We start from the raw sequence: 57671 nt of genomic DNA, 5'->3' as shown, positions 1-57671 counted from the left end.
TCGGTGGGCCCGCCGTAGAGCTCGTTGTTGAACCAGTTGCCCAGCCGCCCGATGGCCTGCGCGACCAGGAGGCCGGGAGCGAGGGCGTCGGCGTAGGCCGGCAGCGGGATGCCCCGCCGGCGGCAGGCGATCCAGGCACCGACGCCGCCGAAGGCGATGGCGCCCCAGATGCCGAGGCCCCCCTCCCAGATCGCGAAGGCCCGCATCGGGTCCCCGCCCTCACCGAAGTACGCGCGGGGGCTGGAGATCACGTGGTAGATCCGGCCGCCGATGATGCCGAACGGCACGGCCCACACGGCGATGTCGAGGACGTCGCCCGGCGCGCCACCCCGGGCCACCCAGCGCTTCTCGGTGATCAGGATGGCGGCGATGATCCCGGCCACGATGCACAGCGCGTAGGCCCGGATCGGCAGCGGGCCGAGCTCCCAGACGCCCTGCGTGGGACTGGGGATGGACGCGAGGATCATGAGCGCACGCCCTTCGCCAGGTCTTCCGACAACGCGCGGACACCGTCGGCGCCCCGGCCCTCCAGCATCTCCCGCACGTACGCGGACCCGACGATGACGCCGTCGGCGAACGCGGCGACCTCGGCGGCCTGGCTGCCGTTGGAGACCCCCAGGCCCACGCAGACGGCGAGGTCGGGAGCGGCCTGGCGGGTGCGGGCGACGAGCTTCTCGGCCGCGTCGCCGACCGTGGCGCGGGTGCCGGTGACGCCCATGGTCGAGGCGGCGTAGACGAAGCCGCGGCAGGCGGCCGTCGTCGAGGCCAGCCGTGCGTCGGTGGAGGACGGCGCCACGAGGAAGACGCGGTCGAGGTCGTGCTTCTCGGAGGCGGCCAGCCAGTCGGCGGCCTCGTCGGGGATCAGGTCGGGCGTGATGGCGCCCGCTCCCCCGGCCGCGGCCAGGTCGGTGGAGAACCGTTCGGCTCCGTAGCGCTCGATCGGGTTCCAGTAGCTCATCACCACCGGGACTGCCCCGGCGGCGGCCACCGCCTCGACCGCCCGCAGCACGTCGCGCATGCCGACTCCGGCGCGGACGGCGACGTCGACGGCCTGCTGGATCACCGGCCCGTCCATGCCCGGGTCGCTGTACGGGACGCCGATCTCGACGACGTCGGCACCGCCCTCGACAGCGGCAGTGATCGCTGCGATCGAGACGTCGACATCGGGATAACCGACCGGGAGGTACGCGATCAGCGCGGCGCGGCCCTCGGCCTTCGCCGTGCCGATGCGCTCGGCGAGCCGGCTCATGCTTCGTCCCCTGCGTCGGATCCCGCTACGGCCTCGTCGTTGCTGATCGCACCCTCCGTGGGCTGCTGGTCGGTGTCGAGCCCCGGCCCGGGGTCGACCTCCTCGCGGTCGCCGAGGCCGAACCACGTGGACGCGGTCTCGACGTCCTTGTCACCGCGCCCGGACAGGTTGACCAGCAGGAGCGCGTCGGGGCCGAGCTCCTTGCCCACGACCATCGCTCCGGCCAGGGCGTGCGCCGACTCGATCGCCGGGATGATCCCCTCGGTCCGGCAGAGCAGGGCGAAGGCCTCCATCGCCTCGGCGTCGGTCACCGCCCGGTACTCGGCCCGGCCGATGTCGTGCAGGTAGGAGTGCTCCGGTCCGACGCCGGGATAGTCCAGCCCGGCGCTGATCGAGTGCGACTCGATCGTCTGGCCGTTGTCGTCCTGCAGCAGGTACGAGCGGGCGCCGTGCAGCACGCCCGGCGTCCCACCGGTGATGGTCGCCGCGTGCCGCCCGGTGTCGACGCCGTCCCCGCCGGCCTCGAGGCCGATCAGCCGCACGCCGTCATCCGGCACGAACGCCGTGAAGATGCCGATCGCGTTCGACCCGCCGCCGACACAGGCCAGGACGGCGTCGGGCAGCCGGCCCTCCCGCTCGAGCACCTGCTCGCGCGCCTCGTCGCCGATCACCCGCTGGAAATCGCGGACCATCGCCGGGAAGGGGTGCGGGCCCGCCACGGTGCCGAACACGTAGTTCGTCGTCTCGACGTTGGTCACCCAGTCCCGGAACGCCTCGTTGATCGCGTCCTTGAGGGTGCGCGAGCCGGTCGTGACCGGGATGACCTCGGCGCCGAGGAGCCGCATCCGGGCGACGTTGAGCGCCTGTCGGCGGGTGTCCTCCTCGCCCATGTAGACGGTGCAGGACAGCCCCATGAGCGCGGCCGCCGTCGCCGTCGCGACACCGTGCTGCCCCGCTCCGGTCTCGGCGATGACCCGGCTCTTGCCGATCCGCTTGGTCAGCAGCGCCTGGCCCAGCACGTTGTTGATCTTGTGGGAGCCGGTGTGGTTGAGGTCCTCGCGCTTGAGCAGGATCCGGGCTCTCCCGGCGTGCTCGGCGAACCGCTCGATCTCGGTGATCGGGCTCGGCCGGCCGGTGTACTCGCGCTGCAGCCGGTCGAACTCGGCGAGGAACACCGGGTCGACCCGCATGGCCTCGTAGGCCTCGGTCAGCTCGTCGAGGGCGGCGATCAGCGCCTCGGGCACGAACCGCCCGCCGAAGATCCCGAAGTGCCCCGTCGCGTCGGGCCAACCCGGCCGCGCCGGCAGGAGACGTTCCCCGGGCTGCGGTGGGCTGGTCGTCGTCATGCGCCCAGTGTCCCGCGCCACGGTCTTCCCGCGGCGCAGGGGGTCAGCGAGTGGTTCGGGGCGTCGCAGGATGCGAGCCGGCGGTGACCAGATCGGCTACTGCCTGGCGGGCGTCTCCGGCGGTGACGAGCCCTTCGCCGACGAGCACCGCATCGGCGCCGGCCGCTGCGTAGCTGATCAGGTCGTGCGGGCCGCGCACCCCGGACTCGGCCACCTTGACCACGCCCGAGGGCAACCCGGGGGCGATCTTCTCGAAGGTCGACCGGTCGACCTCCAGCGTGGTCAGGTCGCGAGCGTTGACCCCGATCACCGACGCGCCGGCGTCCATGGCCCGGTCGGCCTCGCCCTCGGTGTGCACCTCAACCAGCGCGGTCATGCCGAGGGACTCGACCCGCTCGAGCAGGCCCACGAGCGCGTTCTGCTCCAGCGCCGCCACGATCAGCAGGACGACGTCGGCGCCGTGGGCCCGCGCCTCGTGCACCTGGTAGCTGCTGACCACGAAGTCCTTGCACAGGACCGGCACGTCGACGACGGCGCGGACGGCGTCGAGGTCGGCCTGCGACCCGCCGAAGCGGCGCCGCTCGGTGAGCACGCTGATGACCCGGGCGCCCCCGGCGGCGTACTGCGCGGCCAGCTCGGCCGGGTCGGGGATGGCGGCGAGATCGCCCTTGGAGGGGCTGCGGCGCTTCACCTCGGCGATGACGCCGACACCGGGCGCGCGCAGGGCGGCCAGGGCGTCGAGGGCGGGGCGGGCGTCGAGCGCCTGGGCCTTCACCTCGGCCAACGGGGTGCGCGCCTCACGGACGGCGAGGTCCTCGCGGACTCCGGCCACGATCTCGTCGAGCACGTTCATGAGTGCTCGCCCACGAGCTCCATTGCCTGTCGCACGTCCGTCCCCTCGCCAGCCGGATGGGTTGACCCACTCTAGATGCGGTGCACGGCCCCTCCGTCCGGGGGGCGGGAACAGCGACTCCGACGGGTTCCGCTACGGCCGGTCGGCCGCCGGCGCCGGGTCGGTCGGGTCCTCGCCGCGGTCCAGCGCCTTCCAGGCGGCCTGGGCACGGTCGTCGTCGGTCTCGGGGCGGGGGGCTGCCGCCTGGACGCGCTCGGTCCCGGGACGCTCGTAGCGGCGTCCCATGGCCGGCCACGTGCGTCCCCGGAGGACGGCGAACAGCCCGGCGGCGATCCCGAGCACCCCGGCGAGCACGGCGAGGATCGGCCACGCGGCCGAGATCTCGGCGGTGACGGCGGTGCGCCCGGGGAACTCCTGCGCGGCGACGTCGTCCAGGCCTCCGGTGAGTGCGCGCACCCCGGACCACGCCAGTACGCCGCCGGCGACCGCCATGAGCAGCCCGACCACCGCCCGGCCGGGGCCGCGGACGGCGAGCAGGGCGACCGCGGCGGCGAGCAGCACCAGCCCCGCGGCCGGCACGAGGGGCGCGGCGTCGGCGCCGGTGAGCAGGCCCGTGACCGGCGGCAGCGGCGCCTCGCGCTGCGCGGTGACCGTGGCCCAGGCCTGACCGCCGGCCGACAGGGCCAGCGCACCCGCCAGGACGGAGCCCACGACGGCAGCGGTGAGCTCCCGGCGTCCGTTCACCTGAGCTCCCGCAGCCCCTCCGCCGTCGCGATCGCCGACAGCACCGCCCGCGCCTTGTGCCGGGTCTCGGCCTCCTCGGTGGCGGGGTCGCTGTCGGCCACGATCCCGGCACCGGCCTGCACGTACGCCCGCCCCTGGTGCAGCACGGCCGTGCGGATGGCGATCGCCATGTCCATGTCGCCGCTGGCATCCACATAGCCCACGGTGCCCGCGTAGAGCGCCCGCCGGGTCGGCTCCAGCGACTCGATGATCTCCATGGCCCGGGGCTTGGGCGCGCCCGACACCGTGCCCGCCGGAAAGGTGGCGTCGAAGACGTCGAGGGCGTCGTGCTCGGCCGCGACCTCCCCGGCCACCGTGGACACCAGGTGCATGACGTGGCTGTAGTGCTCGACCCGCATGAAGTCGGGTACCTCCACCGTCCCGGGCACGCAGACGCGGCCGAGGTCGTTGCGGGCCAGGTCGACCAGCATCACGTGCTCGGCGCGCTCCTTCGGGTCGGCGAGCAGACCTTCGGCCAGCCGCACGTCCTCCTCCGGCGTCGCCCCCCGCGGCCGGGTGCCGGCCGGCGGGTGCACGACCGCGGAGGTGCCGGTGACGGTGACCAGCGCCTCCGGTGAGGACCCGACGACGTCGAACGGGCTCTCCCGGCCGGCGAAACGCAGCAGGTACATGTACGGCGACGGGTTGGTCGCCCGCAGCACCCGGTAGAGGTCGAGCGCCTCGACGTCGGTCGGCAGCTCGAACCGCTGGGCCAGGACCACCTGGAACGCGTCGCCGGCCCGGATGTGCTCGCGGATCCGCTCGACGCCCTCGGCGTAGACGCCGGGCTGCAGGTTGCTCTGCACCGGTGGGGCGTCCGCCGGCTCCAGTACCGCGACCCCCGGCGGAACGGCCTTGGTGAGGTCGGCGGCCATCGCGTCCAGGCGCGTGACGGCGTCGTCGTACCCGCCACCCCCGCGCAGCGCGTTCGCGATCAGCAGCACCGTGCCGTCGGTGTGGTCGAGCACCGCCAGGTCGGTCACCAGCATCATCGCGAGCTCGGGCATGCCGAGGTCGTCGATGCTGGTCTCCGGCAGCCGCTCGAGCCGCCGGACGACGTCGTACCCCAGGTACCCGACCAGTCCGCCGGTCAGCGGCGGCAGACCCGGCACCCGGGGCGAGCGCAGCCGGCGGGCCATCGTCCGGACGGCGTCCAGCGGGTCGGCCGGCAGGTCGTCGGTGAGCCCCGGGACCGACTCGCCCAGCCACTCCGTGCGGCCGTCGCGCTCGGTGAGGACACCCGCGCTGCGCACGCCCACGAAGCTGTAGCGCGCCCAGCGCTTGCCCTGCTCGGCGGACTCCAGCAGGACGGTGCCCGGACGGTTGCCCGCCAGCTTCCGGTAGATGCCGACGGCGGTCTCGCTGTCGGCGAGCAGACGACGGGTCACCGGCACGACGGGCTGGTCCGTCGCCGCGAACTCCTCGCGGCTCGGGGTCGTGACGCCGAACCTCATGCCGGCACCCCCTCGACGGCGGGCAGCGACCGGTGGAAGCAGCTGCGCTCGCCGGTGTGGCAGGCCGCGCCCTCCTGCTCGACGAGCACCAGCAGCGCGTCGCCGTCGCAGTCGACCCGTACCTCGCGCACCCACTGCCGGTTGCCCGAGGTCTCCCCCTTCACCCAGTACTCGCCGCGGCTGCGCGACCAGTAGGTGGCCCGGCCGGTGGTCAGCGTGCGGTGCAGCGCTTCGTCGTCCATCCAGGCGAGCATCAGCACCTCGCCGGTGTCGTGCTGCTGGACGACGGCGGCCACCAGACCGGCGGGGTCGCGGCGCAGCAGGTCGGAGACGGCGGGGTCGAGGGACGGGACCGCGGACATGCGGCCCAGTCTCCCGCACGCCGGCTCAGGGCTGCTGCGGGCTCTCGAACCAGCGCCGGCCTGCCCCGCCCAGCACCATCCCCAGGCCGACGACGGGCGAGGCGGCGAAGAAGATCGTGACCGCGGCCAGCGCACCGGTGGTGTCGGCGCCGGGGGCCTCGTTCATCAGCGTGACGAGCCGAACGGCCCAGTACAGGGCGAGCACGATCTGCACCGCGTGCGCCCCGACCGTCAGCAGCCAGGCCGTCCGGGTGCGGGCGCTGAGCGCACGGACGCCGGCCAGGATGAGCAGGACGACGGTCGCCAGCTGGACGACGGCCAGCACCGTGACCTCGCTCGCGAGCGCGTCGACCCGGGAGGAGCCGTAGACGGCCGGGTTGTCCTGCGCCACGACATCGATCACCGAGGCGAAGAACCACAGGTACAGCGAGGCGATGAGCACCACGCCGGCCTGCACGAACGCCAGCACGGCGCTGGTGATGACCTGCCCGGGCTTCTGCGGTCGCCGCGGCGGCACCGGCCCCCACGGTCCCGGATAGCCGTACCCCGGATGGCCGTAGGGCGCGGGATAGCCGTACTGCGGCGGGGGCCCGTACGGCTGCGGCGCGGTCGGCGGCGGACCGAGATAGGGACTTCCCGGCTGGGTCTGCGTCGCCGGGTCGGCCCAGGGGCTCGCGCCGGGGTACCCGGGCCCGTAGGTCACAGGATCACCCGTTCGCTGCCGCGGAGGGCTCCGCTCCTCGCTCCCAGCCCCTGGCCGCCTCCGCGGTCGGTCCGCTCCTCGCTCGTTCCTCGCTGCGATGCTCCCTCCCTGTCGGCGGCCGCCTCGCTGCGATGCTCACGCTCCTGTCCGCTCACAGCGCCGCCGCCACCGCGCGGCCCGCCGTTCGCCCGGAGAACAGGCAGCCGCCGAGGAAGGTGCCCTCCAGCGCCCGGTAGCCGTGCATGCCGCCGCCCCCGAAGCCGGCGACCTCGCCGGCTGCGTACAGCCCGGGGAAGACGTCGCCACCCGGGCGGAGCACCCGGCCGGACAGGTCGGTCTCCAGTCCGCCCAGCGACTTGCGGGTGAGCAGGTTCAGCCGCACCGCGATCAGCGGGCCCGCCTCGGGGTCCAGGATGCGGTGCGGCGGCGCCACGCGGATCAGCTTGTCGCCGAGGTAGTTGCGCGCACCGCGGATCGCGGCGATCTGCATGTCCTTGCCGAACGGGTGGGCGATCTCCCGGTCGCGGGCGACGATCTCCCGCTCGATCTGCGCGAGGTCCAGCTCCGGCGTCCCCCCGGTGATCCGGTTCATCCCGGCGACCAGCTCGGGGAGCGTCGACGCGACGACGAAGTCCTCACCCCGGTCCAGGAAGGCCTGCACCGGCGCCGCGACGCCTGCCCGAGCCCGGTTGAGCAGGAGCTTCATGTCCTTGCCGGTCAGGTCGGGGTTCTGCTCCGACCCGGAGAGCCCGAACTCCTTCTCCACGATCTTCTGCGTGGCGATGAACCAGGTGTGCTCGTAGCCCGTCGTCCCGATGTGGGCGAGCGTGCCGAGCGTGTCGAAGCCGGGGAACAGCGGCACCGGCAGCCGCTTGCCGGTCGCGTCGAACCACAGGGACGACGGGCCGGGGAGGATCCGGATGCCGTGCTGCGCCCACACCGGCGAGTGGTTCGCGATGCCCTCGGTGTAGTGCCACATGCGGTCCTCGTTCACCACGCTGGCACCGGCCGCGGCGGTCGCCTGCAGCATGCGTCCGTCGACGGACGCCGGCACCCCGGAGAGCATCCGCTGCGGCGCCGGGCCGAGCCGGGCGGGCCAGTTCTTGCGGACCAGGTCGTGGTTGCCGCCGATCCCCCCGGAGGTGACGACGACGGCCTGCGCGCTGATCTCGAACGACTCCACCTCCGTCCGCGAGCTGGCCTCGCCGCGGGCGACGGCGCTCGGCTCGAGGACGGCGCCGCGCACGCCGGTGACCGCTCCCCCGCTGACGACGAGGTCGGCCACCCGGTGCCGGAAGCGCAGCTCGACCAGGCCGGCGTCGACCGCGGCGCGGACCCGGCGCGCGAACGGCTCGACGATGGCGGGGCCGGTGCCCCACACGATGTGGAAGCGGGGCACGGAGTTGCCGGGGCCGGTGGCGCCGTAGCCGCCGCGCTCGGCCCAGCCGACGACCGGGAAGAACCCGATGCCCTGCTCCTTGAGCCAGGAACGCTTCTCCCCCGCAGCGAACTGCAGGTAGGCCTCGGCCCACTGCCGCGGCCAGTGGTCCTCCGTGCGGTCGAAGCCCGCGTTGCCGAGCCAGTCCTGCCGGGCCAGCTCGATCGAGTCGTGCACCCGCAGCCGCCGCTGCTCCGGGGTGTCGATGAGGAACAGCCCACCGAAGGACCAGTGGGCCTGGCCGCCGAGGGAGGCTGCGGGCTCCTGGTCGACCAGGATCACCCGCTTGCCGGCGTCGGCCAGCTCTGCGGTGGCGACCAGACCGGCCAGCCCCGCCCCCACGACGACGACATCGGTGCTGCTCTGGGTGCTCACGGTCCCGACGCTAGCGGGAGGACCCCGCACTCCGCCGTCCCCCCGGCGAGCGACGCGCCCGAGCGGTGCCGCACCACTCGCGGACCGGACGGCGCAGCGCCAGCACCAGCGTGGCCACCGGACCCACCAGCAGCAGCGCGGCCGCCCATATCGTCCCGCCGTAGAGCGCGCCGAGCAGGAAGACCAGCAGCGACAGGGCCAGCAGCGTGGCCACCGCCGCGACGGCGAGGACGGCCCATCCCCAGCGCCGGCCCTGCAGCACCAGGACCGAGCCGAGCACCGACGCCGCGGCCAGCACCAGCGGGATCACGAGCAACCGGTCGACGGCCGGCTCGGGCTCCCAGACCAGCCACCCGAGGTAGAGGACCTCGATGGCCTGCAGGAACCCGAACACGACGGCGAACGGCACGGCCTGGGGGCGTTCCGGCGGACCGGTGACGGCGTTCGCGCCCCGCGGTGCCGGGCGGGGCGAACGTCGCACCGGGACCCGGGAGCGCGACGAGGACGACGGCATGGCGGGCAGCGTAGGACGCCGACCTGTCAGCTCTTGCGGTGTTGCACCCACTCTCGCGGTGGTGCAGCGCCGCGAAAGTGAGGGCAACCGCGCAAGAGCCACCAGCCGGGCGCGATCCGGGGTCAGACCGCGGGAGTCGGCTCGCCCGCCGAGGAGCGACGCCAGGAGGCGTGCAGCCGGGCATAGGGACCCTCGGCGTCGACCAGTTCCGCGTGCGTCCCGCGCTGGACGACGTGTCCCGCGTCGACCACGAGGACCTCGTCGGCCCGCTCGGCGGTGGAGAGGCGGTGCGCGATGGTGAGCGTCGTCCGGCCGTCGGTCAGGGTGTCCAGCGCCCGAGTCAGCCGCTGTTCGGTGGCCGGGTCGACGGCGCTGGTCGCCTCGTCGAGCACGAGCAGGTCCGGATCGGCGACGTAGGCGCGGGCGACGGCGACCAGCTGCCGCTCCCCCGCCGACAGCGACTCGCCGCGCTGGCCCACCGGCGTCGCGACGCCCTGGTCGAGGCCGCTCACCCAGTCGGTCAGGCCGAGCTCGTCGAAGGCGGCGGCGACCTCGGCGTCGGTCATCCCGGGGCGCCCGTACCGGACGTTGTCGGCCACGGTCGCGTCGAAGAGGAATCCGTCCTGCGGAACCATGACCACCCGGGAGCGCAGCGAGGCGAAGGCCACCTCGGAGAGCGGCACCCAGCCGGCGGCGTCGGAACCCAGGAGCACCCGCCCCTCGACCGGGTCCATCAGCCGGGTGACCAGCTTGGCGAACGTCGTCTTCCCCGAGCCGGTCTCCCCCACGATCGCCACCCGCAGCCGCGGCGCGACAGTGAGGTCCACTCCGTCGAGGGCCTTCGGCGCAGTGGGTGCGTACCGGAAGGAGACGTGGTCGAAGCGGACACCCAGCGGACCTGCGGGCAGCTCCCGGACGCCGGCCGGGTCGTCGATGGCCGGGTCGCGGATGTCGGCCTCGGTGTCGATCACGTCGAGCACCCGGCGGAAGCCGGCGACGGCGTTCTGCGCCTCGTTGAGCACCTCGCTCGCCGTCTGCACGGGGGCGACGAAGAGGGTGACGAGGAACAGGAAGGCGATGAGGGTGCCCGCCGAGATCTCCCCGGCCACCCCGAGCAGCACCCCGACGACGACCACCGCGGCATTGGCGAAGGCCGCGACGAACTCGCCGCTGACGAACACAGCCGCAGTCACCTTCTGGGCGTCGACCTGGGCGCGGTACTGCCGGTCGATCGCGGTGTCGATGCGGTTCGCCGTCCGGCTGCCGACGCCGTAGGCGCGCACGGTCGGGGCGCCGACGACGGACTCGGCGACCGCGCCGAGAACGTCACCGACCCGCTCGCGGACGACGCCGTACGCGGCGGCCAGGCGCTTGGCGAACCACCGGACCGCGATCGCCAGCGGGACGAAGCAGAGCAGGACGAGCAGGGTGAGCTGCCACGAGTAGATGCTCATGACGACCGTGGCGACGACCAGCTGGCCGACGCTGACCAGCCCGAGCACGCCGCCCCACTGCATGAACACCGACAGCTGGTCGACGTCGCTGGTGACCCGCGAGACCAGCGACCCGCGCCGCTCCCCCTGCTGGTGCAGCACCGAGAGGTCGTGCACGTGCCGGAAGGCCCGCACCCGGAGGCCGGCCAGCGCGGTCTCCGTCGTCCGGAAGAGCCGCACGTTCATCCGGAAGACGGCGACGGCGGTGATCATCACGACCAGGGCGCAGGCCAGGACCAGCCAGGTGATGATGCCGAGGTCGGGGTCGCCGGCGGCCAGCCCGCGGTCGATGACCTGCTGGACGGCGATCGGCACGACGACCCGGCCGGCGGTCGCGATCAGGGCGAGGGCGAAGGTGGCCGGGAGTCCGCGGCGGAACTCCGGCATCATCCGCAGGCCCCGGCGCAGGGTCGCGAGCGCGCCCTCCTCGCGGTGGTCGGCCGCGACGGTGGCGTCCGTCATGCTGCCACCTCCGCCTGCGAGTAGGCGCGCACGAGGGCGGCGTAGCCGGGGACGGCGGCGAGCAGTTCCGCGTGGGTGCCGCGGGCGAGGGCCCGGCCCTGCTCGAGCCAGACGACCTCGTCGGCCAGCGCGATCGTGGCCTGCCGGTAGGCGATCACCACGATGGTCGACGGCTGGTCGCTGCTGCGGAGCGCGTCGAGGATCCGGGCCTCCACCGACGGGTCGACGGCGCTGGTCGCGTCGTCCAGCACCAGCAGCCGGGGACGGCGGACGACGGCGCGGGCGAGGGCCAGCCGCTGACGCTGGCCGCCGGAGAGGGTGGCCCCCCGCTCGCCGACCCGCGTGTCGAGGCCCTCGGGGAGCGCCGCCACGAAGTCGTCGGCGGCCGCCACGCGCAGCGCCGTCCAGACCTCGTCGTCGGGAAAGGGCGCGTCGAGGGTGACGTTGCCCCGGACGGTGTCGTCGAACAGGAACGTGCCCTGGGCGACGAAGGCGGCCTGGTCGCTGATCCCGCCCTCCTGGAGCCGCCGCAGGTCGACGCCGTCGAGCAGCACGTGGCCGTCGGTGGGGTCGACGAGCCGGACGAGCAGGCCCGCGAGGGTGGACTTGCCCGAGCCGGTGGGGCCGACGATCGCGACCGTGCGGCCGGCGGGCGCGTCGAAGGTCACCCCGGAGAGCGTCGGGCGGGACGTGCCCTCGAAGGTGAAGCCGACGTCGGTGACCCCGACCTCGGCGCCGCCGTCGCCGGCCACCGCGGCCTCGGGGCCGTACGGCGTCTCACCCGTGGCCTCGAGCACCGGCGTCACGCGGTCGAAGCCGGCCAGCGCCCGGGGCAGGTCGGCGAGCACCCAGCCGATGGCACGGATGGGCAGCGCCAGGAGGGTGAACAGGTAGGCGATGGACACGAGGCTGCCGGCGTCGGTCGTGCCGTCGGCGACCCGGACGGCGCCGATCAGCAGTACGGCGAGGGTGCCCAGGCTCGGCAGGGCCTCCATCAGCGGGTCGAACAGGCCGCGCACCCGGCCGACCGCGACCAGCCCGTCGCGCAGCTCCTGGGCGCGCGCCTCGAAACGTTGCGTCTCGTCGGCCTCCCGGCCCAGGGTCTTGACCACCAGCGCCGCGTCGAAGCTCTCGTGGGCGATCTCGCTGACCTCGGCCCGCAGCTGCTGCGCCCGCTGCATCCGCGGGCTCATGACCTGGGAGTAGACGACGTTGACGAGGAAGACCAGCGGGAAGACGACCAGGCCGACGACGGCGATCAGCGGGTCGGTGAGGAACAGCGCCACGACGGTGATGGCGATCATCACCAGCGCGCCGCAGGCGAACGGCAGCGGCGCGACGAAGAACCAGGAAGCCTCGACGTCGGAGTTCGCGTTGGAGAGCAGCTGGCCGGTGGGGTGCCGCTGGTGCCAGGACAGCGGCAGTCGCAGGTACTGGCGGGTGACCCGGCGCCGGTAGTCGGCCTGCAGCCGGTAGCTCATGATGCCGGCGAACAGCCGCCGGCCGAGGATCCCGACGATCTTGAGCAGCGCGACCCCGATGATCGCTGCGGCCGCGAGCGACAGCGCCGCGGCGGTGGTCGCCCCGTCGGCGAAGGCGGGCAGCAGCACCCGGTCGGTGATCTCCCCGATCACCCAGGCGCTGACCACGGCCATCGCGCCGTAGAGGCTGCTGGCCAGGACGGCGAGGGTGAACATGCGGGGCTGCTCGACGATCCCGCGCCGCACATGACGGAGACCACGCCGCACGACGGCGTCTCGGCGGCGGGCCACAGTGCTCCTTCGGGTCGGATCGGCGGGAGGGGGACGGAGCGGCGGGACCTCGGATGCTACGCGATCGTTAGAGCGGCTAAGCGCTCTTCGCAACAGCGCGTGCCCGCACCCCCTGGCTAACCTCAGGTGATGACCTCCTCTTCCCCGCCGTTCGCCGATCAGGAACGCCGGGAGCTCGCCGACCTGCTGGCGAAGGTCGGTCCGGACGCCCCGACCCTCTGCGCGGGCTGGGACACCGCCCACCTCGTCGCGCATCTCGTCGTCCGCGAGCGCCGGCCCGACGCGCTGGTCGGCCTGGGCGTCGAGGTGGTGGGCGCCGGTGGGCCGCTCGCTACCTGGCCGCACCGGCTGGAGGACAAGCTCCGCGGGTCGACGCCGTACGCCGAGGTGGTGGACCGGCTCCGGGCAGGTCCCCCCGCGTGGTCGCCGATGGCCTGGCCGCTGTTGTCCGGTCCGCTGAACACGACGGAGTTCGCGATCCACCACGAGGACGTGCGCCGCGCGCAGCCGGGCTGGACGCCGCGGGTGCTGCCGCGTGCCGCGCAGGACGCGGTCTGGAGCGCGGCTGGGCTCTTCTCGCGGCGCGCCGCTGCCGGTCGGCGGGGCGGGCTGGTCCTGCGCCGCAGCGACGCCCCCGGTGAGGAGAAGAGCTTCGGGGACGCCGGGACGACGGTGGAGGGCGAGCCGCTGGAGCTGCTGCTCTGGGCCGCCGGCCGCCGCGACGTCGCCCGGGTGACCGTCTCCTAGTGCGGCGTCGAGCAGGTCTGGACGCGCCGATCGCAGCTACCGTCAGCGCGTGGATGACCTTGAGAGCTCGGTCGACCATGTCGCGGCGGCGACCGAATTCTCCGGTGTGGTTCGCGTCGACAGGGGCGGCCGGGTGGAGCTGGCCAAGGCCTACGGTTCGGCGCACCGCGGCTATGGCATTCCCAATGCGGTCGACACCAGATTCGGTCTCGCCAGCGGCACGAAGGCGCTCACCGCCCTGAGCATCGTGAGCCTGATCGAGGAGGGTCGGCTCGGCCTGGACACGACGGCTCGCTCGCTGCTGGGCGAGGACCTGCCGCTGATCGACGACGACGTGACGGTCGAGCACCTCCTGGCCCACCGCTCAGGCATCGGCGACTACTTCGACGAGGATGCCGTCGAGTCGATGACCGACTACGTGATGCCCATTCCCGTGCACCGGTTGGCGACGACCCCGGACTACCTCGCCGTGCTGGACGGCTACGGGCAGGTGTTTCCGCCCGGCGAGCGGTTCGCCTACAACAACGGCGGATTCGTCGTGCTCGCGCTGATTGCAGAGCGCACCGCCGGCATGCCCTTCCCCGAGGTGGTGCGGACCCGTGTGTGTGCGCCGGCCGGCATGCCCGACACCGAGTTCCTGCGCACGGACGAGCCTGGGAACCGCACCGCCCTCGGCTACCTGTACGGGGACGGCCTGCGGACGAATGTGCTGCATCTGCCGGTCTGTGGCAGCGGGGACGGTGGCATCTACTCCACGGTGGGGGACATCCACGCCCTGTGGTCGGCCCTGTACGCCGGGCAGATCGTGCCGGTGGACCGGGTGGCGGAGATGGTGCGCCCCCTGAGCGACGTCCCGTCGGAGTCGATGCGGTACGGGCTGGGGTTCCGGCTGCACCCGACCGGCGACGCGGTGATCCTGGAGGGCAGTGACGCTGGGATCTCGTTCTGGACGGAGCACGACGAGGCGACCGGCGTGACCCACACCGTGCTGTCCAACACGTCGGGGGGAGCCTGGCCCGTAACGGCGCGCCTCAGCGAGTGGCTCACGCTGTGACCGAAGGGGGCCCTAGCCGGTGATCGTGGCCCCCTCCCGGGCACCGCCCCGAGCTTGCGAGGGGTGGGGAGGAGGGGGTCCTTCTACTCGTGCCGGACAGGGACGCCGGCCCGGGCAAGTTCCGCCTTCACGTCCCCGATGCGCAGCACCCCGAAGTGGAAGACGCTGGCGGCCAGGACGGCGTCGGCGCCGGCGGCCACCGCGGGCGGGAAGTGCTCGGCCGCACCCGCTCCACCGCTGGCGATCAGCGGCACCGACACCTCGCGGCGCACCTGAGCGATCAGGCCGGTGTCGAAGCCCGCGCGCGTGCCGTCGGCGTCCATGGAGTTGAGCAGGATCTCCCCCGCCCCGAGTTCGGCGGCCCGGATGCACCACGCGACGGCGTCCTGGCCCGTTCCCCGCCGTCCGCCGTGGGTGGTGATCTCGAAGCCGGAGTCGGTGACCGCGCCGTCCTGACAGCGGCGGGCGTCCAGGGACAGCACGAGCACCTGGTTGCCGAACCGGTCGGCGATCTCGGCGATCAGCTCCGGGCGGGCCACGGCGGCGGTGTTGACCGCGACCTTGTCCGCACCCGCCCGCAGCAGCCGGTTGACGTCCTCGACGCTGCGCACTCCCCCGCCCACGGTCAGCGGGATGAAGACGCTCTCCGCCGTCCGGCTGACGACGTCGTAAGTGGTGGCGCGGTCACCGGAGCTGGCGGTGATGTCGAGGAAGGTCAGCTCGTCGGCGCCCTCGGCGTCGTACACGCGGGCCATCTCCACCGGGTCGCCGGCGTCGCGCAGGTCGACGAAGTTCACGCCCTTGACCACCCGGCCGGCGTCCACGTCCAGGCACGGGATGACGCGGACGGCGAGGCTCACGCCCCGGCTCCCCGCACCGCATCCGCCTCGATCTCCACCAGCATCGCCGGGTCGATCAGCGCCGAGACCTGCACCATCGTGCTGGCCGGCCGGACGTCACCGAACACCTCCCCGTGCACGCGGCCGATCTCCTCCCAGCGGCTGATGTCGGTGACGAACATCCGGGTGCGGACGACGTCGTTGAGGGAGAACCCGGCCCGCTCCAGCGCCGCGGCGAGGGTCACCAGTGCCTGACGGGTCTGCGCTCCGGCGTCGCCGGGGTGCACGACGAGCCCGTCGACGGTCGAGGTGGTCCCGCTGACCCATGCGGCGTCGCCCCGGACGACGACGCGGCTGTAGCCGACGATGCCCTCCCAGGGTGACCCCGAGTTGAGCCGGGTGACCTTCACGCGACCTGCTCGGTGACCCGCAGCGCCTCGGGCAGGGTGAACGCACCCGCGTAGAGCGCCTTGCCGACGATGGCGCCCTCGACGCCGACAGGGGTGAGCGCGGCGAGCGCCCGGAGGTCGTCCAGCGAGCTGACCCCGCCGGAGGCGATCACCGGGCGCGGGGTGGCGGCGCAGACCTCACGCAGCAGGTCGAGGTTCGGCCCGCGCAAGGTGCCGTCCTTGGTGATGTCGGTGACGACGTAGCGGGCGCAGCCCTCGGCGTCGAGGCGGGCGAGGGTCTCGTAGAGCTCGCCGCCCTCCTTCGTCCAGCCCCGGGCGGCCAGCCGGGTGCCGCGCACGTCGAGGCCCACGGCGATCCGGTCGCCGTACTCGGCGATCGCCTGGGCGCACCACTCCGGCGACTCCAGCGCGGCGGTACCGAGGTTCACCCGCCGGCAACCGGTGGCCAGGGCCGCGGTCAGCGACTCGTCGTCCCGGATCCCGCCGGAGAGCTCCACGTCGACGTCGAGCTCCCCCACCACCCGGGCGAGCAGCTCACGGTTGCTGCCCCGCCCGAACGCGGCGTCGAGGTCGACCAGGTGCACCCACTCCGCGCCGTCCCGCTGCCACTGCAGCGCCGCGTCGAGCGGGTCGCCGTAGGACGTCTCGCTGCCGGCCTCCCCCTGCACCAGGCGGACGGCCTGGCCGTCGGCGACGTCGACGGCGGGGAGGAGCTGAAGCTTCGGCACGCCGGACAGCCTAGGTTCCCGCCGTCGACCGACCGGCAGCTACATCTCGGTGACGCCGGCGTCGGGCGCCAGCTCGTGCGCGGTGATGAACTTCGACTCCTCGGAGGCGAGGAAGGCGACGAGATCGGAGACGTCCTCGGGCTGGGTGGTCTCGACCGGCAGCATGTTCATGAACATCACGCCGAGCCGCTGGTCGTCGGCCATGGCGGCGCCGAGCGCCGCCTGCATGTCGCCCGTGCCCATCGGGGTCGCGACCCCGGTCGGGTGCACGCTGTTGACCCGGATGGAATGCCGGGCGAGCTCGGTCGCGAAGGCCTTCGCCATACCGCGCACGGCGAACTTGCTGGTCGTGTAGTGGACCATGAACGGCTGCACCTTCAGCCCGGCCGCCGAGCTGATCAGGATGATCGAGCCGCCACCGGCCGTCACCAGGTGCGGGGCGCCCACCATCACGGTGTTCCACACGCCGGTGACGTTGATGTCGAGGGTGTCCTGGAACTGCTGGGGCGTGACCTTGTCCCATGCCGACGGCGTGCAGATGCCCGCGTTGGCCACCACGACGTCCAGCCGGCCGAGCTCGCTGACGGCGGCGTCGACCGCGGCGCGCATGCCGTCGAGGTCGCGCACGTCGGCACGCACCGGCACGATCCGGCGGTCTTGCGCCTCGACGAGGCGCACCGTCTCGTCGAGGTCCTCCGGCGTGGGCTGGTCGTAGGCGATCCCGGGCAGCTCGCCGGCGACGTCCAGCGCGATCACATCGGCGCCCTCGCGGGCAAGCCGCACCGCGTGCGAGCGGCCCATGCCGCGGCCGGCACCGGTCACGAACGCGACCTTGCTCTGCAGTCGTCCTGCCACTGCCGCCTCCCTCGATCGGCCGTCCGGCTCCGGGCGGCTCGCAGATCTTCCTAGTGCACAGTGACGACGTGGAGTTCGCAGACGTCGTCCGCCGCCGGCGCATGGTCCGGGACTACGACCCCCACCGACCGGTCCCGGCCGAGATCCGGGAGCGCCTGCTGGAGCACGCCATCCGGGCGCCGTCGGCCGGCTTCAGCCAGGGCTGGGCATTCCTGGTCCTGGAGACCCCCGAGGAACGCGACCGGTTCTGGACGGCGACGACCGGATCGACCCCCGACGAGCCCCGCACCCCCGACGGCTGGCTCACCCGGATGCGCCGCGCGCCGTTGCTGATCGTGCCGATGTCGGACAAGAGCGCCTACCTGGAGCGCTACGCCGAGCCGGACAAGGGCTGGACCGATCGCGACGAGTCCCGCTGGCCCGTGCCGTACTGGGACGTCGACGCCGGCATGGCGGCACTGCTTCTGCTGCTCACCGCCGTCGACGAGGGCCTGGGCGCGTGCTTCTTCGGCATCCCGCCGGAGCGGATCGCGGCGTTCCGGGGCGCGTTCGGCGTCCCCGACCGTCTCCGGCCGGTCGGCTGCGTCTCGGTCGGCTACCCCGGGGACGACGACCGTCGCTCCCCGTCGCTGCGCCGGGGTCGGCGCACGGTCGAGGAGGTGGTGCACCGTGGCCAGTGGTGACGGGCGGGCCGTGCTGGTCACGGGAGGGTCGCGCGGGATCGGCCGGGCGATCGCCCAGGCGTTCGCCGCGCAGGGCGACCGGGTCGCCGTCCACTGGGGCAGCTCGCAGGCCCTCGCCGAGCAGGTGCTGGCCGAACTCCCCGGGTCCGGTCACGTCCTCGTCCAGGCCGACATGGCCGACGCCGACGCGGTGGGAGCCATGGTCGACCGGGCGGCCGGCGACCTGGGCGGCCTGGACGTGCTGGTGAACAACGCCGGTGTCTTCACCGCCCACCCGCCCCTGTCGACCTCCTACGAGCAGTGGCAGGCCGCCTGGTCGCGGACGCTGGCGGTCAACCTCGTCGGCGCCGCGAACGCGACGTTCCGCGCGGTCCCCCACCTGATGGCGGCCGGTGGCGGGGCGGTCGTCAACGTCTCGAGCCGGGGCGCCTTCCGGGGAGAGCCGAACAACCCCGGCTACGGCGCGTCCAAGGCCGGCCTCAACGCCTTCGCCCAGTCGATGGCGCTGGCCCTGGCGCCACACGACATCTCGGTCACCTGCGTGGCACCGGGGTTCGTGCAGACCGAGATGGCCCGGGAGGTGCTCGACGGACCGGGCGGGGACGCCGTCCGGGCCCAGTCGCCCTTCGGCCGGATCGCGCGCCCGGAGGAGGTCGCCTCGGCGGTCCTGTGGCTGGCCTCACCGGATGCCCGGTTCTCCAGCGGCACCGTCGTCGACGTCAACGGCGCCTCCTACCTGCGCAGTTAGCCCAACGCGGTGGTGGCGCCGACCAGCACGAGATCCGAGCTGTGCGTGCCGGCCGCGTCCACGCCGTCCGGACGCGGCTCGAAGCCGGGGAGACCGGACAGCCCGTCGCTGCCGTCGATGACCCGCAGCTGCACCGGGCCGTCGCCGTCGACGGTGAACGTGGCCTGCAGCCCGGACGGCGGAGGCGCGTGGAACGTGATCCAGAGGCGGTCCTCGCCGAGCGCCACGTCGGGCACGTCCCGTCCCGCTGCCTGGGCTCCGGTCACCGTGCCCCCCTCGACGCTCAGGTCGAGCACCAGCAGACGGACGCCGGGCCGCTGGGGGGCGACCCGCACGGTGATCTGCCGCTTGCCGCCGACCACGACGTCCGACACCGGCGTCACCCCGGGGGCGGGCAGGTCCGCGGCCTGCGCGGGGCCGGTCGCGACGTCCTCACCGGCCAGGTACGGGAAGTCGACCGGGAGGGTCTCGCGGCCGTCGACGTAGAAGGCGGTGTATGCGCCCGGGTCGTCCTCGGTGCTCGCCCACCAGGCCTGACCGGTGTCGCTGTCGAGGGCGTAGACGAGCTGGCTGGGCACCGGGTGCTCGGCGTCGAACCGGTCGACCGACAGCCCGACCGCCGCGCAGGCGACCGCGAGGACGACGGCCGTGCCCGGGACGGCGACCGCTGCCCAGGATCCCCGCTCGCCGTCGGGATCGGCGAAGAGCATCTCGACGGCGGGCAGGAGTGCGACCACCATCATCGTGGCGACGAAGGACGGCGCGACGCCGGTGCGCAGGCCGAGGGCGGGGAAGAACAGGGCGACCGTGGGCGCGAGCACCACGACCGCGACCGCACCGGCGACCAGCGCGGCCGCCAGGCGCACCACCCGGTTGTCGGCGACCGCGACCAGGATGCCGGCGACCGCGCCGGCCAGCGCCGGCCAGGCCGCGAGATAGGACCCGCCCGGCGCGACGGCGGCCAGCACGGCGGCGAGGACGGCGAGCCAGACGAGTCCACCGGCGGCGAGCGACGCGGGGCCGATCCGGCGGCGCAGCAGCGCGTACCAGATCAGCACCACCGCGAGGACCACCGCGACCGTCGCCAGCCGGTACCAGCCCGGGCGCCACGGATCGAGCATCGAGCCGTAGTCGGGGCGGATCAGGACCAGCAGCGACCACAGCCCCTGGGCGGCCAGTGGGGCCAGGACGAGCGGCACGAGGGCGAGCGCCGTGCCGGCCGCCGTCCGCCGGAGCGTGCTGATCCCCCGCCGGCGCAGCACGAGCGCGAGGACGGCGACGCCGAGCAGCGCCGCCCCCGCCAGCGGCCAGACGAGGCTGCCCGGGTAGCGGACGAGCCGGCCGAGCACCGGGAAGTAGGAGGCGTCGTCCTTGCCGGCCTCGGACAGCGGGACGAGGTCGCGGTCGCCCAGCTCGCGGGCCACGGCGAGGGCGTTGTCCCCCAGGGCCTGCAGGGTGGCCCGGTCCAGCCGCTCCGGGACGTCCTGCGGCGTGTGGTAGCCGGCGGCGCCGTCGATGAAGGCCGTGTTCAGCCCGGTGAAGTCGCCGTCGCCGAGCAGCACGCTGAAGTCGGTGTCGTTGGGCAGCGCCCGGTAGACCTCGACGGCGAAACTGCTGGCGACGGGGTGCGGGGCGGCGGCGGCGAAGGCATCGGCGAGGCCGGCGTTGCCGCGCGAGGTCTCGAACATGATGGGCGGGCCGCTGGTGCCGCGTGCCTCGAAGTTCAGCACCACTCCGCCGCCCGCGGCCAGCGGATGCGAGTCGGCGAACGCCTCGGCACCGCAGAGGCAGGCCTCCTCGGCGTCGGTGAGGACGACGACGACGTCGTTGCGCAGCTGCGGGCCCGCGGCGAGCGCGCGGACCGCCTCCAGCAGCGCCGACACCCCGGCGGCGTCGTCGGCGGCACCCGGGCCGGTCTCGACGGAGTCGTGGTGGGCCATGAGGAACAGCCGCCCGGTCGGGTCGCTGCCGGGCAGCACCGCGACGACGTTGCGCACCCGCGCCATCTCGGTGGAGCCGGCCTCGTACTGCCAGGCACCCACCGAGTTCTGCACGCGGGTGTCCAGGCCCAGAGCGGAGAGGGTGTCCACGAGGCCCTCGACGACCTGTGCGTCCGCGTCGCTGCCCGCCACATGGGTCTGCGCGGCGATCTGCTGGACGTGCTCGAACGCACGAGCGGCGCTGAACTCGTCGGTCGGCGCGTCCGCGGGCCGGGGTGCGGGCGGCTGCAGCGCCGCGACGCTCCACGCCACCAGGCCCAGCAGGACGACGACCAGGATCAGTCCGGGGACACGGCCGGCGCGGCTGGAGACCCGCCGTCTGCGGCGGGAACGCTCGGCAGGCACCGCGTCACACTAGGTGAGGGGATCCGGGCCCCACCGCAGGTCAGGCGAGCGTGTTCAGCCAGTTCGTGAGCAGCGCGGCGCCGGCGTCACCGCTCTTCTCGGGGTGGAACTGGGTGGCCGACAGCGGTCCGTTCTCCACGCCGGCGACGAACCGGTCCCCGTGCTCGGCCCAGGTCACCTTCGGCTTCGCCAGCGGGCTCGGCGGCCCACCCTCCGCGGCGAGCGGGAAGTCGCGGACGCCGTAGGAGTGCACGAAGTAGAAGCGCTCGTCGGCCAGGCCGTCGAACAGCACGCTGCCCGTCGGGGCGTCCACGGTGTTCCAGCCCATGTGCGGCAGGACGGGCGCCTCGAGCGGCTCGACGACGCCGGGCCACTCGCCGCAGCCCTCGGCGTCGTGGCCGTGCTCGACCCCGCGCTCGAAGAGGATCTGCATGCCGACGCAGATGCCGAGGACGGGGCGCCCGCCGGCCAGCCGTCGGTCGATGATCCGCGGGCCGTCGACGGCGCGGAGCCCGTCCATGCAGGCCGCGAAGGCGCCCACGCCCGGGACGACGAGGCCGTCGGCGTCGAGCGCCGCCTGCGCGTCCGCGGTCACGGTGACGTCGGCGCCGACCCGGGCCAGCGCACGCTCGGCCGAGCGCAGGTTGCCCGACCCGTAGTCGAGGATGACGACCTTCTTCACGCTGCCCACGCTACCCATCAGCGGACGACGACCCGGCGGGATTCCCGTCACCTTCGCCAGCCTTGGCGCAAGAGTCGTCGCAGAGCTGTGGACAGGGCGCTGAACTGGGGATTCATGTGGCGTGGCGTGCCCATGACCGGTATTCTTCGTACATGTGTTCGACCGTCCAGGTGACGCCCTCGCGGACCTCGAGGCCGCCCTGGACCGGCTGGCCGTCGAGGACACCCGGTCGATGTTCGGGCCGCAGGTGCTGGATCGCGCGGGTCGGCTGCTCCGCGCGCAGAACCGGCTGGACGGCCAGGTCGCCCGCGCGGTGCGGGAGGGGGAGCTCACCCAGGCCGCGGAGCACGACGGGCCGACGACGATGCAGTCCTGGCTGCGCGGGCACGCTCGCCTGTCGCCGGCCGCCGCGCACCGGGTGGTCCGCACCGGGCGGGCGTTGGAGCACCTGCCGGCCGTGGCCGCCGCGTTCGCCGCCGGCCGGGTCACCGCCGAGCAGGTCGCCGTCATCGCCCCGGTCGCCCGCGACGAGCACCGGGCCGCGGCCACCGAGCAGGACGTCGACCTCGTCGCGGTCGACGTTCTGCTGGCCGAGACGGCGAGCACCCGCCCGCACCGCGAGCTGGCCCAGGTGGTGCACCACTACCTGGTGCGGCTGGATCCTGACGGACCCGAACCCGACCCCACCGAGATGCGGTCACTCACCCTCGCCAGGCACCCCGACGGCAGCGTCACCGGCCGCTTCGAGCTCGACGCAATTGGCGGGGAGAAGGTGCAGGCCGCGCTGGAGTCGATGCTGCAGGCCAGCCGGCCGGCCGGCGACATCCGCAACCGCTCGCAGCAGCTCGGCGACGCCTTCGTGCAATGGGCCGACAACACCCTCGCCGCCGGCCACCTGCCGATCCTGCGCACGGTCAAGCCCCACGTCATCGTGACCATCCCGCTGGCAGACCTGGTCGACCCGCACGCCGGTCCCGGCGCGGCTCAGACCGGCTTCGGTGCCCGCATCTCCGCCGGCCGGGCCCGCTGGCTGGCCTGCGACGGGAACGTCACGCGCGTGGTCATCGGCCCGGAGAGCCAGCCGCTGGAGATGGGCCGCAGCCACCGGGTCGTCCCGCCCCATCTCCGGCGGGCCACCGAGACCCGCGACCGGCACTGCGTCTTCGCCGGCTGCCTGGCCCCCAGCTACTGGTGCGACGTCCACCACCTCCTGCACTGGATCGACGGCGGCGAGACCACCCTCGACAACAGCGCGCTGCTCTGCGAGAGCCACCACACCAAGGTCCACCACGGCTTCCGGGTGGAGCGACAACCCGACGGCCGATGGCGCACCTGGCGGCCCGACGGCACCGAGATCGTCCTGCACCCCTACCTGCTCAGCGCGTGATCACGGGTCTTCGCGGTGCTCCCAGGGCAGCACCGTGAGTTCGGGCCAGGTCTGCTGCCACCGCTGCGCCTTGGTCTCGTAGACGTGCTGCGGGGCCAGCCGCCGGTTGGGGCGCACGACCATCGCGAACAGGTCGTCGTAGCCGTGCGGCGCGTAGACCCTGGGCTCGCCGCCGCCGCCGACGGTCACGCCGTAGCAGCAGCAGACCGCGGCGAACGAGTCGATGGCGTCGGCGCAGTCCCGGAAGGGCGGCGCCGGGATGCCGAACCGGTCGGCGTACCAGAGGTGCACCCGCGCCTCGTTGCGGATCTCCACCGGCACCTGCAGATCGGCGAACAACTCGGCGCCGGCGCGGATGACGGCGTCCTCGGCGTCCCAGGACGTGTCCTCGTCGAAGTAGAAGAAGTCGGCGTCCCGGATGCCGGTGCCCGCCGGTCGTCCGGTCAGGCTGTTCCACACCGTCTGGAAGAGGATCCCGGCGGTCAGCCACCAGTCGCCCGCGCCGAGGGACGGAGCCCGCTCGAGGATCGCCCGCACCGTGGGGTCGGCGGTCACGATCTCGAGGAAGCGCTCCCCCGAGGCGTTCCTCATACCAGGCGCAGGATGCCCGACGCGCTGGCGAGCAGGGCCGAGATCAGCAGGACGACGGCGAACGCCACCTGCGGACCGGTGCGCCCCTTCGAGTCGTCGTCGGAGCGCCAGATGCTCCAGGCACCGCCGAGCAGGAAGCCGCCCAGGACGAGCAGGATCAGGCCGAAGTCCACGACAGTTACAGGGCGCCCTTGGTGGAGGGAACGTCGGTGACGCGCGGGTCGATCGCGACCGCCTGGCGCAGCGCCCGCGCCAGGGCCTTGAACTGGCCCTCGACGATGTGGTGGGCATCGCGACCGGCGTAGAGCACCCGAACGTGCAGGCTGATCCGCGCGTTGAACGCGAAGGACTCGAGCACGTGCTTGGTGAGGCTCGTCGGGTAGTCCGGCCCGATCATCGGCGTCATGTTCTCGGGCTCGGAGTGGACGAAGTACGGCCGGCCGGAGAGGTCGACGGCGGCCTGGGCGAGCACTTCGTCCATCGGGATGGTGGCGTCGCCGTAGCGGGTGATGCCGCGCTTGTCGCCGAGCGCCTCGGCGAACGCCTGCCCCAGTGCGATCGCGACGTCCTCCACCGTGTGGTGCGCGTCGATGTGCAGGTCGCCGTCGGCCTGCACGGAGATGTCGATGCCGCTGTGCTTGGAGAGCGCGGTCAGCATGTGGTCGTAGAAGCCCACGCCCGTGCTGATCGAACTGGATCCGGTGCCGTCGAGGTTCAGCTCCACGACCAGCTTGGTCTCGCTGGTCGCGCGCTCGACGCGTGCAGTACGGCTCATGCTGTGAATCCTCCCCCATCCGCGGACATCTCCGCCGCGACCTCACCCAGGGCGGTGAGGAACGCGTCGGTCTCCTCGGCCGTCCCGGCGGTGACCCGCAGCCACCCGGGCAGGCCGACGTCGCGGACCAGGACCCCGCGGTCGAGCAGCGCCTGCCAGGCGGCGGGCGCGTCGGTGAAGTGCCCGAACAGCACGAAGTTGGCGTCGCTCGGCACGCTGGTGAGGCCCATCGCGGGCAGCGCGGCCACGATCCGGTCGCGCTGGGCCTTGACGGCGTCGACCGTCGCCAGCAGCACGTCGGTGTGGGCCAGCGCGGTGCGGGCGGCGGCCTGGGTGAGCGAGCTGAGGTGGTACGGCAGCCGCACCAGCTGCAGCGCGTCGACGACGGCGGGGTCCGCGGCCAGGTAGCCCAGCCGCAGCCCCGCCATCCCGAACGCCTTGCTCATCGTGCGACTGACGATCAGCCGTGGCCGGCCGGGCAGGAGGGTGAGCGCCGATGGCGTGCCGGCGCGGGCGAACTCCTCGTACGCCTCGTCGACGACGAGGACACCGGCGCGCCCCTGGCCGTACGACGTTGCGTCGTAGAGGGCCGTGACCGTCTCAAGCGCCACGGCCGTGCCCGTCGGGTTGTTCGGGCTCGTGACGAAGACGACGTCCGGGCGGACCTGGCGCAGCTGCGCCACAGCCGCCTCGGGGTCGATGGTGAAGTCGGGCCGACGGTGCCCGTCGACCCAGGCGGTGCCCGTGCCGGCGGAGATGATCGGGTGCATCGAGTAGGACGGCGTGAAGCCGAGCGCCGTCCGGTCCGCTCCCCCGAAGGCCTGCAGGACCTGCTGCAGCACCTCGTTCGAGCCGTTCGCCGCCCAGACCTGGTCCGGCTCGACGGCCTCGCCGCTGGTGCGCGTGAGGTAGGTGGCCAGGTCGGTGCGCAGCGCGACGGCGTCGCGGTCCGGGTAGCGGTTGAGCTCCACGGCCGCGTGCCCGAGCGCCTCCGCGAGGTCGGCGAGCAGTTCGGCCGGCAGCGGGTAGGGGTTCTCGTTCGTGTTCAGCCGGTAGGCGGCGGGCAGCTGGGGCGCCCCGTACGGCGTGCGCCCCCGCAGCTCCGGCCGCAGCGGGAGCTGGTCGAGTGACGCCATCAGCGCTGTCGCACCCGGACGGCGGCTGCGTGGGCGGGCAGGTCCTCGGCGCCGGCGAGGGCGTCGATGTGGCCCGCGACGTCGGCCAGGGCCTGCTGGTCGTACTCCACGACGTGGATCCCGCGCAGGAACGACTGCACCGACAGCCCGCTGGAGTGCCGTGCGCAGCCGCCGGTGGGCAGGACGTGGTTGGAACCGGCGCAGTAGTCGCCCAGCGACACCGGCGACCACGCACCGACGAAGATCGCCCCGGCGTTGCGGACGCGTGCCGCGACCTCGCGGGCATCCCGGGTCTGGATCTCCAGGTGCTCGGCGGCGTAGGCGTCGACGACGCGCAGCCCGGTGTCGAGGTCGTCGACCAGCACGATGCCCGACTGGGTGCCGTTGAGCGCCGTGGTGATCCGGTCGGAGTGCTTGGTGGCCGCGACCTGCCCGGGCACCAGGTCGAGGACGGCGTCGGCCAGTTCCACGCTCGTGGTGACCAGGACGGCGCCGGCCAGCGGGTCGTGCTCGGCCTGGCTGATCAGGTCGGCGGCGACGTGCGCGGGGTCGGCGGTGTCGTCGGCGAGGATCGCGACCTCGGTCGGGCCGGCCTCGGAGTCGATGCCGATCATGCCGCGCAGGAGCCGCTTGGCCGCCGTCACGTAGACGTTGCCCGGGCCGGTGACCATGTCGACCGGCTCGCAGGAACCGGCGCCGTAGCCGAAGACCGCGATGGCCTGCGCCCCGCCGACGGCGTAGACCTCGGTGACGCCCAGCAGCGCGCACGCGGCGAGGACGCCCGGGTCGGGCAGGCCGCCGTGGTCGCGCTGGGGCGGGGAGGCGACGGCGATCGACTCCACGCCGGCGATCTGGGCGGGGACGACGTTCATGACCACGCTGGACAGCAGCGGCGCCAGACCGCCCGGGACATAGAGCCCGACCCGTCGCACGGGCAGCCAGCGCTCGGTTACGGTGCCGCCGCGGACGACCTGGGTGGTGACGTCGGTGCGCCGCTGGTCGGCGTGCACCGTGCGGACCCGGGTGATCGTCTCCTCGAGCGCCGCGCGCAGTGCGGGGTCGCACTCGGCGAGCGCCCGGTCCAGCGCCTCCTGCGGCACGGCGAAGTCGGCGGAGTCGACGCCGTCCAGCCGGGCGGTGATCTCCCGGACCGCCTGCGCGCCACGGATGCGGACGTCCTCGCACAGCGGGCGGACGGTGGCCATGACCGAGTCGATGTCGGTACCGGCCCGCGGCAACAGCCCGGCGAGCTCTCGGGCCCCCGGCAGCGCGGATCCACGCAGGTCGATGCGGGCGAGCACGGGCACCTCCGGTATGGCGACGGCGAATCTCCAGGGTAGCCAGGGCGCGGCAGCCACCGGACGGCCCCCGTAGTCTCGCGGGATGGGCGAGCTGATCCCGCTGTTCCCGCTCGGGACGCCCCTGTTCCCCGGCGTGGTCCTGCCGCTGCAGATCTTCGAGCCGCGCTACCGCCGACTGATGCACGACCTGCTGGCCCTGCCGGAGGCAGGTGACCGGCGGTTCTTCGGTGTCGTCGCGATCCGCCAGGGCTGGGAGGTCGAGCAGGTCGCCCCCGCCGAGGCCCTCTACGACATCGGCTGCACCGCGCGCGTCCAGGCCGTGCGTCCCCAGAAGGACGGCGGCTTCCGGATCGTGACCGTCGGCGGCGAGCGCTTCCGGCTGCTCGACGTCGTGATCGGCGAGGAGCCGCCCTACCTGCAGGCCGAGGTGGAGTGGCTGGCCGACGAGGAGTCCGCCGAGGAGGCCGCCGGCGACCACGACGGCATCGTCGGTCCGGGCGGGCTCGTGGTGCCGAGCGTGGCAGCGGCGGATCTGGACGACGTCGTCGCCTCCGTCGCGCGCGGCTCGATGGGCGTCCTCTCGCGCAACGTCCGCGACCTGTTCACCCGGTACGTGGCCGAGGTGGCGGACCTGGGCTCGGGAGGCGGCGGGGAGCCTGCCGTCGACGCGGAGACAGCCGTGCTGCTGCACGCGGTGACCGGCGACCCGACGGCACTGTCCTACCTGGTGGCGTCGAGCGCCCTGCTCACCACCGAGGACCGTCAGGCGCTGCTGGCCGAGTCCGCGACGCGGCGCCGGCTGGCCGCCGAGTCCCGGCTGCTGCGCCGGGAGCTGACCCTGTTGCAGACCCTCGGCGCGGTGCCCGCCCCGCTGCGGCAGTTCGCCGCACCGATGACGGTCAACTGAGCCGCTCTCCTACCGAGGGCCCCAGATGGCCAAGCCTCCCGGCGTGCACACGACCAGCTCGCCCGTAGGTGCGTTGAACGTCCACGCCTCGTAGTCGGGGGTACCGGCACAGCGCACGGTCGTCCCACCGATGGTCACGGCCAGCTCGCCACGATCGCTCACGGCGGCCTCGGTCACGTCGCCCCCGAGCAGAGGTACGAGCAGGGAGAGCCCGTCGAGCCCGTACGTGATCACGCCGGCCACGCCGGCATCGCCGACCCGAGCCGGTGCTTCCAACGAGACGAGCAGTTCGCCGGCGAAGAGCAGCTGCGCGTCGCCGACGCGCACGCGCAACTGCGTGAACGGCTGACCGACCAACACCTGCACCAGTTCATTCGCGACGAGCGCATCGTCCGGGGCCACGGGCGCACGGTAGCGCCGGTCAGACCGAGGGCCGCCCGGGCGGCGCGTTCTCGAGCGGACGGTCGTCGAGCTCCCCCGGAGTGGCCCCGGGTGACGACTCGACGGTTCGGGTCGGGGCCGGCGTCCGGCCCAGGTCGTCGCGGTGCACGGCGACGACGGGCACGAGGTAGGCGAGCAGGGCGGCGAACGGCGCGAGAGCCAGTGCGGGGAGCGAGCCGAGGGTCAACGAGGTGGTCACGACCGCGCCGAGGTCGGACAGCTGCGCCTGGTTCGGGCCGGGGCCGAGGAGCTCGCCCAGCTGCCAGGCGACGGCCGCCATCGCCGAACCACCGACGGCCAGGGCGAGAACGGTGGCCACGCCCCGCCGCCGGCGCAGGAACCACGCGGCCGCCCCGGCTGCGAGCCCGAAGGCGGTGAGGATCAGCGCGAGGACGGCGTCGTCGGCGACGAGCAGCTCCTCCGACGGGTCGCCGATCGCCACGGGGCCTGCATCGGTGATCCGGAAGTCGGCCCGCGGCGCCAGCCACCACCACAGCAGCCCAGCGATCAGCCCGGCGAGCGCGAGGACGAGCACCAGCCCCACCGAGCTGCGCAGGTCCGCCCGGACCTCCGGCCACCCACGCCAGTAGGCGCACGCGGCCGACTGGTCCGGGTCACCGTCGGGCATGGGGTCGTCGGCCGCGGGGGAAGGACTCACGCCACCAGTGAACCTCGTTCCCGCCCCGCCGGCGTCGGGGCTCAGAGGAGCGCCACGCTGGTGGGGCCGAGCAGCGCCTTGATGTCGCCCATCAGCGCGGTGCTGGGCCGGACCCGCAGGCCCTGGTCGAGGCGCAGCACGGTCTCGCGGCTGCCGTTGACGAGCTTCAGCTGCACCTCGGTGGTTCCGGGGTGACTGCCGAGTACCTCGCGCAGCCGCTCCACGACCGGGGGCGTGCAGCGGGCGGCGGGCATCGACACCAGGACCGGGCCGCGCGGACCCTCCGTGAGCTCGGGGACGCTCACCTCCGAGGCGAAGATCGACGGCTGGTCGTCCCGCCGGCTGATCCGGCCCTTGATGGCCACGATCTGGTCGCGGACCACCTTGTCGGAGTACTCGGCCCACGTCTTCGGGAAGAGCAGCACCTCGATGCCGGACTCCAGGTCCTCCAGTGTCGCGATGGCCCAGGGTGCGCCCTGCTTGTTGGTCCGCGGGCCGACCGCGGTGAGGATGCCGGCGACGGTGACGTTCGCGCCGTCCTCGACACCGCCGGCGTTGATCTCGGCGATCGGGGTGTCGGCGTGCGACGCGAGCACGTGCTCGACGCCGTGCAGCGGGTGGTCGGACACGTAGAGCCCGAGCATGTCGCGCTCGAAGACCAGGCGTTCGGACTTCGACCAGTCGGCCGTGGGGATGGCGATGTCCATCGCCCCGCCGAACGGGTCGTCGGCCTCGCCATCCTCCCCGACACCGCCACCGAAGCCGCCGAACAGGTCGAACTGGCCCTCGGCCTCCTTGCGCTTGAGGCTCATCGCCATGTCGACGGCGTTCGCGTGGACGGCGACCAGGCCTTGGCGCGAGTGCCCGAGGGAGTCGAAGGCGCCGGCCTTGCAGAGGCTCTCGACGACCTTCTTGTTGCAGGCCACCGCGTCGATCTTGCGGAGGAAGTCCGCGAAGTCCTTGAACGCGCCCTGCTCCTCGCGGGCCCGGGCGATCGCCTCGACCACGTTGTGGCCGACGTTGCGCACCGACGCCAGACCGAAGCGGATGTCGGTGCCGACGGCGGTGAAGTCGGCCGAGGACTCGTTGACGTCCGGCGGGAGCACCTTGATGCCCATCCGGCGGCACTCGGCCAGGTAGACCGGCCGCTTGTCCTTGTCGTCGCCCACACTGGTGAGCAGGGCAGCCATGTACTCGGCCGGGAAGTTGGCCTTGAGGTACGCCGTCCAGTAGGAGATCAGTCCGTAGGCGGCCGAGTGCGCCTTGTTGAAGGCGTAGTCGGCGAAGGGCACGAGGATGTCCCACAGCGTCTTGACCGCCGCCGGGGAGAAGCCGTTCGCCTTCATGCCGGCCTCGAACCCGACGTACTCGGCGTCCAGGACCGACTTCTTCTTCTTGCCCATCGCGCGGCGCAGCAGGTCGGCCTTGCCGAGGGAGTACCCGGCGACCTTCTGCGCGATCGACATGACCTGCTCCTGGTAGACGATCAGGCCGTAGGTCTGCCCGAGGATCTCCTCCAGTGGCTCGGCCAGCTCCGGGTGGATCGGGGTGACCTCCTGCTGGCCGTTCTTGCGCAGGGCGTAGTTGGTGTGCGAGTTCGCGCCCATGGGGCCCGGCCGGTAGAGCGCGCCGACCGCCGAGATGTCCTCGAAGTTGTCCGGCCGCATCAGGCGCAGCAGCGACCGCATCGGACCGCCGTCGAACTGGAAGACGCCGAGGGTCTCGCCGCGGGCCAGCAGGTCGTAGGTGGCCGGATCGGTGAGGTCCTTGCTGATCTCGTCGAGGTCGATGGCGTCCTTGCCGTTGATGACGATGTTGCGCAGCGCGTCGTCGATCACGGTCAGGTTGCGCAGGCCCAGGAAGTCCATCTTGAGCAGGCCGAGCGTCTCGCAGGTCGGGTAGTCGAACTGCGTGATCACCGCGCCGTCGGACTCCCGACGCATGATCGGCACGCTGTCGATCAGCGGGTGCCGGCCGATGATGACGCCGGCCGCGTGCACGCCCCACTGCCGCTTGAGGCCCTCGAGCTTGCGCGCCTGGTCGATGACCTCGGCGGCGCCCGGGTCGGACTCGTAGCGGGCCCGGAACTCCGAGGCCTCCTTGTACCGCTCGTGGGTCGGGTCGAAGATCCCCGACAGCGGGATGTCCTTGCCCATGACGCCCGGCGGCATGAGCTTGGTCAGCTCGTCGCCCACCGAGTAGGGGCGGTCGAGCACGCGGGCGGCGTCCTTGATGGCGGCCTTGGCCTTGATCGTCCCGTACGTGACGATCTGGCTGACCCGCTCCTCGCCGTACTTCTCCGACACGTACCGGATGACCTCGCCGCGGCGGCGGTCGTCGAAGTCGATGTCGACGTCGGGCATGGAGACGCGCTCGGGGTTGAGGAACCGCTCGAAGATCAGGCCGTGGGCCAGCGGGTCGAGGTCGGTGATGCCCATCGCGTAGGCCGCGAGCGAACCGGCGGCCGAGCCACGGCCGGGGCCGACCCGGATGCCCTGGTCCTTCGCCCAGTTGATGAAGTCGGCGACCACGAGGAAGTACCCCGGGAAGCCCATCTGCGTGATGATCCCGACCTCGTAGTCGGCCTGCTTGCGGACGTGATCGGGGATGCCGGTCGGCCAGCGCTTGTGCAGCCCGCGCTCGACCTCCTTCACGAACCAGGAGGTCTCGTCCTCCCCCTCGGGCAGCGGGAACCGGGGCATGAGGTCGGCGCCCTCGGTGAACGTCACCTCGCACTGCTCGGCGACGAGCAGGGTGTTGTCGCACGCCTCGGGCATGTCGGCGAACAACGCGCGCATCTCCGCCGAGCTCTTCAGGTAGTAGCCGTCGCCGTTGAAGCGGAAGCGGTTGGTCTCGTTGAGCCGGGAGCCGGTCTGGATGCACAGGAGCGCGTCGTGGGCCTGCGCGTCCTCCTTGTGCGTGTAGTGCAGGTCGTTGGTGCCCAGGAGCGGGATGCCGAGGTCCTTGGCGATCGCGAGCAGCGCCGGCTTGGTCTTCTTCTCGATGGACAGGCCGTGGTCCATCACCTCGGCGTAGAAGTTCTCCTTGCCGAAGATGTCCTGGAAGTCCGCCGCCGCCTGGCGGGCGCGGTCCTCCTTGCCGGCGCGCAGCCACATGTTGACCTCGCCCGAGGGGCAGCCGGTCGTGGCGATGAGGCCCGTGCCGTACCGCTCCAGCAGGTCGCGGTCGAACCGCGGCTTGCGGTACTGGCCCTCGAGGCTGGCCAGCGAGGAGATCCGGAAGAGGTTGTGCATGCCCTCCGTCGTCCGGGCGAGCAGCGTCATGTGGGTGTAGGCGGCCTTGCCGCGGTTGTTCCCGCCGTCACCCTCCTCGTCGAGGAGCTTGTCGCCGAAGTCGAACGGGGCGCGGTCGAACCGCGAGCCCGGCGTGTAGTAGCCCTCCATGCCGATGATCGGCTTGACCCCGGCCTTCGTGGCCTGCTTGTAGAAGTCGTAGGCACCGAAGACGTTGCCGTGGTCGGTCATCGCCAGGGCCGGCATGCCCGCGGCCGCGGCCGCCGCCGTCACCTCGGGCAGCTTGGCCGCGCCGTCCAGCATCGAGTACTCGGTGTGTACATGCAGGTGAACGAACGAATCGGACGGGCTGCTCACGAACACTCCTCGCTAGCGCTCGTCGGGCCCGTTCGCGGGGCTGCTGTGCTGTCTCGTTCGCTCGCAAGCTCGCTCACGGGTGGTCGTGCTCCTCAGTGGTCGTGCGTGCCCGGCAGAGGGATGCTCCAGCAGGCGACCGGCGGGGAAGACGCGGTCCGGTGGGTCGATCCTCGCATTGCCGAAGGTGTACTCCGGGGGTCTGACAGGACGTGTCTTCTCACAGTAGGGACCCCCTGCCCCCCACCACTCGCACGCTCGCGGCGGGCCCCTGCAGGAGGCCGGTCACAGCCGGCGCCGCATCGTGACGTGGGCGATCCCCGCCTCCTGGTACTCCTCGCCGACGGCGGTGTACCCGGCCCGCTCGTAGAAGCCCCGCGCGCTCACCTGGGCGTGCAGCTCGACCTCGGTCACGCCGTGCAGCACCGCCTGCCGATGCAGTTCGGCGAGGACGGCCGTGCCGTACCCGCGGCCGCGCACCGCGGCATCGGCGGCCATCCGGCCGATGCCGGCAGAGCTCCCGCGCACGAGCAGCCTCCCCGTGGCGACGACGGCGCCGGTCTCGTCGCGGCTGAGCACGTGCAGCGCCTCGTCGTCCGCGGCGTCCTGCTCGATCTCGGGCGGGACGCCCTGCTCCTCGACGAAGACGCGGGTGCGCAGGGCGGCGATCCCGGCCCGGTCGGCGGGCCCGGCGACGCCCGCCGTGGGCCCGCTCACGCGACCGCCGCCCGCCCTGTCGGGAGCACCCGGGACGGCACGAGGAGGAAGCGCAGGTCGATGGCAGCGTGCAGGAGGACCGGCAGCAGCAGCGACCCCGTCTGCAGGTACAGCGCGGCCATCACGCCACCGAGCAGACCGGTGGTCACGATCCCGACCCACCCCTGATAGGCGTGGGCCAGGCCGAAGGCCACCGCCGCGACGACGACGAGCAGCCCGGTGGGCAGCCCGCCGGCCACGGCCGCCACGACGGCCAGGAAGAACCCGCGGTACAGCCATTCCTCGCAGACGCCGGCGGTGACCCCGACCACCGTGAACAGCCGCCGCTCCCGCGCGGTGCGCGGCAGCAGCGCGAGCGTGGCGTGCGCGGCCGGCTCGGCGTGCCGCCCCTCCCCCGCCTTGCGCACCGGCTCGGCGGCCTCCAGGAGCGCCCCGCCGCGCAGGGCGCGGGTCGAGACGACGACGAACGCCAGCACGAGCAGCACGACGAGTCCGGTGACCGGGCCCGGCCACTCCTGGGGCCAGCGCAGGCCGACCTGGCCGGCGTCCACGCCGGGAGCCGACAGCCAGACCACGAGGGCGAGCAGGGACAGCCCCCATTCCAGGATGAGCAGCCGCACGTAGAAGGAGCGCCGGGCACCGGGGTCGGTGCGCAGCCGTCCCTCGAAGCGGCGGTGCAGCACGTGACCGACCAGGGGCTCGCCGACGACCAGGTAGCCCGCGACGACGACCGCCGCCAGGGCAGCGGGGCCGAAGTCGGCGAGTGAGCCCGGCAGTCCGCTCACAGCCGGGGGTCAGGTCTCGGCGCGCAGCACGGCCAGCGCGCCGGCGAGGTCGGGCGGGTACTCGCTGGTGAACTCCACGAGGCGGCCGTCCGCGGGGTGCGGGAACCCAAGCTTGACGGCGTGCAGCCACTGCCGCTCGACGCCGAGGCGGGCGGCCAGCGTGGGATCCGCGCCGTAGGTGATGTCGCCGACGCAGGGATGGCGCAGTGCGGAGAAGTGCACCCGGATCTGGTGGGTGCGCCCGGTCTCGAGCTGGATGTCGACCAGGCTCGCCGCCGGGAACGCCTCGATCACCTGGTAGTGGGTGACCGAGGGGCGGCCCCCGCTGACGACGGCGAAGCGCCAGTCGTGCTTCGGGTGCCGGTCGATGGGAGCATCGATGGTGCCGCGCGACGGATCGGGGTGGCCCTGCACGAGCGCGTGGTAGCCCTTGGCCACCGTGCGCTCCTTGAACGCCGCCTTCAGGGAGGTGTACGCGCGCTCGCTCTTCGCCACGACCATCACCCCGGTCGTGGCGGCGTCGAGCCGGTGGACGACGCCCTGCCGCTCGGCCGCGCCGGACGTGGAGATGCGGTAGCCGGCTGCGGCCAGACCGCCGATGACGGTCGGCCCGTCCCAGCCGGGGCTCGGGTGGGCGGCCACTCCCACCGGCTTGTCCACGACGACGATGTCGTCGTCGTCGTACAGGATCGTCATGCCCTCGACCGGGCGCGGTGCGACCGGCTCCCCCGGCGGCGGGGGCAGCTCGACCTCGAGCCAGCTGCCGGCGGTGAGCCGGTCACCCTTGCCGCGGGACCGCCCGTCGACGACCACGCCCCCGGCGTCGGCTACCTCGGCCGCGGCGGTGCGGGACAGCCCGAACAGCCGGGCGAGTGCCTGGTCGACGCGCTGCCCCTCGAGCCCGTCGGGCACCGGAAGGGCACGGTGCAGGCCCGCGGAACTCGTCACGCCGTCCATTGTGACGTGCTCCCGGCCCGGGACCGTTCAGGCGGCGTCGGCCGCCGCCTCGTCCTTCGCGCGCGAACCGTCGAACTCGATGCCGCGCAGCGCCAGCAGGGCACCCAGGATGCCGCCGCACACGATCGCGGAGTCGGCGGCGTTGAACACCGGCCAGACGCTGCCGTCGGGGCCGAAGACGGACACGAAGTCCACCACTCCCCCGCGCAGGAAGCCGGGGTCGCGGAAGATCCGGTCGATCAGGTTGCCGAGCGCGCCGCCGAGGACCAGCCCGAGGGTGACCGCCCAGCCGGTGGAGTACAGCCGCCGCGCCGTCCGCACGATGATCGCGGCCACGGCGACGGCGACGAGGCTGAAGAGGATCGTCCAGCCCTCGGCGAAGGAGAAGGCGGCCCCCACGTTGCGGAGCTGGGTCAGGTAGAGGGCACCATTGAGGAGCCGGATGTCCTCACCCGGCTCGATGGTGGCCACCACGACGAGCTTGGTGACCAGGTCGGTGAGCAGCACCGCGCCGGCGAGGACCAGCAGGAGGCGGGTCCGTGGCCGGCGCCCCGGGACGGGGGCGGAGTTCTCCGCCGGTTCGGACTGCTCGGACAGAACGGGCTCCTCGGCTCGGGCCGGCGGCCGGCGGCCGCTGCTGCCGACGACGATAGCCGCCGGTTCATTCTTCCCCGGGGCTCGACAGCCAGGCGGCGGTGTCCGGCGGGAGGCTCCCGGAGCACGGTCCGCTGGCCAGCAGCACCCGATCCTGACCACCCAGGTCGATCGATCGGTCGGACAGGTTCACCACGCACCGGAAGGCCGGCCCGCGGTCGAACGCCAGGACGTCGTCGTCGGAGGAGACCCAGGAGAGCGGCTCCGCGTGCAGCGCCGGAACGCTCCGCCGGAGACGCAGGGCAGCGCGGTACAGCGAGAGGGTGGACGCCGGATCTGCGCCCTGGGCGGCGACGGTCAGCGCGGCCCAGCTCGTCGGTTGCGGGAGCCACGGCGCGATCCCCTCCGTCGTGAACCCGAACGGCGTGGTGTCGCCCGACCAAGGCAGGGGCACGCGGCATCCGTCGCGGCCGCGGGCGGTGTGGCCGGACCGTTCCCAGGTGGGGTCCTGCAGTGCCTCATCCGGGAGGTCCTCCACCTCGGGCAGCCCCAGCTCCTCCCCCTGGTAGAGGTAGGCCGAGCCGGGCAGGGCGAGGGTGAGGAGCGCCGCCGCGCGGGCACGGCGGAGCCCGAGGTCGAGGTCGGCCGGCGGTCGGCCGGTGTCGAAGCCCATCGTGGCCGCCGAGCTGTCGGCCCGGCCGAACCGGGTCACGTGCCGGGTCTCGTCGTGGCTCGACAGCACCCAGGTCGGTGGGGCGCCGACCCGGTCGAGCGCAGCGATGCTCTCGTCGATGACCGTCCGCAGCCGGCGCGGCTCCCACGGCGCCGTGAGATAGTCGAAGTTGAAGCTCGTGTGCATCTCGTCCGGGCGCACGTAGCGGCTCAGCCGCTCGGGATCGCGGACGACGGCCTCAGTGACGAACAGCCGGTCACCGTCGTAGCCGTCCCCGATGGCCCGCCAGCGCCGGAGGATGTCGTGGACGCCGTCGACGTCCCAGTGCGGGTTGCCGACCCAGGTGCGCGACTCGAAGCGCGCGCCCGGCACGTGACCGGCGTCGGGCAGGCCGGGCTGCTTCGCCATCGCCGGTGCCGCGTCGACCCGCAGCCCGTCGACGCCCCGGTCGAGCCAGAACCGCAGGACGGCGTCGAACGCCTCACGCACGGCGGACTGATCCCAGTCCAGGTCGGGCTGCTCCGGGGCGAACAGGTGCAGGTACCACTGCCCCGGCCGGCCGTCGGGCTCACTGACGCGGGTCCACGCCGAGCCGCCGAAGGCGCTGATCCAGTCGTTGGGCGGCTCCTCGCCCCCGCTCCGGCCGTCGCGGAAGAAGTAGCGGTCCCGCTCCGGCGACCCCGGGGCCGCGGCCAGCGCGGCGGTGAACCACGGGTGCTCGCTCGAGGTGTGGTTCGCGACCAGGTCGATGACCACCCGCAGCCCGAGCCCGTGGGCATCGGCGATCAGGGCGTCGGCGTCCGCGAGGGTGCCGAAGCGGGCGTCGATGTCGCAGTAGTCGCTGACGTCGTAGCCGCCGTCGGCCATCGGCGACGGGTACCACGGGGTGATCCACAGCGCGTCGACCCCCAGGTCGGCCAGGTACGGAAGCTCCCGGCGCAGCCCACCGATGTCGCCGAGCCCGTCGCCGTCGGAGTCGGCGAAGCTGCGCAGGTAGACCTCGTAGACGACGGCACTGCGCCACCACGGGCCGCCGCCAGTGGCGGCCGCCCCGGGCGGGGGGTTCAGGCGGCGCCGACCGAGGTGGCACCGCCCTGGCGGGCCTTGGACTCCTCCACCTGCTCCACGCGGTCCTGCGTCGCCAGCCGGGTGAGCTCGGCACCGGCCTCGGCGTCCCGGGTCAGGTTGTCCCCCGACTGCGGGTCGAAGACGTGGATCTTCCGGCTGTCGAGCCAGAACTCCGCCTCCTGGCCCTCCCGGATCCGGCTGGTCGAGTCGATCGAGACGATCGCCTGGGTGCGCAGCTCCTCGGAGTCGAGCTCGCGGGCGAGCTCGCGCAACTGGGCGGTGACCGCCTCGGGCGCCTCGTAGGGGATGTAGGCGAACTGCGAGTCGCCGAGCCATTCGGTGACGTCGACCCGTGCCCGGAAGGTGGAGCCCACCGGGCGCTTGGTCTCGTCGACGAGGGAGGCGTCGTCGAAGTACTCGGGGCGGATTCCGACCAGGACCAGGTCCCGGCCCTTCACCTGGGCCATCCGCTTCTCGTCCAGCTGGATCGTCCCGAACGGCGTCTCCAGCCCGTTGCCCTTGGGCGTGGCCGGCAGGAAGTTCATCGGCGGCGAACCGATGAACCCGGCCACGAACAGGTTGACCGGCTGCTCGTAGAGCTCACGCGGCGAGGCGACCTGCTGGATCTTGCCCTTCCGCAGGACGCAGACCCGGTCGCCCAGCGTCATGGCCTCCGTCTGGTCGTGGGTGACGTACACGGTGGTGATGCCCAGGCGCCGCTGCAGCCGGGAGATCTCCGTCCGCATCTGTCCGCGCAGCTTCGCGTCGAGGTTGGACAGCGGCTCGTCGAAGAGGAACGCCTCCGCCTGCCGCACGATCGCCCGCCCCATGGCCACTCGCTGGCGCTGGCCACCGGAAAGGTTGGCCGGCTTGCGCTCGAGGTGCTCCTTGAGCTCGAGGACGTCGGACGCCTCGTTGACGCGACGGCGCACCTCGTCGTCCGGCGTCTTGGACAGCCGCAGGGGGAAGGCGATGTTCTCGAAGACGGTCATGTGCGGGTACAGCGCGTAGTTCTGGAAGACCATGGAGAGGTTGCGGTCGCGCGGCGCCAGGTCGTTCACCCGCTTGCCGCCGATGATCATGTCGCCGCTGGTGATGTCCTCCAGCCCGACGATCATCCGGAGCAGCGTCGACTTCCCGCAGCCCGACGGGCCGACCAGGATCATGAACTCGCCGTCGGCGATGTCCAGGCTGACGTCGTTCACGGCCGGGAACCCGTCGCCGTACTGCTTGACGATGTTCTTCATCTCGATGGAGGCCATCAGTCCTCGTCCCCTCGGTGGGTCGGTGAAGTGCAAGTCCGGAGCTGGGTGGCGGTCATCCCTTGACCGCTCCGTTGGTCAGGCCGGCGACGATCCGCCGCTGGAAGAGCAGCACGAGGATCACCACGGGGATCGTGACGATCACGGCCGCCGCGGCGATCGCACCGGTCGGGTCCTCGAACTGCGAGGCACCGCTGAACAGACCGAGCGCCGCCGGCACCGGCCGCGCGGCCTCGGTGGAGGTCAGGACGATGCCGTAGACGAAGTCGTTCCAGGCGATGAAGAAGGCGATGATCGCCGTCGTGAAGACCCCGGGGGCCGCGAGCGGGACGATCACCTTGCGGAACGCCTGCCAGGTCGTCGCGCCGTCGACCTGCGCGGCCTGCTCCATCTCCCACGGGATCTCCCGGAAGAACGCCGACATGGTCCAGATGGAGATCGGCAGGGTGAGCGACAGGTACGGGATGATCAGCCCGAGCCAGGTGTCGTAGAGGCCGATCTGCCGCCACACGTTGAACAGCGGCGTGACGATCGAGATCACCGGAAAGATCGCCACGGCCAGCGCGGTCGACAGGATCACCTTCTTGCCGGGGAAGTCCAGCCGGGCGATCGCGTAGGCCGCGAACATCGCCAGCAGGCAGGAGATCGCCGTCGCAATGAGGCAGATGCCGAAGGAGTTCCGCAACGCCGGCAGGAACAGGTCGCTGGCACTGCCGGTGAGGATCGTGGAGTAGTTCTCCCCGGTCACCTTCGTCGGCATGAACTGGCCGTTGGCGATGTCCGCCGGCGCCTTCAGGGAGATCGACACGATCCACGCGATCGGGAACAGCGCGTAGATCACGATGATGATCCCGCCGACGATCCACCAGGTCTTCTTCTTCGTGGACATCTGCTACTCCCCCCGCGCCTGGGACAGGTCGACCTTGAAGCCCTTGATGAAGCCGACGGCGATCAGCACGACCGCGATGAAGAGCAGGACCGAGACCGCCGAGCCCAGCCCGATCTCGAGCCGCGCGATTGTTTGTCGATAGGCGAGGAACGACACCGACTCGGTCCCGTTCGCGCCCCCGGTCATGATGAAGATGCTGTCGAAGACCCGGAACGCGTCCAGGCTGCGGAACAGCAGGGCGACCATGATCGCCGCCTTCATGTTCGGGATGGTCACGCGCCACAGGCGCTGCCACCAGGTGGCGCCGTCGACCTGCGCCGCCTCCTGCAGCACGTCGGGCACCTGGGCGAGGCCGGCGAGCAGCAGGAGCGAGATGAACGGCGTGGTCTTCCAGATCTCGGCCAGGCAGATCACCAGGAGCGACAGCCACTTGTCACCGAACCAGTCGGTGTCGGCCGAGACGCCGGGCAGCCAGGCGAACCACGAGTTCACGAAGCCGGTGTTGATGTCGAAGGCGAACTGCCAGGCGAACGCCGACACGACCGTGATCACCGCGTAGGGGATCAGGATCGCCGCCCGCACGACCGGCCGGATCGACTTGAGCGCCTTGGCCATGACCATGGCCAGCCCGAACCCGAGGACCAGCTCGACCGACACGGTCACGACCGTGATGAAGACCGTCACGGCGATGGATTCCCACCACAGCGAGTCGGTCAGGATCACCCAGTAGTTCGACAGCCCGGTGAACGAGCGGTTGTCCGGGTCGGTGAGCCGGTAGGAGAACAGGGACTCGTAGACCGCCTGCAGGATCGGGTAGGCGGTGACCGCGAGCATCACCACGAATGCCGGACCGGCGAGTCGCCAGCCCAGCCTCCGTTCGGCCTTCGACCTGTCGCTGAGCCCGCCGCGCGGCGCGGATACCGGCTCGGTCTTCTTGGTGGGGGGAAGCGTCGTGGTACTCACAGCAGCTGCTCTCCTGCCAGGACGGAGCTGATCAGCTCGCTCGCCCGCGGACCCGTCTCGGGGTCGACGGCGGTCGCCGGGTGGTAGATGCGCTGCAGCGCACCGGAGACCTCGCTGTAGTAGACGGTCAGCGGCCGCGGGGCCGCGTTCTCCAGGGACTCCAGGATGACCGGCGCCTGCGGGAAGACGTCGATCACCTCGGGGTCGTCGTAGACGGTGGAGTTGGACGCCGGGTTGCCGTTGCTGATGAAGTAATAGGCCTGGTTCTCCGGGGACGCGATGCACTCGGCGGCCGCGTACGCCGCCTCGACGTTCTCGCTGTACGCACCGACGACGAGGTTGATGCCTCCGTAGGGCGGTCGGCTCTCCTCGTCCTCGAGGACCCGTGGGTACTGCGCCCAGCCGTAGTCGTCGGGGACGCTTGCGTCGAGCGTGCCGGCCTCGACCGCGCCGAGGGCCCGGCCCCAGACGAACGGCCAGTTGACCATGAAGCTGGCGTCGCCCTCCTCGAAGTCGGTGACGTTGGCGTCCTCACCCGCGGTGGTGAACGCCGGTCCGCCGACGCTGCTGACGCTCTTCATGACCTCGGCGGCAGCCGACGCGGCGTCGGACTCCAGGCCCAGCTTGATGTCCGCCGGGTCGTCTGCGGTCTCCTCGATGATGTGGCCGCCGGCGGACTCGATGAGGGCGTTGACCCAGACCGTCAGCGCCTCGGCACGGATGCCCTGTGCGGCGATCTGGGTGTCCTGGTCCTCCGCGGCCTGCACCAGCTGTTCCCAGGTGACCGGCTCCTCCATGTCGAGCCCGGCCGCCTCGGCGACGGATTTCTTGTACCAGAGCAGTTGGGTGTTGGCCCAGAACGGGACGGCGACGAGCTGGTCGTTCCACGTCGACCCGTCGATGGCGCTCTGGACGACGTCCTGGGTGACCCGCTCGGCGACGTCATCCGGGACCGGCGCGAGGAACCCGGCCTCGGCGAACTCGGGGATGTAGGGCGGGTCGAGGCTGATGATGTCGATCGAGGAGTCCTCCGCGGCGAGGCGGCGGACGAGCTGCTCGCGCTGCTGGGAGGACTCGCGGGGCAGGACCGACGTCGAGATCGTGTACGCCCCGCCTGCCTCCTCCGTGCACCGGCTGGCGATCTCCGCTTGCCCCCCGGCGTCCGGGTTCGTGTACCAGGTGAGCGACGACGCGCCGCCGTCGTCACTGCCGCAGGCGGCCAGGGTGCCGGCGGTGACCAGCAGCGCCGCGGCGCTCGCGACCCCTCGTCGACGGGACCTCGGCGTGGGCGTCCGGACCGGGGGCGACCCGCGTCCGGTTCGCACGTAGCCGTCTGCGTTCGGCATCAGTCATCGCCTCCGTTGGCGTGCCCGGGGACTGGGGGTCACCACTGTCACCGGAGAGTGGTGCAGGTCACAGGGGGTGTCAATTCGAACCGGTCCGGGGTCCAAAATCGGCATCGGTCCGAGACCTGCGCCGCCTTTTCCGGAGGTGTCAGTCGTCGCCCACGAGCCCGGCGATCACCGAGGGGGTGGTGACCTCCTTGGGCGTCTTCGGCAGCACCGTCGCGAGGTAGGACTCCGTCGCCTCCGCCGTCCCGACGTCGCGTTTCGCCTGCTCGGAGAGGAACCAGCGGTGCTCCAGGACCTCGTGGAAGACCTCGGCCGGCGCCAGCCGGCCGGCCAGGTCCGGCGGGATCGCGTCCACGACCGGCTGGTAGACCTCGCTGAGCCAGCGATGGGCGGCGACGCTGTCCGACGCGGAGCCGCCGGTCTTCTGCTCCAGCCAGGCCTTGAACGCCCGGATGTCGTTGAGCAGCCGCCGGGCCTGCCGCTCCTGCACCTCCAGCCCGGTCAGCCGGAACAGCTCGCGCCGGTGCTGGCCTGGCTCGGCGACGCGCGTGTGCACCTTCAGCCGGGCGCCGTCCGTCGAGGTGATCAACTCGACCTCGTCGACGTCGAACCCCAGGTCGTTGAGCCGCTGGAGGCGTTCGGCCATCCGGAATTGCTGCTCCTCGACACCGAAGACCTGCTCGTGGGTCACCTCCTCCCACAGCGCCTCGTAGCGCGGCGCGAGGCTGTCGGCGGTGTCGATCGGGTCGATGTCCCCGGGGAGCAGCCCGCCGAACCGCAGGTCCAGCAGCTCCGCGCCCATCCGCTCGCGCGCCAGGTCGACGTCGTAGGCCCGCTGGCCCGGTGACAGCGTCGGGTACCGCTCGACGGTCTCGGCGTCGACCAGGTACGCGGTCAGGGCTCCGGCGTCGGGGCGGAACAGGGTGTTGGACAGGGAGCAGTCACCCCAGAACACGCCGGCCAGGTGCAGCCGCACGAGGAGCTCGACGAGGGTGTCGAGCAGCTTCTCCGCAGAGTGCTCCCCGCGCGGGCTGGAGAACAGCCAGCGGTAGGACATCGAGTACTCGAGGTAGCGCGTGACCAGGATCGCCTCCTGGTCGTCCGTCCGGTCCACGCAGATGCCGAGGACCGAGACCGTCGGCAGGCCTTCCTCCTCGAAGTCGCCGAGCAGCGCGTACTCGTGCCGCGCGAGCCGCTCGTTGATCTCCTTCAGGGCGTAGACGTTCCCGCCGTTGGCGACGAAGCGGACGACGTGCCGGGAGATGCCGCGCTGCGGGACCTCCATCAGCAGGGCGGGGTCCCAGTCGGCGAGCGGCTGGTCCCAGGGCAGGCTCAACAGCCCCGTCGCGTCGGCGGCCGGAGGCCGGAAGAGGAACCGCATGGGCGCGCTCCCCCCGTCGACGGCGGCGTCGCATCCACGATGCCAGAGTGCCGACCCGACCGCCGGTCTTCAGTCGATCTCGGTCGGCGCGCCCCGCTCGCCCCGCCAGCTGGCCAGCCGGCCGGCCCGGCTGACCGCCCGCAGTCGCCGCTCGGCCTCCGCCCGCGACCGGCGGGCCGACACCAGCAGCGCCTGGTCCCCGCGCATCAGGCGGGTGGTGCGGTCGGGCACGAAGGAGCGCCCGCCCCGCACGATCAGGACGACGGCGGCGTCCTCGGGCAGCCGCAGCTCCGGCAGGTAGACGCCGTGCAGCCGGGAACCCGCCGGCACCGTCATCTGGACCAGGTCGGCGTCGAGCTCGTCGAGCGGAGCGGACTCGACGACGACGTCGCGCGGGGTCAGCGGCGTGGCGATGCCCAGCCGGCGGGCGACGACCGGCAGCGACCAGCCCTGGACGAGGGTGAACACGACGACCAGCACGAACACGGTGTCGAAGATGAAGGTGGCGCCGGGCACCTGCGCGGTCAGCGGGAAGGTGGCCAGCACGATGGGGACGGCGCCGCGGAGCCCGGCCCAGGAGATGAAGAGCTGCTGGCTCCACGGCATGCGGAACCAGACGAGGCTGGCCAGCACCGAGAGCGGCCGGGCCACCAGCAGCAGAGCCCCGCCGATGAGCAGCGCCGGGCCGAGCGCGCCCACCAGGCGGTCCGGGGACACCAGCAGCCCGAGCAGCACGAAGAGCCCGATCTGGGCGAGGGAGGCCATCCCCTCGGCGAAGCCGATGCTGGCCGCCCGGTGCGGCAGCGACGCGTTGCCGAGGACCAGGCCGCAGAGGTAGACCGCCACGAAGCCCGAGGTGTGCAGCAGCGAGGCCGAGGAGAAGGCCAGGACGCAGAGGGCGAGCGTGGCCAGCGGGTAGAAGCCCGACAGCGGCAGTGCCGAGCGGCGCAGCAGCTGCACCCCGCCGACGCCGATCGCCAGCCCGATGACCGATCCGCCCAGCAGCTCGCCGACGATCACCACCCCGGTGAGCCACCAGGCGGAGGTCTCACCGCCGGTGAGGCTGTCGGCGAGCACCGCGACGAGCAGGATGACCGGCGCGTCGTTCAGTCCGCTCTCGGCCTCCAGGGCCGCGGCCATGCGCCGTGGCAGCGGCAGCCGGCGCAGGGTGGCGAAGACCGCGGCCGCGTCGGTGGAGCTGATGACCGCCCCGAGGAGCAGCGCGTAGCCCCACGAGAACCCCAGCAACCAGACACCGACCGCGGCGGTGACCACGACACTGACCGCGACGCCGATCGTGGCCAGGCTAAGCCCCGGGCCGATGGCGCGCCGGACGTCGCCCCACCGGGTGGTCAGACCACCCTCCGCGAGGATCACGACCAGTGCGGCGACGCCGAGGGTCTGGGTGAGCGAGTAGTCCTCGAACTGCACACCGAGGCCGCCCTCCCCCAGTGCCACCCCGAGGGCGAGGTACAGCAGCAGGCTGGGCAGGCCGACCCGGTCGGCCAGGCGGAGCGCGACCGCGGCGACCAGCACGATGACCGCCCCGACGGCCAGGGCGACGATGACCTCGGTGTTCACCGGTCACCGCTCCCCATGCGGCGCAGTCTTCCGTACCGCTGTGTCCGGGCCGTCACGGCGAGCCCGCGCCGGACGGGAGCGCGAATCCGTTTGGCCGGTCGGGGAGAATGGACGCCGTGAGTGCTCCCAGCCCCGCCGGTCCGTTCGCCGCGCTCCCCCCTCAGGTCGACCTGCCCGCCCTGGAGCAGCAGATCCTGCGGCGCTGGGAGGCCGACAAGGTCTTCGCCCGCAGCCTGGAGGGTTCGGCCGGCAAACCGCAGTGGGTGTTCTACGAGGGCCCCCCGACGGCCAACGGCCGCCCGGGCACGCACCACATCGAGGCGCGCGCCTTCAAGGACGTCTTCCCTCGCTTCAAGACGATGCAGGGCTGGCACGTGCCCCGCCGCGCCGGCTGGGACTGCCACGGCCTGCCGGTCGAGATCGCCGTGGAGCAGGAGCTCGGGTTCGCCGGCAAGCCCGACATCGAGCGCTACGGCATCGCCGAGTTCAACGCCCGCTGCCGCGAGTCCGTCGAGCGGCACGTGGACTCCTTCGCCGAGCTGACCCGCCGGATGGGCTACTGGGTCGACATGTCCACGGCCTACTGGACGATGAACCCGGAGTACATCGAGAGCGTCTGGTGGTCGCTCAAGCAGATCTTCGACAAGGGCCTCCTGGTCGAGGACCACCGCGTCGCCCCCTACTGCCCGCGCTGCGGCACCGGCCTGTCCGACCACGAGGTCGCCCAGGGCTACGAGACCCTCACCGACCCCTCCGTGTACGTGCGGCTGCCGGTCACCAGCGGCGAGTGGGCCGGCAAGGCCGACCTGCTCATCTGGACGACGACGCCGTGGACGCTGCCGTCCAACACCGCCGTCGCGATGCACCCGGACGTCACCTACGTCGTCGCCCGCACGGAGGCCGGCACCTTCGTCGTCGCGGAGCCCCTGGTGACCGCGGTGCTGGGCGAGGAGGCCGAGACCCTCGCCCGCACGCAGGGCCGAGACTGGGAGTTCGTGCACTACCAGCGGCCCTTCGAGCTGGTTCCCTTCCCCGAGGCCGATCTGCCCGAGCAGGGCGCGCACTTCGTCGTCCTCGCCGACTACGTGACCACCGAGGACGGCACCGGGCTGGTGCACCAGTCACCGGCCTTCGGCGCCGACGACCTCGCGGTGTGCCGTCGCTACGGCCTGCCGGTGGTCAACCCCGTCGATGCCAGCGGGCACTTCCTGCCCGACGTCCCCCTGGTCGGCGGGCACTTCTTCAAGGCCGCGGACGCCGCCCTCGTCCAGGACCTGCAGAACCGCGGGGTCCTGTACCGGGAGCTGCGCTACGAGCACAGCTATCCGCACTGCTGGCGCTGCCACACGCCGCTGATGTACTACGCGCAGCCGTCCTGGTACATCCGGACGTCGGAGATCAAGGACCAGCTCCTCGAGGAGAACGAGAAGACGAACTGGTACCCGGAGAACATCAAGACGGGCCGCTACGGCGACTGGCTCAACAACAACGTCGACTGGGCGCTGTCGCGCGACCGGTACTGGGGCACGCCCCTGCCGATCTGGCGCAACGACGCTGACCCGGGCCGGCTGGTCGCCGTCGGGTCGCTGGCGGAGCTGTCCGAGCTGACCGGCCGCGACCTCGCCGACCTCGATCCGCACCGGCCGTTCATCGACGACATCACCTTCACGCTGCCCGGCGAGGAGGGCACCTTCCGACGCGTGCGCCAGGTCATCGACGCCTGGTACGACTCCGGCTCGATGCCGTTCGCCCAGTGGGGCGCCCCGCACCGGAACAAGGCGGAGTTCGAGGCGGCGTACCCCGCCCAGTTCATCTGCGAGGCGATCGACCAGACCCGCGGCTGGTTCTACACGCTGATGGCGATCGGCACGCTCGTATTCGAGCAGAGCTCCTACGAGAACGTGCTGGTCCTGGGCCACATCCTCGCCGAGGACGGCCGGAAGATGAGCAAGCACCTCGGCAACATCCTCGAGCCCATCCCGCTGATGGACCGGCACGGCGCCGACGCCGTCCGCTGGTTCATGCTCGCCGGCGGCTCGCCCTGGTCGGCCCGCCGGGTCGGCCACGAGACGCTGTCCGAGGTCGTCCGGAAGGTGCTGCTCACCTACTGGAACACCGCGAGCTTCTTCACCCTCTACGCGGAGGCCAACGGCTGGGGTGGGCGGGGCGGGGACACCGCCACCCCGGCCCCCGCGCGGGCGGACCGCCCGCTCCTGGACCGCTGGGCGCTGGCCGAGCTCGCCGCGGTCACCGACGGGGTGACGGCGGCGCTGGAGGACTTCGACACCCAGACGGCCGGGCGGCTGATCGCAGAGTTCGTCGACGACCTGTCCAACTGGTACGTGCGCCGGTCCCGCCGGCGCTTCTGGGACGGCGACCCCGCCGCGCTGGCCACCCTGCACGAGGTGCTCGACGGCCTCACCCGGCTCATGGCGCCGTTCACGCCGTTCGTCACCGAGGAGGTGTGGACCCGCGCGGTCGCCCCCGGCCTCCCGGACGCCGCCGACTCCGTGCACCTCACGTCGTGGCCCGAGGTCGACCAGGACGCCCGGGACGACGCCCTGGTGGCCCAGATGGACCTGGTCCGCCGCCTGGTGGAGCTCGGCCGCTCGGCGCGCACCTCGGCGAAGGTCCGCACCCGTCAGCCGCTGGCGCGCGCGCTCGTCGCCGCCGCCGGCTGGGCGACGCTCCCCCGCGACCTGGTCGCCGAGGTCGCCGACGAGCTGAACGTGATCGACCTCGTCGAGCTCTCCGGCGCGGTCGGGGGCGGGCTGGTCGACGTCAGCCTGAAGATCGACTTCCGGGCGGTCGGACGACGCATGGGCAAGCAGGTGCAGGCGGTGGCGAAGGCCGTGGCGGCCGCCGACCCGGTCGAGCTCACCGCCGCCTACCGAGCAGGCACCGCCACCGTGGACGTCGAGGGCATCCCGGTGCCCCTCGAGGACGGCGACCTGATCGTCACCGAGACCCCGCGCGAGGGCTGGACGGTGGCGAGCGGGAGCGGACTGACCGTCGCCCTGGACCTCACGCTGACCCCGGAGCTGGAGCGGGTCGGACTCGTGCGCGAGGTCGTCCGGCTGCTCCAGGAGGCGCGCAAGAACAGCGGGCTGGAGGTCAGCGACCGCATCGAGCTGTGGTGGACCGGCGACCGGGCGCTGGCCGAGGCGCTGGAGGAGCACGCCGACCAGTGGGCCGGCGAGGTCCTGGCCACCTCGGTGCACGCCCGCACGGCCGGAGACGGGCCGGGCCTGGAGGGCCCCGACGGCTCGCGCTTCTGGCTGACCCGCGCCGCCGGCTGACCGTCTAGCTCTCGGCGGGGTGCTTGCGGGCGCGAGCCCGGTCGGCGAGGTTGCGGTCGGGCTCGCAGACCGCGCACGGGGTGAAGCCGTCCGTGCGGGCCTCGTCGAGCGGCAGCGGGATCGTCCCCCGGCCTTTGATCCATCGGCACCCGGCGAGGTGGTAGCGCGGGTGCTCGTCGACGACCAGGACCTCGTCCTTCAGGTCGACGATGATCAGCAGGTCGGTGACCTCGACCTCCTCGACCTCCGGGTCGGGCAGCTCCTCGGCCGGATCGGCGGCGGACTCGTCCGCCGTCCCGCGACCCGCCGGTGCCTCGTCGGCGGCCGGCCCCGCACCGACGGCGGTGGCGCCGGCTGCGGTGGCGCCGGCGGGCGCCGTCCCGGACGTCGCGGCCTCCGGGGAGCTCGTCGTCGACGCGGCGGGCTCGGCCGGCTCGTCGGATCCCGCGGTCGCCTGGCGGTGGATCTGCCGCCGCACCGCGATCAGCAGGACGGCGGCCACCACGCACGCGGCGACGCAGCCCCAGTAGAGGACCGTCACCCCGGTCAGGATCCCCGCGACGAAGAGTCCGAGGCCCAGGAGCACCAGCAGTCCGGCAGCCAAGATCACGCAGCGACTCTAGAAGGACCCGCTGATCCCCACACCTCGCAGGCCCGGCATCGGCCTGTCGAGAACGCGACAGGGCCCCCGGAAGATCTCCGGGGGCCCTGTTCAGCGACGCTGTGCTACGCGGGGGCGTGCTGGTTCTGCCGGGCGTTCGTCGCGGGCTCGGCGGAGCCGCGGCTGTCGAGGTCGCGCAGGTGCGACTCGAGGTAGGACCGCAGGCGGGTGCGGTACTCGCGCTCGAAGGTCCGCAGCTCCTCGATCTTGCGCTCGAGGCTGGTGCGCTTCTCCTCGAGGCCGCTCATCGCCTCGGTGTGCCGGCGCTCGGCGTCCTGCTCCAGGGATGCGGCCTTGGTGCGGGACTCACGTTCCATGGTCTCGGCGCGGGTCCGCGCGTCCCCGACCATCGAGTCGGCGCGGTGCTTGGCCTCGGCGACCATCTGCTCGCTCTTGGTGCGGGCCTCGGTCATCAGCCGCTCGCTGTTGGTCTTGGCGCCGGTGAGCATCTGCTCGGCCTGCGTCTTGGCCTCGTTCACGTAGCGGTCGGCCGTCTCGGTGGCCAGGGCGAGCATCCGCGAGGCGCGGGCGCTGTCGTCCTCGCGCGGCTGCTGCACCGGCGGCGGCGGGGCGGCCACCGGTGCAGGTGCGGGAGCTGGCGCCGGGGCCTTCTCCATGCGCGCGCCACTGAGGGCGCTGCCGGAGCGGAGCTCGTTGTTCTCCTCGATCAGGCGGGCCAGCTCGGCCTCCACGACATCGAGGAACGCGTCGACCTCGTCCTCGTCGTAGCCCCGCTTGCCGATGGGCGGCTTCTTGAAGACGACGTTGTGGACGTCGGCAGGCGTGAGTGGCATCAGGTCACCTCGGGTGTACGGACGGCGGGATCATCAGACGGTCCGGGACGGTCGTGCGGAGCACATCCGTCCCGCGACTGGTGACCCCGAGGGGTTCACGAGTACTGGGCGGCCAACTGGGCGGTGATGCCACGCAGGATCAACACGGCGATCAGCAGCACCATAAACCCGAGGTCCAGTCTGATGGACCCCAGGTTCAGGGGCGGGATGACCTTGCGGACCGCTTTCAGCGGCGGGTCGGTCGTCGAGTAGACGAGCTCGAGCCCGGCCGCGACGATCCCGGAGGGCCGCCAGCTACGGGCCAGCACCATCACCCAGTCGACCACGAACCGAGCGAAGAGCAGGACCAGGAAGACGAGCAGCACCGACGAGACGATCTGGAAGAAGAGAGCCACAGTCCTCGTTCGTTCGGGGCACCTCACGGGCCTTGTTCACGTCGGGCGGAACATCCCGCCCGACGCGGCTCGGACAGACCTCAGGACTGGTTGAAGAACCCGCCTTCGCGGATCCGCGCCTTGTCCTCGGCCGTCACGTCGACGTTCTGCGGGCTGAGCAGGAAGACCTTCGCCGTGACGCGCTCGATACTACCGCGCAGACCGAACGACAGACCCGCAGCGAAGTCCACAAGACGCTTCGCGTCGGCGTCGTCCATCTCGGTGAGGTTCATGATCACCGGCATTCCGTCCCGGAACCGCTCGCCGATCGTCCGCGCCTCGTTGTACGTACGCGGGTGCAGCGTGGTGATCCGGTAAGGCTGGGGCGCGGGCACAGGGGCCGGCTCCACCACGGCCGCGACCGGCTCCCGGACGGCGAGCTTCGCAGCGGTCGCGCCGACGGGACCGCTGCCCATGTCACCGATGCGCGAGGCGCTGATCCGTGAGCCACCGGCACCGGCCGACGCACCGGCGGGCGCGAGACCGATGGGGCGGGCGGCCCGCTCGCGGCGCACCGGCAGCGGCTCGGGCTCGCGCACGGCCGGCACGTCCTCGGCCTCGAGGTCGTCGTCGACGTACCCGTCGGCGGCGTAGTCGCCGTCGTAGTGGTCGTCTGCGTACCGGCCGTACCGCCGGTCGTACTCGGCATGGTCGGACTGCCGGGAGTCGTACCGGCCGTATCCGCGGGGGTCGTCGTCCTCGACGAGCCCCAGGTAGATACCCATTCTCCGCATGGCTCCAGCCATCGGACCTCCCCCTCTACTGGCGTCCTCAGCGTCGCGCGTGAGCCGCAGGCGTCAAGACCCGACTGTGGTGTCCGGGACCTCTGTTGCCGGTGTGACTCGTGTGGTCATCCCGGAGGCTAGGGGGCGATCCCCGAACAACGCGGTTCCGACACGCACGACCGTCGCACCGGCCGAGACCGCCGCCTCGAGGTCCCCGCTCATGCCGGCCGACAGCTCGACGGCCTCGGGATGGTCGGACCGCACGCGGGCGGCGAGGTCGGCCAACCGCGCGAACGCCGGCCCGGGATCCTCGCCGAGCGGCGCGACGGCCATGAGGCCGCGCAGCCGCAGACCGGCGCACCCGGCCACCAGGTCGGCGAGTTCCGGGACGGCGGCCGGATCGGCGCCACCCCGCGCCGCTCCTCCCCCACCGGCGCCGCCCAGGTCGACCTGGAGCAGGACCTCGACCGGCCGCCCGGCCTCCTGTCCGGCGCGGTCGAGCACGCCGGCCAGGGACGCGCGGTCCACCGAGTGCACGACCGCCCCCAGCCGGGCCACTGCCGCGGCCTTGTTCCGCTGCAGCTGCCCGATGAAGTGCCACCGGAGCGGGAGGTCGGCCAGCTCCGCCGCCTTGCCGAGCAGCTCCTGGGCCCGGTTCTCACCGACGTCGAGCTGGCCGAGGGCGGCCAGGGCACGCACGTCCTCGGCCGGCCAGGTCTTGCTCACCGCGAGCAGTGCGACCGTTCCCGGGTCGCGGCCGGCCGCGCGCGCGGCGGCGTCGATCCGCGCCCGCACCGCCCGCAGGTTCTCCTCGAGCCGGCGCCCACCCTGCTCAGCCAAGCCAGACCAGTCCCGCCTGCCGGCCGGTCACCCCGTCGCGCCGGTGGGAGAACAGGCTGCGGTCCTCGACGGTGCACCGCGGGTCCTGGACCACCTCGGGGATACCGGCCTTGCGGAGGATCTCCTCGACGCCGGCGCGCAGGTCCAGCCCCGGCGTCCCCGTCCGGGTGGGAACGGCTGCCGACGGCGCCACCCGGGCGACGTCGGCCTGCATCTGCTCCGGCACCTCGTAGCAGGCGCCGCAGACGGCCGGCCCCAGGAGGGCGGTCACGTGCCGGGCACGGGCCCCCAGGCTCGCCATGGCCGACAGGGCGGCCGGAACGACCCCCTGGCGCACGCCTTCGCGTCCGGCGTGGACCGCGGCGACCACCCCCGTCTCGTGGTCGGCCAGCAGGACGGGCACGCAGTCGGCCACGAGGACGCACAGGACGAGGCCCGGCGTCGGGGTGACGAGCGCGTCGGTGGCGGGCACCGGCCCGTCCTGCGGCCCGGTGACGACCGCGACGCCCGTGCCGTGGACCTGGTTCATCCAGACCAGCCGGTCCTCGGGCACTGCGAGCTCACGCGCCACCCGGGCGCGGTTGGCCGCGACGTCGGCGGGGTCGTCGCCGACGTGGTCCCCGAGGTTGAACGAGTCGTACGGGGAACGGGACCGGCCGCCCCGCCGGTCGGTCACGACCCTGCGGGGTCGGAGCGACGGCGGAGCGGCCGGGGTGGACGTCATGCAGGAAGTGTCCCCGAGCTACTGCTTCAGGAACTCCGGGATGTCCAGCTCTTCCTCGAAGTCCTCGTTCGACAGCGGACGACGCCCGGCGACGGGGCCCGGGATCGGCGGCAGCGGGGGCACGGTGATGCCACCCCCGGACGGTGCCTGCGCCGGACGCGACGTCGCGGGGGCCTGGGCGGGCGTGCCGCCGTTGGCCTGCGACGCCGGCTGCGGAGTGCCGGTCTGCGGGACGACCCGACGCTCCCCCGCCGACTGGTGGACCGCCGGGGCGGTCATCGGGCGCCGGTACGGCGGGAGCCCGGCGGGCGTCGCCGACGAGGGCGTACCCCCCGGCACCGCCGACGAGCTGGCGTCCTTGCGCGTGCTGGGCCGGCCGCTGTCGAAGCCGGCCGCGATCACGGTCACCCGCACCTCGTCACCCAGGGCGTCGTCGATGACGGCGCCGAAGATGATGTTGGCGTCGGCGTGCGCGGCGTCGGAGACCAGCGAGGCGGCCTCGTTGATCTCGAACAGGCCCAGGTCCGACCCACCGGAGATCGACAGCAGGACGCCGTGGGCACCCTCCATCGATGCCTCCAGCAGCGGGCTGGCGATCGCCTGCTCGGCGGCCAGCAGCGCGCGGTTGTCGCCGCGGGCGCTGCCGATGCCCATCAGGGCCGAGCCCGCACCGGACATGACCGACTTGACGTCGGCGAAGTCCAGGTTGATCAGACCGGGCGTTGTGATCAGGTCGGTGATGCCCTGGACGCCGGACAGCAGCACCTGGTCGGCGGTGCGGAAGGCGTCCATCACGCTGACGTTGCGATCGCCCAGCTGCAGCAGCCGGTCGTTCGGGATCACGATCAGCGTGTCGCACTCGTTGCGCAGTTCCTCGATGCCCGACTCGGCCTGGACCGCGCGCCGCTTGCCCTCGAAGGCGAACGGGCGCGTGACCACGCCGATGGTCAGGGCGCCGAGCTTGCGCGCGATGGACGCCACGACCGGCGCACCACCGGTGCCCGTGCCGCCGCCCTCGCCGGCCGTCACGAAGACCATGTCGGCCCCCTTGAGGACCTCCTCGATCTCCTCGCGGTGGTCCTCGGCGGCCTGCCGGCCGACGTCGGGCTGCGCGCCCGCGCCCAGCCCGCGCGTCAGCTCACGGCCGACGTCGAGCTTCACATCGGCGTCGCTCATCAGCAGCGCCTGGGCGTCGGTGTTGATGGCGATGAACTCGACCCCCTTGAGGCCGACTTCGATCATGCGATTGACCGCGTTCACCCCGCCGCCGCCGATGCCGACGACCTTGATGACCGCTAGATAGTTGTGCGGAGGTGTCATGCGGCGCTCCCCAACTGGACCCTCATCCTCAAGTTCAGCCTTACAGTTATGTCAACTTGCTCGACCTGGACGAAGTTAGGTGGGTGCGGAGGGCGCTACAAACACCCTCAGGGGGTCGGCGTGTCGGTGGGGACGGATCGCACCAACCTCTGACGACCCAGTGGTCACATCAGCACCACTAGGTGTGACGACCCGCCTCGTAAACGTCTCATGCCGGGGTCCAGACCCGGATGTGCAGTCGGGTCGGGAACCCGGAAAAGAGATGTTGCGTGTCGGGCGTGTCGCAAGGGCGGGCGTGTCGGTGTTCGAGGTAGTCCGCACGCCTGCGGAAGCAGGGGAACACGGTCCGCGATCGGCCCGCTGCAGGGTCCCGCCGCGAGCGTGCGAGCGGTGGGGGCAGGGGGCCCTTCTCCTAGCGGAGGACGACGGCCTCGGGCGTGCTGACGTCGATCGTCCCGGCGGGCTCGAGGTCGCCGTTCGCGAGCTGCTCGATCAGCGCGGCCAGAGCCGCACCCTTCCGGTCGGACTCCTCCGCTCCGCCCCAGCGCACCAGCGTGCCGTCGGTGAGGGTCAGCGAGATGTCCTCGGCGGTGCCCGCCGCTGCGGACGCGACCTGCCCCCGCACGTCGGCGGGCAGCGCCGCGACCGCGGCCAGCGCGGCCATCGTCGCCGGGTCGCCGGGCCCCGGGTCGGCGACGTCGAGCGGCACCACCCCGGCGGGGGGCTGCCCCGTCACCGTGTCGAACAGGACGCCCTCGGCGTCCACCAGGGACCGGCGCCCGGGCTCACCGACGATGGCGATCGGCACCCGCTCGACCACGGTGACGACGACGGTGTGCGGCCACCCGCGGGTGACCTCGACCGAGGCCACCGAGGGCAGGCGGGCGATCCGCGCCCGGGCGGCCTCGACGTCGACCCGCACGAGCGGCGTGCCCGCCTCGATACCGGCCGTCTCCCGCACCTGGTCGGCCGACAGCGTCGTGACGCCGTCCACCTGGACGGTGTTCACGCCAAGGACCGGGCCGGCGAGGAGCAACCAGACGACGACGATCAGCGCGAGCGCCGCGACTGCCAGCTGGACAGGACGGCGCCGCCGGCTGGGGCGCCGCACCCGGCGCCGATTCGCCAGCGGCGTCACAGCCTGGGAACGCCGCTCCGCCGAGCGCCTCGACCGGCCGGTGCGGTCGCGGGTGGTCGTTCCGGTCCGGTTCACCGGGAGGGGTCTTCGCGTCCGCTGCCCGCGGGGTCGTCCCTTCCGCGGAGGGCTTCCAGCACTTCCGGCCCCACCATCGACACGTCACCGGCGCCCATGGTGAGCACGAGGTCGCCCGGACGGGCCCGCTCGGCGAGCGCCGGCGCCGCGGCCGACCAGGACGGCTCGAACAGCACCCGGCCGGGCGGCAACGGCACGACGTCGGCGACGAGCGCCCCGGTCACGCCGGGCACCGGGTCCTCGCGGGCGCCGTAGACGTCCATCACCACGACCTCGTCGGCCAGGCCGAGCGCCGCCCCGAAGCCTGCGGCGAACTCGCGGGTCCGGCTGTAGAGGTGCGGCTGGAAGGCGACCACGAGCCGGCCGTTGCCGACCACCGCCCGGGCCGCCTTCAGCTGGGCGGTGACCTCGGTCGGGTGGTGGGCGTAGTCGTCGTAGACCCGGACCCCGCCCACGACGCCCTTCAGCTCGAACCGGCGGTGCACGCCGCCGAAGCGGGCCAGGCCCTCGATCAGCTCCTGGGCCGGCAGCCCGAGCTCGAGACCGGCCAGCAGGGCCGCGGCGCTGTTGAGGGCCATGTGCTCACCCGGCAGCTGGATCCGCACCCGGCCGAGGTCCTGACCGTCGAGGGTCGCGGTGTAGCTCGTGCCGGCGGGGACGACCTCGAGGTCGGTCAGCTGCAGGTCGGCGTCCGGGGTCCGCCCGTAGGTGCGCAGCCGGGCGGGCGTCGGCACGCCGCGCAGCCGCGCGGCTCCTGGGTCGTCGGCGCAGAGGACGAGGAAACCCTTCGCGTCGAGCGTGCCGAGGAACCGGTCGAAGGCGGCCTCCACCGCGGCCAGGTCGCCGTAGTTGTCGAGGTGGTCCGCCTCGACGTTGGTGACGATGGCGCCGAAGGGCGCGAGCAGGAGGAAGGAGCGGTCGCTCTCGTCGGCCTCGGCGACGAAGATGTCGCCCTCCCCGGCGTGCGCGTTGCTGCCCGACTCGTTGAGGTCGCCGCCGATGGCGAAGGACGGGTCGACCCCGCAGGCCTGGACGGCCACGGTCAGCATCGAGGTCGTCGAGGTCTTCCCGTGCGTCCCGGCCACGGCGACGCTGCGCCGTCCCGCCATGACGGCCGCCAGGGCCACCGCGCGCGGCAGGACCCGCAGGCCGCGCTCGCGGGCGGCTGCCAGCTCGGGGTTGTCGGCACGGATGGCGGTGGACACCACGACGGTGTCGGCGTCGCCGAGGTGGCCCGGGTCGTGCCCGACCTCGACCCGTGCGCCCAGGGCCCGCAGCGCCAGGAGGGTCGGGGTGTCGCGGCGGTCGCTGCCGGAGACACCGACGCCGCGGGCCAGCAGGATCCGGGCGATGCCGCTCATCCCGGCGCCGCCGATGCCCACGAAGTGCACCGCGCCCAGCTCCGCCAGTGCCGGCACCGGGCCCGACCAGGCAGCGACGTCGTCGGCGCTCATCGCTGCGTCCTCATCGCCGCGCCACCGCCAGCACGATGTCGGCCAGCCGCTCGTCGGCGTCGGCGACCCCGGCCGCCGCCGCGTGCTCGGCGTAGCCCGCGAGCTTCGACGGGTCGGTCAGGAGCGGGACCAGGTGCGCCTCGATCCACGCGGCGTCGACGTCGGCGTCCTCGACCAGCAGCCCCCCGCCGGCCTCGATGACGGGCAGGGCGTTGCGGCGCTGCTCGCCGTTGCCGATCGGCAACGGGACGAACGCCGCGGGCAGCCCGACGGCCGACAGCTCGGCCACGGTCACCGCGCCCGCCCGGCACAGGGCGAGATCGGCGGCGGCGTAGGCGAGGTCCATGCGCTCCAGATAGTCCACGACCACGTAGGGCGCACTACCCGCCGGGCGCGGCGCAACCGTCACGTCGGTGTTCTTGGGTCCGCGCGCGTGCAGCACCTGCACCCCGGCGGCGGTGAGCGCGTGCGCGGCGGCGACCGCCGCGCGGTTCAGCGTGGCCGCTCCCTGCGAGCCGCCGAAGACGAGCAGCGTGGGCCGGTCGGCGTCCAGGCCGAACGTGGCGCGCGCCTCGGCGCGGCGGGCCGAACGGTCCAGCGAGCTGATCGCCGTCCGCAGCGGCATGCCGACGTGCTCGCCCTTGCGCAGCGGAGTGCCGGGCACCGTGACCGCGACCCGGGCGGCGAACCGGGCCCCGACGCGGTTGGCGAGGCCCGGCAGCGCGTTCTGCTCGTGCACCACGATCGGCACCTTCGCGCGGCGGGCGGCGAGATATGCGGGCAGCGCCACGTAGCCGCCGAACCCGACGACGACGTCCGCGTCGAGCTCGGTGAGCACGGCCCGGGTCTCGGCGACCGAGCGCCACACCCGCCCGGGCACGCGGAGCAGGTCGAGCGTGGGCCTGCGTGGGAGCGGCACCGGGGGGATCAGCCGGAGGTCGTAGCCGCGGGCCGGCACGATGCGGGTCTCCATGCCCCGGGCCGTCCCCAGGCAGGTGATCCGCGGCTCCGCTCCCCCGTCGGACCGGCGGCGCAGGGCGTCGGCGAGGGCGAGCATCGGCTCGATGTGTCCCCCGGTCCCCCCACCCGCCAGGACGATGCTCAGCGGGCCGGTCGAGGGTCCGCTCACCGCTGACCCCCGGGACGGCGCGGCGTCCCCGGTGGCGGCTGGCGGCGGCCCGAAGCACGCCCGGCGTCCTCGCCCGGCCGCCGGTTCCGGCTGGGCGCGACCCGTTCCCGCGGGGGCACGGGCCTGTCCGACGGCGGGGGCTCGCGGAGCTCGGGCC

Annotated in this window: 54 protein-coding genes (1 of these 54 running past the window's edge); 7 read left to right on the top strand and 47 right to left on the bottom strand. The window is 72.9% G+C overall.

The window, feature by feature from the left end:
- From lgt to E4P38_RS13080, 12 genes are all read right to left on the bottom strand, one after another.
- Positions 1-467, bottom strand: partial view of a prolipoprotein diacylglyceryl transferase gene (gene lgt / locus E4P38_RS13140; RefSeq protein WP_135132265.1) — the 5' portion only. 448 nt of this gene lie to the left of the window's left edge; 467 of the gene's 915 nt are visible here — the first part of the coding sequence; it begins with the start codon at positions 465-467; its stop codon lies beyond the left edge, outside the window.
- A complete protein-coding gene (gene trpA / locus E4P38_RS13135; RefSeq protein ID WP_135132264.1) occupies positions 464-1249 on the bottom strand; it encodes a tryptophan synthase subunit alpha in 786 nt (261 codons plus the stop codon). The genes lgt and trpA overlap by 4 nt, the downstream gene beginning before the upstream one ends.
- Positions 1246-2595, bottom strand: coding sequence for a tryptophan synthase subunit beta (gene trpB, locus E4P38_RS13130; RefSeq protein ID WP_135132263.1), 1350 nt, complete (start codon positions 2593-2595; stop codon positions 1246-1248). Before trpB ends, trpA begins: the two co-directional genes overlap by 4 nt.
- A 43-nt stretch (positions 2596-2638) precedes the next feature.
- On the bottom strand, positions 2639-3448 hold the full coding sequence (gene trpC, locus E4P38_RS13125; protein ID WP_135132262.1) for an indole-3-glycerol phosphate synthase TrpC: 810 nt from the start codon (positions 3446-3448) through the stop codon (positions 2639-2641).
- 132 nt (positions 3449-3580) lie between these two features.
- Positions 3581-4192: a TIGR02234 family membrane protein gene (locus E4P38_RS13120; RefSeq protein ID WP_135132261.1), complete on the bottom strand. Its 612-nt coding sequence runs from the start codon at positions 4190-4192 to the stop codon at positions 3581-3583.
- Positions 4189-5685: an anthranilate synthase component I gene (locus tag E4P38_RS13115; protein WP_135132260.1), complete on the bottom strand. Its 1497-nt coding sequence runs from the start codon at positions 5683-5685 to the stop codon at positions 4189-4191. The genes E4P38_RS13120 and E4P38_RS13115 overlap by 4 nt, the downstream gene beginning before the upstream one ends.
- On the bottom strand, positions 5682-6047 hold the full coding sequence (gene hisI, locus E4P38_RS13110; RefSeq protein WP_135132259.1) for a phosphoribosyl-AMP cyclohydrolase: 366 nt from the start codon (positions 6045-6047) through the stop codon (positions 5682-5684). The genes E4P38_RS13115 and hisI overlap by 4 nt, the downstream gene beginning before the upstream one ends.
- 25 nt (positions 6048-6072) lie before the next feature.
- A complete protein-coding gene (locus E4P38_RS13105) occupies positions 6073-6750 on the bottom strand; it encodes a DUF3824 domain-containing protein (protein WP_135132258.1) in 678 nt (225 codons plus the stop codon).
- 151 nt (positions 6751-6901) lie between these two features.
- Positions 6902-8563 carry an FAD-binding dehydrogenase gene (locus E4P38_RS13095; protein ID WP_135132257.1) on the bottom strand — a complete coding sequence of 554 codons (1662 nt, stop codon included), beginning with the start codon at positions 8561-8563 and terminating at the stop codon, positions 6902-6904.
- Between the two features lie 10 nt (positions 8564-8573).
- Positions 8574-9077 carry a hypothetical protein gene (locus E4P38_RS13090; protein WP_135132256.1) on the bottom strand — a complete coding sequence of 168 codons (504 nt, stop codon included), beginning with the start codon at positions 9075-9077 and terminating at the stop codon, positions 8574-8576.
- A gap of 122 nt (positions 9078-9199) precedes the next feature.
- Positions 9200-11032: an ABC transporter ATP-binding protein gene (locus E4P38_RS13085; RefSeq protein ID WP_135132255.1), complete on the bottom strand. Its 1833-nt coding sequence runs from the start codon at positions 11030-11032 to the stop codon at positions 9200-9202.
- The gene (locus tag E4P38_RS13080; protein ID WP_135132254.1) at positions 11029-12804 is read right to left on the bottom strand and encodes an ABC transporter ATP-binding protein; all 1776 of its coding nucleotides are present in this window, start codon (positions 12802-12804) and stop codon (positions 11029-11031) included. Before E4P38_RS13080 ends, E4P38_RS13085 begins: the two co-directional genes overlap by 4 nt.
- A 129-nt stretch (positions 12805-12933) precedes the next feature.
- Between E4P38_RS13080 and E4P38_RS13075 the strand changes: the two genes are divergently transcribed.
- Together E4P38_RS13075 and E4P38_RS13070 are read left to right on the top strand one after the other, a co-directional pair.
- Positions 12934-13551: a TIGR03085 family metal-binding protein gene (locus E4P38_RS13075; RefSeq protein WP_135132253.1), complete on the top strand. Its 618-nt coding sequence runs from the start codon at positions 12934-12936 to the stop codon at positions 13549-13551.
- A gap of 49 nt (positions 13552-13600) precedes the next feature.
- A complete protein-coding gene (locus E4P38_RS13070) occupies positions 13601-14605 on the top strand; it encodes a serine hydrolase domain-containing protein (RefSeq protein WP_135132252.1) in 1005 nt (334 codons plus the stop codon).
- 83 nt (positions 14606-14688) lie between these two features.
- Here E4P38_RS13070 and hisF read toward each other — a convergent pair whose 3' ends face one another.
- The 4 genes from hisF to E4P38_RS13050 are packed head-to-tail and all read right to left on the bottom strand — an operon-like array spanning position 14689 to position 17437.
- A complete protein-coding gene (gene hisF / locus E4P38_RS13065) occupies positions 14689-15465 on the bottom strand; it encodes an imidazole glycerol phosphate synthase subunit HisF (RefSeq protein WP_135132251.1) in 777 nt (258 codons plus the stop codon).
- Positions 15462-15854 carry a RidA family protein gene (locus tag E4P38_RS13060; protein ID WP_135132250.1) on the bottom strand — a complete coding sequence of 131 codons (393 nt, stop codon included), beginning with the start codon at positions 15852-15854 and terminating at the stop codon, positions 15462-15464. The genes hisF and E4P38_RS13060 overlap by 4 nt, the downstream gene beginning before the upstream one ends.
- Positions 15851-16582, bottom strand: coding sequence for a bifunctional 1-(5-phosphoribosyl)-5-((5-phosphoribosylamino)methylideneamino)imidazole-4-carboxamide isomerase/phosphoribosylanthranilate isomerase PriA (gene priA / locus E4P38_RS13055; protein WP_135132249.1), 732 nt, complete (start codon positions 16580-16582; stop codon positions 15851-15853). Before priA ends, E4P38_RS13060 begins: the two co-directional genes overlap by 4 nt.
- Before the next feature lie 39 nt (positions 16583-16621).
- Positions 16622-17437, bottom strand: a complete 816-nt coding sequence (locus tag E4P38_RS13050) for a mycofactocin-coupled SDR family oxidoreductase (protein WP_135132248.1) — start codon at positions 17435-17437, stop codon at positions 16622-16624.
- Between the two features lie 68 nt (positions 17438-17505).
- On the opposite strand from E4P38_RS13050, the gene E4P38_RS13045 reads away from it, so the two are divergent.
- Positions 17506-18120: a nitroreductase family protein gene (locus tag E4P38_RS13045; protein WP_135132247.1), complete on the top strand. Its 615-nt coding sequence runs from the start codon at positions 17506-17508 to the stop codon at positions 18118-18120.
- Positions 18107-18868 carry an SDR family oxidoreductase gene (locus tag E4P38_RS13040; RefSeq protein WP_135132246.1) on the top strand — a complete coding sequence of 254 codons (762 nt, stop codon included), beginning with the start codon at positions 18107-18109 and terminating at the stop codon, positions 18866-18868. The genes E4P38_RS13045 and E4P38_RS13040 overlap by 14 nt, the downstream gene beginning before the upstream one ends.
- Here the strand turns inward: E4P38_RS13040 and E4P38_RS13035 are convergent.
- Together E4P38_RS13035 and hisH are read right to left on the bottom strand one after the other, a co-directional pair.
- Positions 18865-21213: a M20/M25/M40 family metallo-hydrolase gene (locus E4P38_RS13035; RefSeq protein ID WP_135132245.1), complete on the bottom strand. Its 2349-nt coding sequence runs from the start codon at positions 21211-21213 to the stop codon at positions 18865-18867. The two genes, E4P38_RS13040 and E4P38_RS13035, sit on opposite strands and share 4 nt — an antisense overlap.
- A gap of 40 nt (positions 21214-21253) precedes the next feature.
- The gene (hisH, locus tag E4P38_RS13030; RefSeq protein WP_245160998.1) at positions 21254-21895 is read right to left on the bottom strand and encodes an imidazole glycerol phosphate synthase subunit HisH; all 642 of its coding nucleotides are present in this window, start codon (positions 21893-21895) and stop codon (positions 21254-21256) included.
- 154 nt (positions 21896-22049) lie between these two features.
- On the opposite strand from hisH, the gene E4P38_RS13025 reads away from it, so the two are divergent.
- Positions 22050-23282 (top strand): DUF222 domain-containing protein, encoded by a 1233-nt coding sequence (locus E4P38_RS13025; protein ID WP_348633793.1) that lies wholly within the window; start codon positions 22050-22052, stop codon positions 23280-23282.
- Here E4P38_RS13025 and E4P38_RS13020 read toward each other — a convergent pair whose 3' ends face one another.
- Genes E4P38_RS13020 through hisD form a run of 5 tightly spaced genes read right to left on the bottom strand, consistent with a single transcriptional unit; the run spans position 23283 to position 27085 of the window.
- Positions 23283-23873, bottom strand: coding sequence for a nucleotidyltransferase family protein (locus E4P38_RS13020; RefSeq protein WP_135132244.1), 591 nt, complete (start codon positions 23871-23873; stop codon positions 23283-23285).
- Positions 23870-24046 carry a hypothetical protein gene (locus tag E4P38_RS22925; protein ID WP_167760548.1) on the bottom strand — a complete coding sequence of 59 codons (177 nt, stop codon included), beginning with the start codon at positions 24044-24046 and terminating at the stop codon, positions 23870-23872. The genes E4P38_RS13020 and E4P38_RS22925 overlap by 4 nt, the downstream gene beginning before the upstream one ends.
- A 5-nt stretch (positions 24047-24051) precedes the next feature.
- Positions 24052-24648, bottom strand: coding sequence for an imidazoleglycerol-phosphate dehydratase HisB (gene hisB / locus E4P38_RS13015; RefSeq protein ID WP_135132243.1), 597 nt, complete (start codon positions 24646-24648; stop codon positions 24052-24054).
- On the bottom strand, positions 24645-25784 hold the full coding sequence (locus E4P38_RS13010; protein ID WP_135132242.1) for a histidinol-phosphate transaminase: 1140 nt from the start codon (positions 25782-25784) through the stop codon (positions 24645-24647). The genes hisB and E4P38_RS13010 overlap by 4 nt, the downstream gene beginning before the upstream one ends.
- Positions 25784-27085, bottom strand: coding sequence for a histidinol dehydrogenase (gene hisD / locus E4P38_RS13005; RefSeq protein ID WP_135132241.1), 1302 nt, complete (start codon positions 27083-27085; stop codon positions 25784-25786). Before hisD ends, E4P38_RS13010 begins: the two co-directional genes overlap by 1 nt.
- A gap of 82 nt (positions 27086-27167) precedes the next feature.
- On the opposite strand from hisD, the gene E4P38_RS13000 reads away from it, so the two are divergent.
- Positions 27168-27992 (top strand): LON peptidase substrate-binding domain-containing protein, encoded by an 825-nt coding sequence (locus E4P38_RS13000; protein WP_135132240.1) that lies wholly within the window; start codon positions 27168-27170, stop codon positions 27990-27992.
- Positions 27993-28001: 9 nt separating this feature from the next.
- Here E4P38_RS13000 and E4P38_RS12995 read toward each other — a convergent pair whose 3' ends face one another.
- From E4P38_RS12995 to E4P38_RS12930, 14 genes are all read right to left on the bottom strand, one after another.
- Positions 28002-28394, bottom strand: a complete 393-nt coding sequence (locus tag E4P38_RS12995; protein ID WP_135132239.1) for a DUF6188 family protein — start codon at positions 28392-28394, stop codon at positions 28002-28004.
- Positions 28395-28413: 19 nt separating this feature from the next.
- On the bottom strand, positions 28414-29091 hold the full coding sequence (locus E4P38_RS12990) for a DUF2567 domain-containing protein (RefSeq protein ID WP_135132238.1): 678 nt from the start codon (positions 29089-29091) through the stop codon (positions 28414-28416).
- A 41-nt stretch (positions 29092-29132) separates the two neighbouring features.
- A complete protein-coding gene (gene dnaE / locus E4P38_RS12985; protein WP_135132237.1) occupies positions 29133-32702 on the bottom strand; it encodes a DNA polymerase III subunit alpha in 3570 nt (1189 codons plus the stop codon).
- A gap of 282 nt (positions 32703-32984) precedes the next feature.
- Positions 32985-33416, bottom strand: coding sequence for a GNAT family N-acetyltransferase (locus E4P38_RS12980; RefSeq protein WP_135132236.1), 432 nt, complete (start codon positions 33414-33416; stop codon positions 32985-32987).
- A complete protein-coding gene (locus E4P38_RS12975; RefSeq protein ID WP_135132235.1) occupies positions 33413-34201 on the bottom strand; it encodes a CPBP family intramembrane glutamic endopeptidase in 789 nt (262 codons plus the stop codon). The genes E4P38_RS12980 and E4P38_RS12975 overlap by 4 nt, the downstream gene beginning before the upstream one ends.
- Before the next feature lie 9 nt (positions 34202-34210).
- On the bottom strand, positions 34211-35158 hold the full coding sequence (locus E4P38_RS12970; protein ID WP_135132234.1) for an RluA family pseudouridine synthase: 948 nt from the start codon (positions 35156-35158) through the stop codon (positions 34211-34213).
- Between the two features lie 27 nt (positions 35159-35185).
- On the bottom strand, positions 35186-35914 hold the full coding sequence (gene lspA, locus E4P38_RS12965; protein ID WP_280791080.1) for a signal peptidase II: 729 nt from the start codon (positions 35912-35914) through the stop codon (positions 35186-35188).
- On the bottom strand, positions 35820-37418 hold the full coding sequence (locus E4P38_RS12960) for a glycoside hydrolase family 13 protein (protein ID WP_348633794.1): 1599 nt from the start codon (positions 37416-37418) through the stop codon (positions 35820-35822). Before E4P38_RS12960 ends, lspA begins: the two co-directional genes overlap by 95 nt.
- Positions 37419-37489: 71 nt before the next feature.
- Positions 37490-38755 carry a sn-glycerol-3-phosphate ABC transporter ATP-binding protein UgpC gene (ugpC, locus tag E4P38_RS12955; protein WP_135132233.1) on the bottom strand — a complete coding sequence of 422 codons (1266 nt, stop codon included), beginning with the start codon at positions 38753-38755 and terminating at the stop codon, positions 37490-37492.
- 55 nt (positions 38756-38810) lie between these two features.
- Complete coding sequence (locus E4P38_RS12950; RefSeq protein ID WP_135132232.1) at positions 38811-39644, bottom strand: carbohydrate ABC transporter permease; 834 nt, start codon at positions 39642-39644, stop codon at positions 38811-38813.
- A 3-nt stretch (positions 39645-39647) separates the two neighbouring features.
- Positions 39648-40607, bottom strand: a complete 960-nt coding sequence (locus E4P38_RS12945; protein WP_135132231.1) for a sugar ABC transporter permease — start codon at positions 40605-40607, stop codon at positions 39648-39650.
- Complete coding sequence (locus tag E4P38_RS12940) at positions 40604-41953, bottom strand: extracellular solute-binding protein (RefSeq protein WP_135132230.1); 1350 nt, start codon at positions 41951-41953, stop codon at positions 40604-40606. Before E4P38_RS12940 ends, E4P38_RS12945 begins: the two co-directional genes overlap by 4 nt.
- 148 nt (positions 41954-42101) lie before the next feature.
- Complete coding sequence (locus E4P38_RS12935; RefSeq protein ID WP_135132229.1) at positions 42102-43340, bottom strand: DUF4032 domain-containing protein; 1239 nt, start codon at positions 43338-43340, stop codon at positions 42102-42104.
- 69 nt (positions 43341-43409) lie between these two features.
- Positions 43410-44921, bottom strand: coding sequence for a potassium/proton antiporter (locus tag E4P38_RS12930; RefSeq protein WP_135132228.1), 1512 nt, complete (start codon positions 44919-44921; stop codon positions 43410-43412).
- Positions 44922-45037: 116 nt separating this feature from the next.
- On the opposite strand from E4P38_RS12930, the gene ileS reads away from it, so the two are divergent.
- Entirely contained in the window at positions 45038-48220 is a 3183-nt protein-coding gene (ileS, locus tag E4P38_RS12925; RefSeq protein ID WP_245160996.1) for an isoleucine--tRNA ligase, read from the top strand.
- 4 nt (positions 48221-48224) lie between these two features.
- Here the strand turns inward: ileS and E4P38_RS12920 are convergent, their stop codons facing one another.
- The 10 genes from E4P38_RS12920 to murG all read right to left on the bottom strand — a co-directional run bounded on the left by E4P38_RS12920 (position 48225) and on the right by murG (position 57514).
- Positions 48225-48830 carry a hypothetical protein gene (locus E4P38_RS12920; RefSeq protein ID WP_135132226.1) on the bottom strand — a complete coding sequence of 202 codons (606 nt, stop codon included), beginning with the start codon at positions 48828-48830 and terminating at the stop codon, positions 48225-48227.
- Between the two features lie 116 nt (positions 48831-48946).
- Positions 48947-49675 carry a DivIVA domain-containing protein gene (locus tag E4P38_RS12915; protein ID WP_135132225.1) on the bottom strand — a complete coding sequence of 243 codons (729 nt, stop codon included), beginning with the start codon at positions 49673-49675 and terminating at the stop codon, positions 48947-48949.
- A gap of 95 nt (positions 49676-49770) precedes the next feature.
- The gene (locus E4P38_RS12910; protein WP_135132224.1) at positions 49771-50070 is read right to left on the bottom strand and encodes a YggT family protein; all 300 of its coding nucleotides are present in this window, start codon (positions 50068-50070) and stop codon (positions 49771-49773) included.
- A gap of 80 nt (positions 50071-50150) precedes the next feature.
- The gene (sepF, locus tag E4P38_RS23870; RefSeq protein WP_280791079.1) at positions 50151-50834 is read right to left on the bottom strand and encodes a cell division protein SepF; all 684 of its coding nucleotides are present in this window, start codon (positions 50832-50834) and stop codon (positions 50151-50153) included.
- A 72-nt stretch (positions 50835-50906) separates the two neighbouring features.
- Complete coding sequence (locus E4P38_RS12900) at positions 50907-51674, bottom strand: YggS family pyridoxal phosphate-dependent enzyme (protein ID WP_135132222.1); 768 nt, start codon at positions 51672-51674, stop codon at positions 50907-50909.
- A complete protein-coding gene (gene pgeF / locus E4P38_RS12895; protein ID WP_135132221.1) occupies positions 51667-52398 on the bottom strand; it encodes a peptidoglycan editing factor PgeF in 732 nt (243 codons plus the stop codon). Before pgeF ends, E4P38_RS12900 begins: the two co-directional genes overlap by 8 nt.
- 18 nt (positions 52399-52416) lie before the next feature.
- Positions 52417-53718: a cell division protein FtsZ gene (gene ftsZ / locus E4P38_RS12890; protein ID WP_135132220.1), complete on the bottom strand. Its 1302-nt coding sequence runs from the start codon at positions 53716-53718 to the stop codon at positions 52417-52419.
- A gap of 412 nt (positions 53719-54130) precedes the next feature.
- A complete protein-coding gene (locus E4P38_RS12885; protein ID WP_245160995.1) occupies positions 54131-54829 on the bottom strand; it encodes an FtsQ-type POTRA domain-containing protein in 699 nt (232 codons plus the stop codon).
- A gap of 98 nt (positions 54830-54927) precedes the next feature.
- Positions 54928-56385 (bottom strand): UDP-N-acetylmuramate--L-alanine ligase, encoded by a 1458-nt coding sequence (gene murC, locus E4P38_RS12880; protein WP_135132218.1) that lies wholly within the window; start codon positions 56383-56385, stop codon positions 54928-54930.
- Between the two features lie 10 nt (positions 56386-56395).
- On the bottom strand, positions 56396-57514 hold the full coding sequence (gene murG, locus E4P38_RS12875) for an undecaprenyldiphospho-muramoylpentapeptide beta-N-acetylglucosaminyltransferase (protein WP_245160994.1): 1119 nt from the start codon (positions 57512-57514) through the stop codon (positions 56396-56398).
- Positions 57515-57671: the final 157 nt, after the last annotated feature.

Source organism: Blastococcus sp. CT_GayMR16, from assembly GCF_004570875.1.
Taxonomy (GTDB): domain Bacteria; phylum Actinomycetota; class Actinomycetes; order Mycobacteriales; family Geodermatophilaceae; genus Blastococcus_B.
This window is presented reverse-complemented; position numbering and strand designations above follow the sequence as displayed.

Coding starts and splice junctions, on each gene's coding strand:
- trpA (WP_135132264.1), bottom strand. CDS start 1,249: ATGAGCCGGCTCGCCGAGCGCATCGGCACGGCGAAGGCCGAGGGCCGC.
- trpB (WP_135132263.1), bottom strand. CDS start 2,595: ATGACGACGACCAGCCCACCGCAGCCCGGGGAACGTCTCCTGCCGGCG.
- trpC (WP_135132262.1), bottom strand. CDS start 3,448: ATGAACGTGCTCGACGAGATCGTGGCCGGAGTCCGCGAGGACCTCGCC.
- E4P38_RS13115 (WP_135132260.1), bottom strand. CDS start 5,685: ATGAGGTTCGGCGTCACGACCCCGAGCCGCGAGGAGTTCGCGGCGACG.
- hisI (WP_135132259.1), bottom strand. CDS start 6,047: ATGTCCGCGGTCCCGTCCCTCGACCCCGCCGTCTCCGACCTGCTGCGC.
- E4P38_RS13090 (WP_135132256.1), bottom strand. CDS start 9,077: ATGCCGTCGTCCTCGTCGCGCTCCCGGGTCCCGGTGCGACGTTCGCCC.
- E4P38_RS13085 (WP_135132255.1), bottom strand. CDS start 11,032: ATGACGGACGCCACCGTCGCGGCCGACCACCGCGAGGAGGGCGCGCTC.
- E4P38_RS13075 (WP_135132253.1), top strand. CDS start 12,934: ATGACCTCCTCTTCCCCGCCGTTCGCCGATCAGGAACGCCGGGAGCTC.
- E4P38_RS13020 (WP_135132244.1), bottom strand. CDS start 23,873: ATGAGGAACGCCTCGGGGGAGCGCTTCCTCGAGATCGTGACCGCCGAC.
- hisB (WP_135132243.1), bottom strand. CDS start 24,648: ATGAGCCGTACTGCACGCGTCGAGCGCGCGACCAGCGAGACCAAGCTG.
- E4P38_RS13010 (WP_135132242.1), bottom strand. CDS start 25,784: ATGGCGTCACTCGACCAGCTCCCGCTGCGGCCGGAGCTGCGGGGGCGC.
- E4P38_RS13000 (WP_135132240.1), top strand. CDS start 27,168: ATGGGCGAGCTGATCCCGCTGTTCCCGCTCGGGACGCCCCTGTTCCCC.
- E4P38_RS12970 (WP_135132234.1), bottom strand. CDS start 35,158: ATGGACGGCGTGACGAGTTCCGCGGGCCTGCACCGTGCCCTTCCGGTG.
- ugpC (WP_135132233.1), bottom strand. CDS start 38,755: ATGGCCTCCATCGAGATGAAGAACATCGTCAAGCAGTACGGCGACGGG.
- E4P38_RS12950 (WP_135132232.1), bottom strand. CDS start 39,644: ATGTCCACGAAGAAGAAGACCTGGTGGATCGTCGGCGGGATCATCATC.
- E4P38_RS12940 (WP_135132230.1), bottom strand. CDS start 41,953: ATGCCGAACGCAGACGGCTACGTGCGAACCGGACGCGGGTCGCCCCCG.
- E4P38_RS12935 (WP_135132229.1), bottom strand. CDS start 43,340: ATGCGGTTCCTCTTCCGGCCTCCGGCCGCCGACGCGACGGGGCTGTTG.
- E4P38_RS12915 (WP_135132225.1), bottom strand. CDS start 49,675: ATGCCACTCACGCCTGCCGACGTCCACAACGTCGTCTTCAAGAAGCCG.
- sepF (WP_280791079.1), bottom strand. CDS start 50,834: ATGGGTATCTACCTGGGGCTCGTCGAGGACGACGACCCCCGCGGATAC.
- pgeF (WP_135132221.1), bottom strand. CDS start 52,398: ATGACGTCCACCCCGGCCGCTCCGCCGTCGCTCCGACCCCGCAGGGTC.
- ftsZ (WP_135132220.1), bottom strand. CDS start 53,718: ATGACACCTCCGCACAACTATCTAGCGGTCATCAAGGTCGTCGGCATC.
- murC (WP_135132218.1), bottom strand. CDS start 56,385: ATGAGCGCCGACGACGTCGCTGCCTGGTCGGGCCCGGTGCCGGCACTG.